Origin of the sequence: Halocola ammonii (genome assembly GCF_049334165.1) — a bacterium.
In the GTDB taxonomy this organism is placed as follows: Bacteria; Bacteroidota; Bacteroidia; order Flavobacteriales_D; family Sanyastnellaceae; genus JBEGHD01.
This window is the reverse complement of the sequence record NZ_JBEGHD010000018.1, coordinates 1-57,671: the sequence shown is the minus strand read 5'-3', so window position 1 is coordinate 57,671 and position 57,671 is coordinate 1. Positions and strand designations below refer to the sequence as shown.

Sequence of the window (57,671 nt, the reverse complement as noted above, 5' to 3'; positions counted from 1 at the left end):
TAATGGAAACTGTACTCCAGTTTCGGATCAAATGACTATCAACTTCACTCCTGCTCCAGTGGTGAATGCTGGAAATGATCTCGCTGCTTGTGCCAACAACGCTCAGGTAACTTTGAGTGGATCTGTGAGCAACGCAGGTGGCGGAACCTGGAGCGGTGGAAACGGAACATTCTCACCAAGTAACAGCACGCTCAACGCGACCTACACACCAACCGTGCAAGAAATCGCATCTGGAAGTGTGACATTAACTTTGACTTCAACCAACAACGGAAACTGCCTTGCTGAGTCGGACAACGTAACGATTGTTTACGGTCCAGCACCGGAAGTTTCAGCAGGTTCGGATCAAACGAAATGCTCAAACAACCCAACCATCCAACTCAACGGAAACATGTTTGGTGCTGACGGTGTGCAGTGGACTGGTGGATTGGGAACGTTCTCTCCATCCAACACAGCTCTGAACGCTGTCTACACTCCAACAGAAGGTGAAATTGCATCAGGAAACATTTTCCTTACACTCACCTCAACAGGCAATGACAACTGTAATGCTGTAACAGACCAGCTTGAGGTAACTTTCACAGCAGCGCCAACAGCTGATGCCAATTTGGATCAAACTGTTTGCGCAAGCTCACCAGAAGTTCAGCTTGACGGATCGGTAACGATCGCTACTGGCGGACAATGGAGCGGTGGAAATGGTGTTTTCTCGCCAAACGCAAACGCTTTGGACGCGACCTACACTCCGACCACGGCAGAAATTCAAAGTGGCGAAGTGATCCTGACGTTGTCAACTACCGGAAACGGTAACTGCCTCCCGGGAACTGACGAAATTATTATCACCATCGAACCACAAGCCACAGCCAATGCTGGCCCAAACCAGACGTCATGTGCCAACAATCCAACCATCAACCTGGCTGGAGTTGTAACAAATGCCGGTGGCGGAGTTTGGTCTGGTGGAAATGGTGTTTTCAACCCTTCGAACACAGACCTCAACGCGACCTACACTCCAACGGCCTCAGAAATTGCCAGTGGTTCTGTGATCCTGACACTCACAACTACAAACAACGGCTCTTGTAATGCCGGATCGGATAGCATGACTCTTAACATCTCTGCTTCGCCAGAGGCGAATGCAGGAGCTGACCAAACGGTATGTGTCAATAATTCAGACATTCAACTCAACGGGTTTGTAAACCTCGCGGCCGGTGGTAGCTGGAGCGGTGGACTTGGAACTTTCACTCCAAACAACAACGCACTCAACGCAGTTTACACGCCAACTCAAACTGAACTCAACTCGGGTAGCATTACACTCACACTCACAACTACCGGAAACGGAAGCTGTGTGGCTGTGGAAGATGAAGTGACAATCAACTTCACTCCTGCTCCATCAGCCGATGCCGGAACAGACATCACTGTTTGTGCAAACGCTCCTGAAGTAGATCTCGATGGAACTGTAAACCTCGCTTCTGGCGGAGTTTGGACTGGCGGTGCCGGAACTTTCTCTCCAAATGCATCTACGCTTGATGCTGTCTATACTCCAACTACTGCAGAAATTGCGGCTGGTACTGTAACACTGACTTTGAGCACTACAGGCAACGGTAACTGTAACGTAGAAACAGACGAAGTGGAAATAACAATCTCTGTTGCTCCTGCAGTGAGTGCCGGAGAAGACCAAATAGTTTGCGAAGACGATGCGAGTGTAGCTCTTTCCGGATCGATTTCAGGACCGACAAATTCGGGTCAGTGGACTACACTAGGATCGGGAAGCTTTGTGCCAAGCGCGCAGACTCTAAACGCCAGCTACCAGTTTAGCCAGGCAGATTACGATGCCGGAATGGTAACGCTCGTGTTGACTTCAACCAACAACGGATCTTGCATTGCCGTGACCGACACACTTCAAATTGAAATTCTACCAGGCGGAATCGCTGAAGCCGGAGACGATGTTACTGTTTGTGCAAACAACTCAGACATCCAACTCAACGGTGTGATTTCTGGTGGAGCTACAACAGGAGTTTGGACAACTTCAGGATCGGGAACTTTTGTGCCGAATGCGCAAACACTCGATGCCACTTACCTCCCAAGTGTTGGTGACAACAACAACGGATTTGTGACACTCACGCTTACTTCAAACAGCTGTAACGATGCTTCAGATCAACTCGAAGTAACGATCACTCCAGCACCAGAAGTGGATGCGGGAGACGATGTGACGATTTGCGAATCGGAAACTGAAATTTCACTCGAAGGTGAAATTTCCGGAGCCACAACCACAGGAATCTGGACAACAACAGGAACAGGAACTTTCAGTCCAGATGCAAATACACTCAACGCTACTTACGAGCCGAGTGCAGCTGACTACAACAACCAGGCTGTTTCGCTTGTGCTCACAGCCACTGGAATCGGAAACTGCTCGCCAGTGAACGATACGCTGCACGTGGACATTTTGCCATCGGCTACTGTGAACGCGGGTAACAACCAAACACTCTGCGCCAACAACGCCTCTGTTCAACTGAATGGCTCGGTAACTGGCGGAGACGCTACTGCTGTGTGGAGCACTTCGGGAACTGGCTCTTTCGATCCATCAGCCGATGTGCTGAATGCTTCCTACATCCCATCGCAAGCCGACACGCTCAACGGTTCAGTCGATCTCATCCTTTCTGCAGTGAACAGCTGTAACGATGACGTTGACTTTATCACAATCACTTTCACCGATGCACCTCTTGTAAATGCCGGTGACGACCAGTCGATTTGTGGAACAAACCCGGTGGCTGATCTCTCGGGAATGGTTTCCGGGGCAACAGGCGGAATTTGGAGCACCAATGGCGGTGGAACTTTCACGCCAAACACTCAATCACTCAACGCTACTTACCAGGCGACTTCTGCTGACGTGGATGCTGGTGAAATCATGATTTACCTCACTACTACCGGAAACGGACAGTGTGTTGCCGAAGTGGATTCTCTTCTTTTAGAGTTTACTGACGGAATTTCGGTGAATGCCGGAAACGATCAGTCAATTTGCTCAACGAGTGAATACACTCAACTCAATGGTTCAGTAACAAACGGATCTACGACAGGAATCTGGACTACTTCTGGCACTGGAACATTCGATCCGAGCAACGAAACTCTCAATGCGACCTACTACCCAAGTCAGGCGGATGTTGATGCTGGTGAAGTGACGCTAACTCTCACCTCAACCAACAACGGAAGCTGCGCGGGTGAAATCGATCAAATGACCATTTCTTTCGGACCGTCAGCATTTACCGATGCCGGAGCAGACGTAACGGTTTGCGCAACCGATCCGGAAGTTGATGTTCAGGGATTTGTGACCGGAGGATCTACAACCGGACAGTGGAGTACTTCTGGTTCGGGATCTTTCACTCCTGACGCCAACAGTTTGGATGCGACTTACACGCCAAGTGAAACAGACATTTTCAACGGAACAGTGAACCTCATCCTCTCCTCTACTGACAACGGTAGTTGCCAGCCAGGAACAGACACGTTAACCGTAACGATCAACCCGATACCAACCGTGAGCGCAGGAAGCGACATCACCATTTGCGAGCAAACAGAAAGCGTTTTCCTCAACGGATCTGTGGCAAACGCAGAAGGTGCAAACTGGACGAGCTCAGGTACGGGAACTTTTGAGCCATCAGCCGATGACCTCAATGCGGAATATGTTCCGAGTCTCTCTGACCTGAATGTCGGTGAAATCACCTTGACACTGACTAGTTTCGGAAGCGAAATTTGCGCTCCGGTATCTGATGAAGTTGTGATTACTGTTTCGGATCCGTTCAACCCACAGTTCACTTTTGACGGTGCCTGTGCCGGTCAGCCGCTGCAGTTTACAGACAACTCTGAAATTTTCTTCGGAAGCATTTCTGACTGGAGCTGGGAATTTGGAGACGGTCTCAACTCGTCTGCTCAAAATCCGGTTCACGGATTCGAAGAGCCTGGAGTTTACGATGTGACGATGACGATCACTTCCTCACTTGGATGCTCAGAGTCAACTACTCAATCGATTGTGATTATCGATAACCCAACTTCAGAATTCCTGATGTCGGACACCGCGATTGCCGCAGGAGAAACGATCGTCTTCACAGATCTTTCACAAGATGCGGATACCTGGAGCTGGAGCTTTGGTGATGGAAATTCATCAGATGCTCAAAACCCGGAAAACACCTACGTGGCTCCGGGCACCTACAACATCTCACTCACTGTAGAAAACGAACAGGGCTGCTCGAACACTTCCATCCAAACGATCACCGTAACTGGTGAAGAAGAAGACGAAGTGCTCGCACCGGTTCTCCCTACAGGTTTCTCACCTAACGGTGATGGAGAAAACGATCTGTTGATTGTTCGAGGAGGACCTTTCAAAGAGCTTACGCTGAAAGTTTACAACAACTGGGGTAACCTGGTATTCGAAACTCAGGATACTGACCAGGGATGGGACGGAACCACAAGCGGAGAACTTCAGCCAGTTGGCGACTACGTGTACACGATTTACGCAGTAACTGAAGACGACAGAGAATTCAATCGCTCAGGAAACGTAACGATCATCAAGTAAACCGCACAACTGAAACGAATTTTAAAAATGAAGATCATGAAAAGACTCAATATATTTTTCGCAGCATTGATTGTAGCTCTGTTTGCCACTACGGCAGACAGCTACGGTCAGGATTATCACCTGTCGCAGTTTGACGCGCTTCCGGTGACGCTGAACCCCGCTTTCACGGGAATGAATCACGATTACGAATTTCGTGCTGCTTCGCAATATCGAGCTCAGTGGAGAGCCCTCGCGAGCAAGCCGTTTAGCACGATGGCGTTGTCCTTTGACATGCCGATCGACAAGAAATGGGGAGTTGGTGGTTACATCATCAACAACGATGGTTCGCGCGTCTTCAACACGTTCACAGCTGTGGTTTCCGGTGCCTACCAGATCACCGAGCCACGCCAGAGTGACCACAAACTCACTGTTGGTCTTCAGGCCGGAGTGGTTTACGAAAATACCAACGACCTCGACCTCACTTTCGACAACCAGTACATGAGCGGAAGCTTTGTTCAGAGTTTGCCCGATGGCGAAAACTTCGAGCGATTCAGAACGCTGATGCCCGAGTTTAACTTCGGCTTCCAGTATCAGATGGTTAAGGAAGGAATGTTTCAGCCTTACGGTGGACTCTCTGTATTCCATATCACCAACCCGAAGAAAAATTTCTTACCAGGTGACGCAGATTCCAGATTGCCGAGAAGGTACGCTTTCAACGGAGGTTCGAAGGTGAACATCAACGATCAGGTGCGTCTCGATGTAAAAGGTTTGGCACAAATGCAAGGTGAGGCTTTCGAAGTACTTGCCGGACTTGCTGGTGAATATATTTTTGACGAGCGCTCTGGGACCGCAGCCCGCCTTGGTGGATACTACAGAGTGGATGATGCCTTCATCATCATGACTGGTGTGGATTACAACAGCTTAAGATTTAACGTAAGCTACGACATCAATACTTCTGCCCTCAACGAATACACTTCTGGAAGAGGAGCACTTGAGTTTACACTCATCTACCTTCCAAAAGCAAGCGGAAGAGCTTTCTAGAATAAAAACTCATTGACATTGAAACGCCCCGGGCCAGTTGGTTCGGGGCGTTTTGTTTTTACGGTCTAATTAAAAAAAGATCTAGGTAAGTTAAAGATTGAAACTGAAAGGTTTTTCTTTGTCTTAATACTATTGATCGAGGATGAACAAACAACAATTGACTGATGCCTTTGGCTGGGATGTGAAAAACTGGTCGCGTACAATTCCCTTTTGGGAAAAGCACCTCAACTTTTCCAAGCTCCAAAACTCAAGGTCGCTCGAAATCGGTTGTCGGTTTGGTGGTCTTTCGCTTTTTCTCGCTCTCGAAGGTTCACAAGTGCTTTGCACCGACCTCATTGATCCCGATGAAAAAACCAGACAAATTCATTATAAGCACGGAGTTTCAGACAAGGTCAGCTATCAGTCAATGGATGTGCTCGACATTCCTTTCGAAAATGAATTCGACATCATTTGTTTCAAATCTGTGCTCGGTGGAGTTGGTAGACAGGGTCGCTCGGACTTGCAACAAAAGGCAATCGAACAAATTCACCAGGCACTGAAACCCGGAGGTGTCTTACTCTTTGCAGAAAACCTCAAAGCTTCTACTTTTCATCAGGCGATGAGAAAGAAATTTGTTCAATGGGGCGATGAGTGGAACTACCCTACTCTTTCTGAAATCAAATCTCTTTGTTCGGAATTCGATGAAACGCAACTTTCCACTGGTGGCTTTCTGGGAGCTTTTGGCAGGTCCAACAAACAGCGAAACGCCCTCGCAACTCTGGACCGGGCTCTAGACAAACTGACGTCTCCCTCTCAGCGCTATGTCTGCTTTGGCTTTGCAAAAAAGCAGAAGTAAAATTTAATCTGGTTACCCAAATATTTTCTTACTTGCTTCTCTAAACAATTTTATTCGATGAAACTGATTCAGCACTTTGCCTTCATAACCTTCGCTTTGCTGACCTCGGCAGGCACTACTTTTTCTCAATTCGGAACCATCACAGAAGCAAACCTCGAAGCATTGGAAGAAGACACGCTCATCGTTGTGCTTACCGGACAGGAGGAATTTGACGAAGCACTTCAGGCAGTAGTCGAAAAGGAATGGGATTTCTCTCCGATGAAATACGAGTATGAGCGAGAAATGCGCAAAAAGTATGATGATGGCGACACGCTTACTCAGTTTGGCTATTTCAAAGGCCGCTTCGACAGCGAGAGCGGAATTTTGGATGACGTTCCATTTATCGGTCTGGTTCACGGCTTCAGGTCGAGCGGGAAGTACAGGATGAACGAAGACATTTCACTGTACCTTCCTTTTAGCACTGGCGGAGTTTCGCCAGAATACGCTGAAGCCTTTCTCACATTGAATACCAAGGTGATCACTCAATACCTCGAGGATCTGAAAAGTGGAAAAGTCCTGGGCCTGGGAAGCTTTGTAGATCAAATAAAATCACATTACCCAGAAATTCGGGAGAAAAAGATTTTGATCTGCTCAGAAGACCTTCAGACCAAAGAGAAAAACATCACACGGACTTTCGATTTTGACTACAGCCTGGTTTACCGGGACGAATGGGCAAGGGCCATCCTCTCTCCTACCGATCAACTGGTCTACTACCTCATCCCTTCTCAAAAATATGCGTACCACTTTTTGATTCAGCCCTCAACCGGTCGGGTTTTCTATTACGCCTACGGAATGGAAGGCAGCAGAAATGAGGGACGTGGACAGTCAACAATGTTTCGCACACTTGGTGAAGACGCAGAATAATTTCACCATCAAATAGCACCACTCACAGGGCACGTGAGCCGGCAATCTCACTTTGCTTCCGAATTGCCACTTTAAACAATATCTTTGCGCCCCCAAAAGAACCTTTTGCATGGATAGAAATACAGTAACCGGACTTCTTATGATGGTAGGCCTGCTGGTGGCTTACTACTTCATCTTCACTCCTTCCTCGGAAGAAATTGAGCGCGAAAGACAGCTGCAAGACAGCCTCAAGCAAGCTCAAAAAGAAATTAAAGTTGTTCCGGATGACACTACAATGGTTGCCGAAACTCAAGAGCCAGACAGCTCAGTTGCGCTCGAGCCAGACTCGGCAGTTGTCGAATACCAAAACCGTCAAAAAGTTGAGAAATACGGAATGTTCGCCTCTTCGATAAATGAAGATGAAGGCGAAGAGGTAATTCTCGAAAACAACAACATAAAAGCGACTCTATCCACCAAAGGCGGGATGTTCGAAGAGGTGGTTTTGAAACACTACCGCGACTACTGGGACTCAACTCTGGTAAGCCTTTGGGATCCTTCAAAATCGGACATGGCTATTGCTTTCGATTATCTCGGGAAAGGTCGCTTTAGCACTGGCGATTTCACTTTTGAGCCGAACGTACAAAAAGTAGTTGCCGACAGCGATGAGGCATCAACCCTCACCATGACACTTCGCACTGACGATCCTTCGAAATACATCGAGTTTGTTTACTCGCTAACTAAGGACGCTTACGACATCGATGCGAGTATCAACTTTGTGAACATGGACGGTATCGTAAACACCTCGAGCCAAACAACCATGTTTAACTGGGATGCCGTTGGTTATCACAACGAAAAAGGAATCACCACCGAAAAGCAGAGAAGCTCAGTTTTCTACAGAGTGGCAGACGATGACCGCGATTATCTATCGGAAAACTCCGATGACTCAGAAGAACTTGAAGAACCGCTTAACTGGATGGTTTTCAAGCAGAACTTTTTCAGTGCCGGGATCATTAAGGACGACAACTTTCCGGCAGGAGCAAAAATCGCCAGTCGCCCGGTTGCTGAGGAAGACTCTACTCACAACACCATTTACTCGGCTCAAATCCCACTGGATGTGAAGCCTGGCTCTGCCTCCAGTCTTCCGGTGAAATTCTATTTTGGACCAAACGATTTTAAAGAACTCGATGCGCTAAACGTCACTGAGTTCGACAAAATCATTGACTACGGTTGGGGAATTTTCGGATGGCTCAACAAGTGGTTTGTTCGTCCGGTGTTCAATTTCCTTTCTGGATTTATCGGCAACTACGGAATTGTGATTTTGCTGATCACGATTTTTATCAAAATGCTCCTCTTCCCGATCACCTGGAAAAACTACCTGAGCAGTGCAAAGATGCGCGTGCTAAAGCCAGAGATTGATGAGATCAACAAAAAATACGAAGGCAAAGACGCCATGGAAAAGCAGCAAGCTACCATGGGACTTTACCGAAAAACAGGAGTAAATCCAATGGCCGGTTGTTTGCCGATGCTTCTGCAAATGCCGATTCTCTACGCCATGTTCCGCTTCTTCCCCGCAACTATCGAGCTGCGACAGGAGCGATTCCTCTGGGCAGATGATTTGGTGAACTACGATTCCATTCTCGACCTCGGGTTTAACATTCCACTCTACGGGGCACACGTGAGTGGATTCACTTTGCTGATGGCTGCTTCTACGTTCTTCTACACCAGAATGAACTCTTCGAACATGCCAACGCAGTCGCAACCGGGAATGCCTAACATGAAAGTGATTATGAACATTTTCCCGTTCATGATGCTCTTCTTCTTTAATAGTTTTGCTGCAGGACTCAGCTTCTACTACTTCGCTGCCAACGTGATTTCAATTGGTCAGATGTATGTGATCAAAGAGTACATCATCGATGAAGACAAGATTCGCGCTAAAATCGAATCAAACAAAAAGAAGCCGAAGAAAAAATCAAGCTTCCAACAGCGCCTCGAAGAAATGCAAAAGACTCAGCAGCAAAAAGGAAAGAAGAAAAAATAAATGAAATCTGATATGAGAATTTTCACTACGCTGCTCACTTTCACACTCGTTTTTGCTTTGGGCTTTAGCTCCTGCAAAAATCAGGAAGAAACAGTGGAGACGGAAACAACTACTGAGACAGAAGAGATTCTCGACAACATGAACGAAGTGGAAGCTGACCAGGCAGCCGCAGACACGATGAGTGCGGACTCCACTTTTATCACTTACGAAAGAACTCCGTGCTTCGGACAGTGCAAGGTTTTCAATGTTACTATCTATAAAAGTGGTTACACGATTTATCGCGGTACCAACTTTGTGAACAACATCGGCCTCTTTCAGGGTCGCCTCAGTCAGGAGCAGATGGAATCATTGAGATCTATTGTCGAAGAAATCGACTACTTCGCTTTTGATGAAGAGTACGACAACGAGCATGTGACCGACCTTCCGGCCGTGATCACCGAAGTTCACATGAACGGCAAAGAGCTGGAAGTGAGAAATCGGTACCGCGGACCTCAGGAATTACAAAGACTCTACGAAAAGCTCGACCTCTATCTCGATCAGGTGGACTGGGACAAGCTAGAGAGCAAGAACTAATAGATTATTTTTCAAACCAAGTTAAACAGCAATAAAGATTAAAGCCATGAAGAAATTTTTGACGCTATTCATGGGTATCGTAATCCTTAGCAGCACTGCAAAAGCAGACGAAGGCATGTGGCTGATGAACATGCTCAACAGGATTTACGAAGCCGAAATGAAAGGCATGGGCCTCAACCTTACGCCAGATGAAATTTACAACATCAACCAGGCAAGTATGAAAGATGCCATCGTTCGCCTGAACGGTGGAATGTGTACCGCAGAAGTGATCTCTGATCAGGGACTCGTGCTTACCAACCACCACTGTGCTTACGGAGCGGTTCAGTCGCTCAGCTCTGTGGATAATGATTACCTCACAGAAGGTTTTTGGGCTTACGACAAAAGCAAGGAGTTGCCAATTTCAAACTTCGTTGCCTCTTTCCTCGTGCGTATTGAAGACGTTACTGAGCGCATCAACTCTCAGCTCAACGAAGACATGACCGAAGAGGAGCGCGCCCAAACAATTGCAAAATTGAGCCAGGCCATCCAGGCTGAAGCTACCGAAGGAAATGAATACGATGCCGAAGTGAAATCATTTTTCCACGGCAATGAATTCTACCTGATGGTTTACAACACCTACCGCGATGTGCGCCTCGTAGGAGTTCCGCCAGAATCGATCGGTAAATTTGGTGGAGACACCGACAACTGGATGTGGCCACGCCACACAGGTGACTTCGCGATGATTCGTATCTACGCAGACCGCAACAACGAACCTGCTGATTACACTAAAGACAACCAGCCTTACGAGCCAAAGCACCACCTCCCAATTTCTGTGGATGGTGTTGAAGCCAACGACTTCACTATGATCATGGGCTTCCCTGGAAGCACTGACCGTTACCTCACTTCATGGGGTGTGGATCAAGCCATTAACATCCACAACCCAACTGTGGTAAACATCCGCGACAAGAAGCTAAAGACAATGAAAAAGCACATGGACGCAGAGAAAGATGTTCGCATCAAATATGCTGCTAAGTATGCTCAAACTGCCAACTACTGGAAGTACTACATCGGCCAGACCAAGGGGCTGAAAAGACTCAATGTGGTTGAGAAAAAACGCCAGATCGAAGAGAACTTCAACAACTGGGTGAACTCAAGCGACAAGCTCAAAGAAACCTATGGCGAAGTGCTTCCGATGATTCAGGAATACTACGACATCACTGACGAGACCGTGAAAGCTGATGTTTATGCACTCGAAGCAGGACTAATTGGCTCTGACATTGTTCTTTTTGCTTTCCGTTTCAACCGCGTTTATTCAGCGGCAATGAAAGAGGAAGATGAAGAAAAACGCAAAATGATGTTGAAGTCTTTCGAAGCTACAGCTGAGGATTTCTTCAAAGATTACGACATGGAAACCGACAGGGACTTGTTTGTCAACCTGCTCTCGATGTACAAAGAAAACGTGAGCAAAGATCAGTGGCCAGACATTTTCAACCACATTGACGACAAGTACAAAGGTTCTGTTGAGCGCTTTGCTGACAAGATGTACGACAAGTCATTCCTGGTTAACAAGATTCGTCTGATGGAGTTCCTCGACAATCCGAAGGAAAAAACGGCTGAAAAAGACCTCGCATTGAAAGCGGCACAGAGTATCTTCAAGCGTTACCAGGCTTCTATGGTAAGCGGTGCGCAAGACAAGTACGACAAGGGTTACCGTCTTTTCGTTCAGGGATTGAGAAAAATGAACGAAGACAAACTCTACTACCCCGATGCAAACTCAACAATGCGCCTCACTTATGGAAAAGTAGGTGACTACTATCCGGAAGATGCAGTTCACTACGATTACATCACTACCTCAAAAGGAGTTCTGGAAAAGTATGACCCAAATGATCCTGAATTTGTAGTGCCAGAAGAGCTAATTAAACTGTTGGAAAAAGAACAGTACGGTCGTTGGGCCAACGAAAACGGTGACCTCGTAATTTGCTTTATCTCTAACAATGACATCACCGGAGGAAACTCAGGAAGCCCTGTGATCAACGGAGATGGAGAATTGATCGGACTTGCCTTTGACGGCAACTGGGAAGCAATGAGTGGAGATATCGCATTTGAGCCAGAATTGCAGAGAACCATTTCTGTTGACATCCGCTACGTGTTGTTTATCGTTGACAAGTTTGCCGGTGCGCAAAACATCATCGATGAGCTTACACTCGTGAAAAACGATGACAAGAAAATGAAAGAAGACAAGGAAGCGAAGAAACCACAAATGGAAGAAGCTCCGATGAAGAAGTAACCATTTAATACTTCTTTTAAATAACACAAGAGGCTGTCCAACCTAAAAAGGACAGCCTCTTTTTTGTGCTTCACTTATCTAATTCCAATAGGAATCAAACACCATTAATCTTCTATCTGTTCCCATTCTAGCTGACCAACATATCTAGAGCTCACCTTACCTTCGCTATCCATAGCGAATAAGTTTATCCAGCCGTTTTCACAGAGATTATTTATCGACTCATGCCTTCTAAGTACTCCGTTGATGGCTGCAATGGGCGCTTCAATTACAGTCATTAATCGCACGGGTTCGTGCTGAAGTTTTTCACCGTCATGCACCGACTGCTGAGGAAGCCCCACTCTGAGATCTCCGCTGTATCCTTCGAGAACTCCAATTCCTGAAGTCACGTTGTGGAGAGTCTTGTTTCCCGAACCAAACTTCTGGTTATCTACTGTCGAAGCAAAATACTGCATGTTAATCCAGTTGGTGACCACCATTGGTGCAGTCATAATCACTTCGAGGATTGAAAAGTCTCTGTCTTTTTTCCATTCGTAGGAATGAAGAAAGTAGTTGCTGTTTAGGTTGAGATGTTTCGATCTTTCCCTGGAAGCCACAATGAAACCTGAACAACCGGCAAGTCCCCATTCCGGTCGCACCTGCGACCAGTCTTTGCTCCTGCCGATAATTGATTTGTCGGCTTTCTTAGGATCCAAATTCGCCATTCTCAGCGATCGATCTGCACGTGTGAGCGCTCCGGCCTGAGAGAGAGATTTTTTCACATCTCTCAGCTCTGACCTCTGCTCCTCGGGCAACTGATCTTCGTTGAAAACCTTCACCTCATCAGTGGTGGTGTCGTGCAAGCAGGCAACGAATACCGTGTCTTTGGGAATCTCAATTTCAAACTCCCTTAGCCTGTTTCTCACTTCAACATTGTTCAACACTGCTGCAGCTACCTTGGCGTTAGGCTCTCCGGAGCGTCCTCCGCATGCTCCACAGTCCAAGCCAGAAGCATAAGGATTATTCACTGTTGAAGCTCCGTGTCCAACGATCAAAACCAACCTGGCGAAGTCCTCTTTAAGCGACATGGCGCTGATCGCATTTTTGGCCAGTTCCACCTGCTGATCCACATCAATCCCCAGTTGAAGGCCATCTTTTGATGTAGTAGATAAATCCACTGTTCGCTTCTGAGCCATCTTTTTGTCGAGGCCGTAAGTAGATTTTTCGGGCACGGTTCGCGTGATGCCAAAAGCATCCGTGAAGAGCTTAGCCAAATAAGTCAACCCAAGCGGGCTTACAAAACTAAAGCAACTCACAGCACTCGATCGGAAATTCTTGATGACGTTCAGAAACTTATGACTTGTAATCTTTCGATGCTCAACACTTTCAACATCAACAGTTTTCCCGAGAGATTCTGGAACTGTTAACTTTGGTTTGATGAGCACCGGGCACTGTGCCTTTCCCTCACTCTCACCGAGCGATTTGAAGCTTACCGGGAATCCGAAGAAACCTGCAAAACCAAGCGTTTCTATCTTATCGTCTATCGATTCAATATTTCTTCTGAGCACTTCTGATCTCACGTCAATACAAAACACTGCTTGAGCTTTCTTTCTACTGTCGTTCCTTCTTTTTGATGGAGTTTTCGTCTCAAACATGTCAATCATGTCTCTTTGCGAAGCAATGTCGAAAGCATCCTGAAAGATGAGTCGCAAATTGAGCGGATTATCGAGGTCTTTCGTTGGAATCTTTTGAGACAATTCCTGACAGGCCCAGTACCACTCATCTTCAAGTCGTTGATTTTTGAGAGACTTAAACAGGCAGTACTCCCAACTCACTAAAACTGCGAGAAAATCCAGTAGTCTGGCATTTTTTTCACCGTAAACGCCATTCTCCCAATCCAAATACGATACGTGGCCGGCCCAACCTGAAAGTCGCATAAGGTTTCTCTGCAGGTAGTTTTCCAGGCCTTGATTTGGAACACCCAATTCTCTGAGAGAGACGCTCACTGCTTCCAGAGGAGAGTCAGGCAGTTCTTTAACGAATTCCCTAAACCCTTTCAATCCGGCAATCTCAGGCGATCTATCAATAGACGCTTCAGTCTTCCAGGCACTGAAGAGATCCATCTTTTTGAAAGAAGCAGACCAATTTGCCTGGCCGTCATCAAAATAGGCCGCAGCCCAAAATGATACACGTGAAATCAGATGCCTGCTCCATTGTTTACCAGTCACCCTTGAAGCGACATCAGAAAATGTTTCCACTTGCCCAAACTGCTCCTCTTCCGGTGCCATTTGGCGAGCCTTGTTAATAACGGTCCTGACTCCAACTTTAAGGCTTCTCTCCTCGAGAGCTGCAGCTATGTCCGCTGCAAAGATTTTTCCCTCTTCCAGCTTCTGGAGGTAAAAGGAAAGTGGAAGAGTCATTTGAGCGCCACTCGTTTGAGACATTTGTCTGGCAACTTCCTCGAACTTCTTGTCCGTTTGTCCCATGAAGGGATTCACCGCAACAAAATTTTCTAGTGGCCACAGGGGTGCGATCTTTTTGCAAACTACAGACATTATTGTCACGAGCTTTTCGCTCTCTGTCTGAACAGATTCTTTTTTAATAAACTCGGGAATACTAGTGTTTGTCATAACTAATTATTTTGCGATGAACCTTAAAGTGCGGGCTCAACCCGGCAGATTTTTGCAGATTGGGAGATTTGGAAAATTCATACTGACCTGACCTTGCGCTGTTATTTCCTTTCACATTGATGCCTCCCACGAGTCGGTCGAGGTAACTATTCGCATAAAAACCGTTGCGCAAATGGGTGTAAAAGCTTTGATACTTCTGGTCCGAACGCAGACCTGGAGCAATAATCTGAACAATAATGACTGCGCCAAAAGCCAACAGTACTCCAGCAATTGCCAGCCAGTCTGCAGTTGTAGGATCAACTGAAAGTGGAATCTGTGCGACAATTATCCAGTGGAATAAGGACTCAAAGCTGAAAAATGCCAGTGCTACCAGCACAGAAAACAAACTACTTCGAAGAATCAACGTTCCCCTACCAACGGTTTCCATTGCAGAGATCAGCATGTTGGTCAATCCCAAAATGATAATTCCACCCACCACTACGAGCGCAGGGTCTCTCGTTAGATCAACACCCCACAGAGTGGCGATCAAAAAGTACGCAGCTGCGGAAATCACCAGTGCCAAAGAAGTTTTGCCAAGGCTGTTCTCCTTTTTGATCGAACCCATTTTGAGCAACTGAAGCGAATCGATGACGCTTCCAGATGAAAGAAATGAATGCGCCTTGTAAAACGAATGTGCCACAAGGTGCAGAAGAGCAGCAGGATACAATCCCAAACCACAAAGCAACAAACTAAAGCCCATGTGGGCGATACTTGAGTAGCCGAGTGCTGTCTTCACAGAAGTTTGGGTCATGTAAACCGCAGAACCGAAAATCGCAGTGAATCCACCCAGGATCACCAGGGTGAGTGAAGCTGCCTGACCGACTTCCATAAGAGGAGCAAAACGGATGATCAAAAACGGACCTGCATTTAACAAACCAGCGTGCAGCAAAGCCGAAACTGGTGTTGGTGTTTCCATGATTTCCACCAACCAACCGTGTGTTGGAAATTGAGCGGACTTGAAAAATGCTGCCATTACCAATAAGAATGTGGCAGCATTTAGTGTTGAGTTGGAAACAGATCCGGTGTAATAAGCTGCCAGTCCGTCAAAGATGGTTTGCAGATTCGCTGAATTGAACTGACTGTAAAGGATGAATGCCGCGCTCATCAAACTCAAATCGCTCAACCGCGCCATAACAAACTTCTTTCTTGAAGCTACTATTGCTCCGGGTCTGTCGGCATAAAAAACCAGCAATCGGTGAAGCGTAAGACTGGTAGTTACCCAACTGAGCACCAACATTGCAAGTCCACCGGAAAGTACAAATAATTGTACCGAAGCGATAGTTGCTGCCAACCTTCCCAGGAAAACTCCCTGACGATTGTCTCCGTCCAGGTAGTTCATGCTAAAGCGAACTACAACAAGGCTCAACAGAGCAATCATCGAAAGGAATAAAATGCTCAACGAGTCGACTCGGATACTGAAGCCCAACTCCTCTAGTATCGGGAGTGCAAATTCCAAAGAATCTGACTTCAGCAAGAGTAATGCGGAACTCAGCGAAACCACAACTCCAGCAATTGCGACACCCGTTAACATCTTCTTAAGTGCCGTAGGTCTCAATCCTGATTGAAACCATGAGAAAATGGCGGCTACTGCAAATAAAACTGGAGAGATGGCAGGGATTAATGCATACAAACTCTGACTCATGCCTTACGCCTTTTCGATTAGAGAAATCGCTATTTCCGAGGTCAGTTTTACGTGATGGCCGGTTTCTTCTGCATGCTGCATAATCTTCTTCACTTGCTCGCGGCTGGCTTTCAATTCTGACAGTCTTTGGTCTGAATCTCCAATGGTCTGGCCGAAGCGAATTTCCTGACTAAAATTTCGCACCTGGTGGAAATTGATTTTTTTATCGATTAAGTGAGTCAAAATCTCGAAGGCTTCTTCAGGTGTGAAGGTCCCCTTTATCAAATCGATTTGTTGTGTGGATAACTCCATTTTGCTGTTGTGTTTTACTGCTTGTTCCATTTTTGTTAAATTTTTGTGGTACAAAGTTGAACAATCTGATTCATATATTTTCATTTATATTTGTTATGTAAACCATATATCATTGTAAATGAACTTCACCATTCACCAACTGGAAATCTTTCTGAAAGTGGTGCAGACAAAGAGCATCACCAAGGCATCCGAAGAGTTGTTTATGACACAACCAGCTGTGTCTATTCAGTTGAAAAAATTTCAGGATCAATTCGACATTCCGCTAACGGAAGTAGTTGGAAGACGGCTATTCATCACCGATTTCGGAAGAGAGATAGCTCAGATCGCAGAAAAAGTGACCAACGAACTGGCCACCATGAATTTTAAAACTGAGGCCTACAAGGGGATCATGGCCGGAAAGCTCAGCATTTCATCGGCTTCAACAGGAAAATACGTAATCCCCTATTTTCTTTCTGAGTTCATAGAAAGGAACACTGGAGTGGATCTCACTCTGAATGTGACCAACAAAACCTACGTTGTGGAGAGCTTAAAAAAGAATGAAACTGATTTTGCTCTTGTCTCTGTTCTCCCAGAAAAAATAGAAGTCGAGTCAGAAACGCTTATTGAAAATAAGCTTTATCTGATGAGCTCAGGGCCAGAAAAAGACGACAATAAACCACTGATCTACAGAGAGGAAGGGTCTGCCACGAGAATGGCCATGGAGCGCTATTTTGAGAAAAATAATAAGAAAGTGCGCAAGCGAATGGAGCTCACTTCTAACGAGGCTGTTAAACAAGCAGTAATTGCAGGTCTGGGATCATCGATAATGCCCCTGATCGGAGTAAAAAATGAGCTACTCAACAAGCAACTCTACATTTTGGACTCTAAGGATTTGCCAATTGTAACTCATTGGCGAATTATTTGGCTAAAAGGAAAAACCCTCTCTCCAGTGGCTCAGGCCTTTTTAGACTTTATCAGGCCACGGAAAGAGGATATTTTAAAGGAGAAATTTCTCTGGTACCTGAATTATTGATAAAAACAGGTCAAGCATTTCTCCGGATTTTCTTCAAAAAATGTCTCCTGGAACTTAATCCAATCTATAAATTTCTTTGATGTCTTTCAACACTTCCGCGTATTTGAAATTGAGGTCGATCAACTTTCCGGTGCTGATGTCGAAAACCCATCCGTGAATTTGGATTTTGCGATCGTTGTAGGCCTTTTGCACTGCAGCGGCCTTCATCACATTGATGCACTGTTCTTCTACGTTGAGCTCTACCAGTCTTTTGTAGCGTGCTTCTTCATCATCAATTTTGTTCAATTCATCCTTGTGGATGCGATAAACATCTCGAATGTTTCTGAGCCATGGATTGAGTACACCCAAATCGGCTGATTCCATCGCGGCTTTTACACCTCCGCAGTAATAGTGTCCGCAAACTACCACGTGATTTACCTTGAGGTGAACAACGGCATATTCCAATACCGACATCACATTCAGGTCTGTATTAGGTACCATGTTGGCGATATTTCTGTGAACGAAAGCTTCGCCCTGAGAAAGCCCCATCATTTCCTCTGCCGTGACGCGGCTATCTGAACAACCGACATACAACACTTCGGGACTTTGCCCTTTCGATAGATTTTCGAAATAGTTCGAGTCGAGTTTTAATTTATCCTCAACCCAATCCTTATTGTTTTGAAAAATATTTTTTATATCCATAAGCTGATTTTGTTTGCAAATCTAAAAATTCAGGCTGGCGAAAAATATTCGCTTTGGCCGTTATCGAATTGGTTAAAACTACGAATTTTGTTCGGGAATAATTTTCATTAAAAATTCAGATATGTTGCTCGATCTACTACAAAACCTTTCTTCCGACACGCGCTTTGTTGTTATAGCTCTGATCATCATAATTATCACGCTAATTGTACTGATCGTATTTAACCGAACAGCCAACCGCATAATCAAGCGGATGACCCTAAAAGAGGACTTCGATCCGACAACGTATCGTTTCGTTCAGCACACTGTCTCAGCACTAATCATTATTGTAGCTCTCGGATTTATTATCTGGATGATTCCTGCCTTGCGCTACATCGCTAAATCACTGGTGGCAGGTGCCGGTATTGCTGCGGTGATCATCGGTTTTGCCAGTCAGGCTGCACTGGCCAACGTGATCAGCGGACTTTTTATCGTGATCTCAAAACCCTACAGAATCAAAGATAGAATCCATGTCAAAAACGAACTTTTTGGAACTGTTGAAGACATCACCCTGCGCCACACTGTAATTAGAAACTACGAGAACCAAAGAATCATCATCCCTAACTCCATCATGAACAGCGAGGTGGTGACCAACAACGATTATGAAGAGGATCGGATTTGCAAGTGGCTTTACGTATCGATTTCGTACGATGCCGATATCGACAAGGCAAAGCAGGTTTTTAGAGAAGAATGCGAGAAACACCCCAAGGTGATTGATGTGCGCACACCCGAGGATGTGGCTGATGGGGAAGAAAAAGTGCGCGTAAAAGTGGTAGAACTGGGAGAATACTTCGTGAAACTAAAAGCCTGGGCCTGGACCAAAAACACTGAAGACTCGTTTGAAGTCGGCTGGGATGTTCTCGAAAACGTCAAAAAAGCTTACGACAAAGCTGGAATCGAAATTCCTTTCCCTTATAGGACGGTAGTCTACAAAAAGGATATGACAGAGCAAACGACTCCAAAGAAAAGTTCAAAAGACTAAAACTGCTCTTTCCAAATTCAACTGTTAACTTTGAAGTTCAACAAATAAAATTGAAGACACGATGAAGCTATACCCAGTGAACAACGGATATTTCAAACTCGATGGTGGCGCCATGTTTGGCGTGGTGCCCAAATCCCTTTGGCAGCGCACCAATCCCGCTGACGAAAACAACATGTGTTCCTGGGCCATGCGATCACTGCTAATCGAAGACGGTGATCGCCTGATGCTAATCGACTGCGGAATGGGCGACAAGCAGAGCGAGAAGTTTTTTAGCTTTTATTATCTCCACGGTGACGACACACTCGACAAGTCTCTGGCGGAGTACGGCTTCCACAGAGATCAGATCACTGATGTGTTTCTCACACACCTGCACTTCGACCACTGCGGAGGCGCCATTAAGTACGATGATAGTGGCGAGAATCTGATTCCGGCTTTTAAAAACGCTACATTCTGGAGCAACGATAAGCACTGGGAGTGGGCCACAGAACCCAACGCCAGAGAAAAAGCTTCTTTCCTGAAAGAAAACATTTTGCCGATCCAGGAAAGTGGTAAACTCAAGTTCATTGAACGCACGGGCGATTTTAGCGATACACCTTTCGACAACATTTCGGTATTTTTTGCCGATGGACACACCGACAGCCAGATGATTCCAATCATCGAGTACCAGGGTAAAAAACTGGTTTTTGCAGCCGATTTACTTCCCTCAACCGGTCACATCCCGCTGCCCTATGTAATGGGCTACGACACTCGTCCACTTCTCACACTTAGCGAGAAAGAGAAGTTTCTGAACAAGGTGGCTGATGAAGAAATGATCATGTTTTTGGAACACGATCCCGAGAACGAATGCTGCACTTTAAAACACACCGAAAAAGGAGTCCGTTTAGATCGTACCTTCGGCTTTCACGAACTTTTCGAAAAATGAAAACTGCTTTAACTTTTGCCTTGTGCTTTTTGCTAACAGTTAGCGCTTTAGCCCAGGGCAAGCGATTTACTGAAGAAAACAAAACTCGTCAGCTTCTCGAAATGCAGGAAGGTGTCTTGCTTGTCCCCCTTTTCAGAGTTTCTGAGAATGGAGGAATCATGACCACCACTCAATCTTCGGAACAAACTCTGAAGTCGGAACACAACAGCCAAATCATCAGGGCTTTTGAAACGAACTATCCATTCGGTGAAGTCTACTATTTCTTTGGAGACAACTGGTGGAAAATTCTCCGGGGCGAGCGCGAAGGATTGATACTCAATGCCGATCGGGAGCCGGTTTCTTCTGGATCCTGGAAGGACAAAACTTTTTTCCTCGCACGCTTCGAACCCAGTGGCTGGCACTTGCCTGCAGACATTCAGTATGTAAAAAAATCCATCGATGAGTTCGACAATGGGCAGGCAGCTTTTAGGGAAAATCTTCCGAAAGCAGTCGCAGAAGAAACCGCTCTGGCAATTCCGCTTTTTCGAAATTTTTCCGCAACTCAGAACGTACACCACAATCTGCTCAACCAGAGGCTCAGCGAGAGAAACAAAACTATCGTGAGCGAACTGAATGCTTGCCAAAAGGACTATCCGGTGTTTTTTTTCTATGAAAATCAATGGGCTAAAATCAAAGAAGAAAATGAGGACGCTCCATTGTTTGATTGCAATTTTTCAGAGAAGCAGTCGGATGTTGATCTTGAGCAAATCAGTCTATTTCAACCGGCCTTTTGTCCAGCTCCTAAAGATGACGAAAACTCATCGGAGTTTGACAAAGAGATGGCGATCATGAATCCAAATTCGAATTACTATCCCGCGCTAATCATCGAAAGACTGTATGACAAAGCGATTGCAAAAAACAGTAGGCGAGGCTTTTTAATCAATTTTCGCTATGCCTATCGTCTCAATTATTCTTCAGGAGTAAAGGGTAGTTACGACTCTGCTGTTGAAGGAGTTGTTAGCAAAATCACAACCGATCTCGATGAGTTAGGATTAATTCCTCCGACTTCTGAGGAGCAGTGATTCGTTGATTCGTTTTACCAATGAAGGTCCCTCGTAGATAAAACCTGTGTAGAGTTGAACCAGCGAAGCTCCGGCATCGAGCTTTTCCAGTGCATCTTCTTCGGTGTGGATCCCTCCTACTCCAATTATTGGAAATCCTTTACCCGACTTTTCCGAAAGGTATCGAATCACTTCTGTGCTGCGATTTGTAAGTGGTTTTCCACTAAGTCCCCCGTTACCTATTTGGTCCAGTTCTGATTTCTCAGTTTTTAGCCCTTCTCTCGAAATGGTGGTGTTGGTAGCAATCACTCCCGCTATTCCGGAGCTCTTCACAATTTCTACGATGTCATCTAGCTGTTCGTTGGTCAGGTCAGGTGCAATTTTCAACAAAATGGGCTTGGACTTTTCTCTCCTGGAGTTTTCCTTTTGCAAAGCGAGCAACAACCTCGTGAGTGGCTCCTTATCCTGAAGTTCACGGAGGTTTGGGGTGTTTGGTGAGGAGACGTTTACCACAAAGTAATCGACCACCTCGAACAGCTCACGAAAGCAAATCAGGTAATCGTCAAGTGCATTCTCATTGGGGGTCACCTTGTTCTTTCCGATGTTACCACCAATCACCAGGTTTTTGTTTCTACGCTTTAGTCTTTTTGCAGCCGCTTCCACTCCTTCGTTGTTGAACCCCATCCTGTTTATCAGCGCGTTGTCTTTGGGCAAGCGAAACAATCTTGGTTTGGGATTTCCGGGTTGGCCTTTAGGCGTGACAGTTCCAATTTCTACAAAACCGAATCCCAGTTGACCCAACTCCCGGTAGAGTTTAGCGTCCTTGTCAAAACCAGCTGCAAGCCCCACTGGGTTGGGAAATTTGATACCAAAAACCTCTCTTTCTAATGACGCATCAGCCACTTTATACTTGCGCTTTGCAAAAGATTTCGCTCCTGGCAATTTCATCGAAAAACGGATCAGTCTGAAGGAGAAGTGGTGGATTTTTTCTGGCGAAAACCGAAAGAAAATCGGTCGAATGAGCTGCTTATACATGGAGCGCGGTTTTGGAGTGCAAAAGTACAACTTAAGGCCAAAACCGGAGCACGCACAGTGAACACACTGAGTGAAAATTTTTTAACCATGAAATCTACAACCAAAACAGCGATAGCTTTTATAGACGTTGATAACTTTGTTAAAAGTCCAACAATGCCCCCCCTTTATTTCCGCTGTATCTCATGATATATTTGTGTTAATAGATTCATATACTGATAACCTTGTCTTCTTATGTTGACAATATTTGGAAAGAGAAAATTGAATGACAATCAGGTGGCGAATATTTTCGTCAACTCGATGATTGAATCCGTGGAAAAAGGTTTCCCCGAAATTGCCGGATTCATCAACGACTGCCCACAGTTTGTCAGAAACCCAAATATCGATCCCGATGATTATGGTCGCTTTCTGATGATCGTGATTGCCGGTAACTTCAATTATATTCCAAGATATTTTAACCAGGGACACGATCAGGTAATTATCAGAAAATGTGTAGAAAAATTCGCGGATGTTTTCGAAATGAAAACGAATGAGTTTGCTCAGCTGATCAAGGAATACAAGGACTACCTGAAGCGCGTGAATATGCCTTCGAAGACCACACTCTACGCCATGTCAAAGGGTGTCTTTTATAAGTATAATCTCAACGATTTCCAGGAGGATTATTTTAAGAGTCTCAAAACACCAAATCCGATTTTTCTAAAGAATCTGGATGACATGATGAAAAACTTCCTATGGAATTGGGACAAGTTTTCTGAAAAGTACAAAGTGACAGCCTAGCGGATTCCGCGATCAATCTCTCGTTTCAAATCTTTTTGCTTGAGATCTTCTCTTTTATCGTAGAGCTTTTTCCCTTTGGCAACCGCAATCTCCAGTTTGGCTAATCCTCTTTCGTTTATGAAAAGTAAAACTGGAATAATCGTCAGGCCAACGTCCTTCATCTTTCGCTCAATCTTGTTGATCTCGCTGCGATTCAAAAGGAGTTTTCTCTTGCGCTTTGGGTCGTGGTTGTAATGGCTGGCATTTTCGTATTCGGCAATATACATGTTGTACACAAAGAGCTCGTCCTTTTCCAATTTGCAGTAGGCTTCCACAATGCTAGCCTTATTCTGCCGAATGGATTTGATCTCCGTGCCATTCAGTTGAATCCCCGCCACATACTTGTCCAGCAGGTGATATTCAAATTTTGCCTTTTTATTTTTTATCTCTACGCCCATAGTGAACTTTGCGAAGTGCGAATTTACTAAACGCCTTCCCATCATCAAATGTAGAGCTCGTTTATTGTGAATTAGCGAGGCTCAAATTCCAGATTCCGCAGTAATTCGATATTTTCGTCACACAAAATGCAATGTGATTATGGATTCAATTTTATTCGAGAAAAAAGACGGGGTAGCCAGAATTACTCTCAACCGACCTGATAAGTTCAACAGCTTCAATCGCCAAATGGCTCTGCAGATGCAAGACAGGCTGCGCGAATGCGACAAAGACAAAGAGGTACGATGTATCGTAATCACCGGTTCTGGCAAAGCATTTTGTGCCGGTCAGGATTTGCAGGAAGCAATCGATCCAGAAGGTCCAGAACTGACACAAATCGTAAGTGAGCACTACAACCCGATAATTCTGAAAATCAGAAGCATCGAAAAGCCAATTGTCGCTGCAGTAAACGGAGTGGCGGCAGGCGCAGGAGCTAACATTGCTCTGGCCTGCGACATTGTAGTTGCCAGGAAGTGTGCCGATTTCATCCAGGCTTTTAGTAAAATTGGTCTCATTCCCGACTCCGGAGGAACTTACATTCTCCCACGGATTATAGGTTATCAAAAAGCCAGCGCCCTCATGATGCTGGGAGATAAGATCTGCGCAGAAGATGCCGAAAATATGGGAATGATTTACAAAGCCATTGAAGACGTAGACTTTGAATCGGAAATTGATAAAATGACCGCCAAACTGGCGTCCATGCCAACTCGTGGAATTGGACTAACCAAGCGCGCGCTCAACAGCTCCGCGGCAAACACGCTCAAGCAACAACTCGATTTGGAAGATGCACTACAAACAACTGCCGGTCAAACTGAGGATTATCAGGAAGGCGTGAATGCTTTTCTCGAAAAGCGCAAACCGAATTTCAAAGGAAAATAAAACTCGAATCGATGAAAGAGCTACTCTTTTTTGCATTGCTCCTTACCAGTGGATTTGCTTCAGCTCAGGAAGAAAAGTCGAATCCTCGGGAATTCGAGATGACTGAAGGCGACACCACTTATGTAATGAAGCAGTATTTCATGTTGATCTATTTGACTGGTGACAATCAGGAAGAGGTCTCACGAGAAAAGTCTACTGAGCTTCAGGAAGGCCACCTGGGTCACATCAACAAAATGGCTGATGAGGGAGTGGTGAAAATGGCCGGACCCTTTGGAGATCAAACCGAAAAGCGGGGTATTCTCATCTTCGACCTGGACACCAAAGAAGAAGTTGTGGAATGGGTTAGCCAGGACCCTCTGGTGAAAGCCGGAAGACTCAAATACGAAATCCACCCGTGGTGGACTGCAAAAGGAAGCTGTTTGGATTAGGCTAACATTCGACTGGACTTCAAGCTACTGATAAAATTTAGAATTAGAGGTTTAAGATTTTCTTTATATTGAAGAATTCTCTCTTGAAAAAGAGAGTTCAACATAAAAACCAAAACCTCTAATTATGAAAAAATTAATCTTACTACCGTTCTTATTTCTTGCCTATTTATCTTTTGGTCAGATTGACGAGATTGCCGAAATCGAAGGCTACTCTTACGAAGTTCGGGTATTACTCATAGATCACGACATGCCGAAAATCCTGGTATACGAACCTTCAGAAAACCACTTTGATCTTTACAATGAAGACTATACTTTGTATCGCTCAGTAGACATTCCCTATAATTATCAAGGATCAGGTCAGTACAACATGTTTCACGTCTCAAGAACTTTGTTTGACTGTGACACCACCAACATTGAATATTTAATTTCCTGGTCAGGCCAAACACAAGTCTGGACGAAAGTGATTCGCGAAGATGAAACAGAATTACTGAGTGAAGAAGACGTTGTTTACAATGCATTTAATACGGCTACACCCGAGTCCAACGGAATTGTGTCTGGCTCCAATGGTAGCCTACTTCATCTTGAAGGAAGTGTTTGGGGTGCTCCTTTAAGTAGAATATATCATCTATGCGGGCAACTTCCGAGAAATACTTCAAGGATGGATAGCACTATGACTGGTCTGACAGAAGAAGATGAAATTTTGGATCAAGTGAAGTTATACCCCAACCCTTCAGACTCACAGATTACTATCGACTACGATTTGGAAGGAAATGAATCGGGAACTATCAAAGTTTTCAGCATGAAAGGCCAGCTTGTGGAAGAAAAACAACTAGGTAGCTTTTTCAATAAAGTCATGCTCGATATTTCCGATTATTCAGCCGGTAGCTATATCGTAAAGATTCAAACTGCCAGCGGTGAAATACTCAGCGAAAGATTCATTAAGGTGGAAAAGTAAAAGCTTTACAACGCAACTCATGAAGGCGCATTCAAGTCTGAAACAAAAGACTTTTATGCGCCTTTTTATATTGATTTTCATTGGTCTCATTTATTCTTCAAACCTGTTCTCACAATCCTATTTCACAGAGCAACAGGCAAAGGTTATTGTGAATCAAATCTGTAGCATTTCAGGTCTTTTTCCAGAAATGATCGTGACTGAAGATCACTCTGTAACAAAAGCCGTTGCATACATCAAGGCGAACGAACAACACATCGCTTTCAATCCGGTTGCGCTAGGGCAAATACGGGATTCATCGCAAACTGATTGGTCTGTAGTGAGCATCCTCGCGCACGAAATGGCTCATCATTTTTTGGGTCACACCCTAAACCCTGCAGATATCGACAAATTGGACGAATTGAAATGCGATCGATTTGCTGGCTACATTCTCTATCGCCTGGGAGCAAGTAAAAAAGAGGCCTTAGCGGTTATACCGTTCACAGGCACACACCAGGGCTCTGACTCGCACCCTCCAAGAAACCAGAGGAAAATTGCTGCTGCAAATGGATGGAACGAAGCGAGTAAGTCTGGCCTTGAAAGGATTAAATGTGAGTTTGTGGACCGAGTATTTGAAACCCCCGTGCTATCCGTCAACTTCATTTCAGATACAAAAAATTACTTCTTGCTTCCCGACTCTTCACTTGTTTGGTACGACAGCCAGGGGCGTGATCATAAAGTGGGTTCAGGGCAAAAAAGTGATGATGAAAACTACCCCTTTTTGATCACTTTGACTGACAAGCATTATCAGATTAGCGAATCGGGCACAGTGTGGAATAAGACTGACTATGATGCGATGATGAAAATAGGAACCGCAGTGTTCATATCTCGTTAATTTCCTGTTGATAACGAGTAATGCACATTGCTGCATTAACAAGAAGTCCACATGTTCTTCACACAGCCTATTTTTTAGCTAGCTTTACATGTAGCTACAAAAGGCTCTTAAATTCAGACTTTTACAGGAAGCAGTGGAATGTACTTATAAACATATTCTGATAATTGATGACGACAGAATTAACTGTCTATTAAACAGACAGTTCGTGTCCTTCTGCCTTCCAAAAGTGATGGTCAACTCATTTCAGGATGCTACACTCGTTCTTCAATATTTGAAAGAGGGAAAGGTTGCTGAGCCAGATCTTATTCTCCTGGATATCAACATGCCAGAAATGAACGGATGGGAGTTTTTAACACAGTTGAAAACCATTCCGATAAATCCAGATGTGATCATGTTGAGTTCCTCGTTGCATTTTGCTGATATTGAAAAATCAACCCAATTTGATGCAGTCAAATACTACATTGAAAAGCCTTTAACTGAAGAAAAAATCGAACGTTTCATCTGTCAAAAAAGATATGAGCCTTTTGGATTGGATCGACATTTCTAAAAAACTACCCGAAAATGGCCAGCGCGTGTTGGCTTTTATTCCAGAGAACAAGGTATTCCTTCCCGGAAAGACACTGGAGTTTGAGATCCGTGAAGTAATTGTCCTCCACTTTCTCAAAAATTTTTACGAAGAAGGAACAGAGAAAAGACAGAAACACGGTCCTCATTTTTGGCAGGGCGAAGGAAACAGCAATCACTTTTTTGGTGATGTGACTCACTGGATGCCAATTCCCGAAGGACCAGAAAAGTAAGCCTTAAAAAGCATTTTTCGAAGCAACGATAGTTGCGCTTACCACAGCAGCCGTTTCCGTGCGCAATCGAGTGTTACCAAGTGCCACTGGACCAAAGCCACTTTCTAATGCTTGTTCAATTTCATCGGGCGAGAAGTCGCCTTCAGGACCGATAAGAATGGTAGTTGGTACACCAGATTTCACCTGCGATACAAATTGTCTCCTGGGCTGGTCTTCTTCGCAGTGCGCGATATACCGTTCTCCTTCGCCTCGTTCCTCAATGAAGTCTTTGAACTTCGTCAACTCCTCAATTTGAGGTTTATAAAACTGATTAGATTGTTTCATTGCAGAGATAGCAATTCTCTCTAATCTATCGAGTTTTATTTTTTTTCTTTCTGCGTGTTCACAGAGAATTGGCACAATGCGGGTCACTCCAATTTCAGTGGCCTTTTCGATGCACCACTCAAGTCGGTCATTGTTTTTTACAGGAGCGATTGCCAAAGTGAATTCATACGTCCTTTCCGGTTGCTTTTCTTCTTTCAACTTTTCGAGTCGAACGCCTCTGTGGTTTTCATCGAGCAGTTTAGCCTCAATCAAAAACCCTTCTCCATCGGTGGCGTGAACGATATCTCCCACCTTCTTTCTGAGCACCTTCACCAGGTGGCGAGATTCGTCAGCGGGCAATTCAATGGTGTTGTCTGATGTACGTGGGAAATAGAACAATTGCATTCCACAAAGAAATAGATTTTAATTTTGAATGGCATGCAACTGCATTATTTTGTAACTTCCTCTGGCATACTCAAATAACACCTTTTCTTGGAATACGAACTAACACGGCTAGAGCGGGCAAGCTGCCCGTACCTGATCCTGCGCGGAAATATCCGAAGCAAGGACCTGGAACTGTTAGTTTCCCTTCTCTCCAAGAATGTGATTGATCAAAACGAAAATCGTATTCTGATTGAAACCATTGAAGCAAAAGCAGACCTTTCAGAACTGGAGATCGTCAATTTCCTGAGAAACTTCCCTCCCAAGCTGCGAGCATTGAAGATTGCTGTCGTAGTGAAAGTACAGAAAACTCAAAAAGCTCGCCTCTACGAAAGTATAGTTTACTCTAATGGCTTCCCGGTGCGTTTTTTCATCGATAGAGAAAAGGCAGTTACTTATCTTTTATCTTAATTTTTGAGAATCAGAAAGCCTGACTTCCTACCTGCAAATTCTTATGCTAGATTCAAAATAATATATATCTTTGCCGCCCGCTAAAAACGATTAGCGGGCCTTTTGGTCGCGTAGCTCAGCTGGATAGAGCATCCCGGTTTCTTAAACCGGGACGGTTCCAGATTCGACTGAAATGAGGTAAAGTAATGGTCGCGTAGCTCAGCTGGATAGAGCATCCCGGTTTCTTAAACCGGGACGGTTCCAGATTCGACTGAAATGAGGTAAAGTAATGGTCGCGTACCTCAGCTGGATAGAGCATCCCGGTTTCTTAAACCGGGACGGTTCCAGGTTCGACTGAAATGAGGTAAAGTAATGGTCGCGTAGCTCAGCTGGATAGAGCATCTGCCTTCTAAGCAGACGGTCCCAGGTTCGAATCCTGGCGCGATCACTAGATGATCAAAGACCGGTTTCGCATGTTGCGAAACCGGTCTTTTTCATTCTAATCCGACTCAAGCTTGCTTGAAGAAGGGGCAGAATGAAAAAGACCCAGAATTGCCGACAAGGCAATCGGTCTTTGATCCATTTCTCAACCAACGCTTTCAATTCGGGATTCTCCTCAGACTTTAACCTTTATTTCTTTTCTTTGAAAAATGGCGAATAGTCGGGGGAATGGTTCCGGTCCAGCACAAACAGTCAATCCGGAAAACAAAACAGGTTTTGGCACCTTTGGGGGAGTTTTCACTCCTTCTATTCTCACCATCCTCGGGGTTATCATGTATCTCCGTTTTGGGTGGGTCGTAGGAAATGTCGGCCTGCTCGGTACTCTTCTGATTGTGACACTTTCCACTTTAATCACTTTTTTCACAGCTCTTTCAATTGCCTCTATAGCCACCGACCAACGGGTTAGAGCAGGTGGAGCTTATTACATGATTAGCCGTTCGATGGGTATCGAGACTGGGGGCGCTGTTGGAATTCCGCTTTATTTGGCTCAGGCACTTTCTGTAGCACTTTACACTATTGGTTTTGCGGAGAGTTTCTCGGGGGTTTTCCCACAATTCGACCAAACGAGTGTAGGCCTGATCGTTACACTCGTAGTTGGTGTTTTGGCCATCTTCTCAGCAAAAATCGCCATTCGCAGTCAGTACTTTATCATGGCAGCCATTGCCATTTCACTCATATCATTGGCCTTTGGCAAACCAATAGAAGAAACCACTATCGAAATGTGGGGTGCCACCGACAGAAACTCCGAGCCTTTCTGGGTAGTGTTTGCTGTTTTCTTTCCCGCTGTTACCGGAATTATGGCTGGGGTCAACATGTCGGGCGACCTTAAAGATTCTGCTAAATCCATTCCAAAAGGAACGTTCGCAGCCATCGGAGTGGGATATTTGATCTACATGGGTTTGCCGATTTTGTTGGCCAATAGAGCCAATGCACTCACCCTAATAGATGATCCATTAATCATGAGAAAAATCGCCTACTGGGGCGATGCCATCCTTTTGGGTGTTTGGGGTGCGACTTTGAGTAGCGCCATTGGCAGCATTTTGGGAGCCCCTCGTGTTTTACAAGCCCTGGCCAGAGACAGCGTGCTTCCTAGAAAACTTCGTTGGCTGGGCCGCGGGACGGGAGATGACGACAGCCCGCGTATCGGCACCATCGTTACACTCGCCCTTGCACTGGTAGCTGTTTACTTCGGAAACCTAAACGTAGTAGCTCCCGTTTTGACAATGTTTTTCCTCACCACCTACGGGGTTCTCAACATTGCCGCAGGACTTGAGAGATTTCTGGGCAGTCCTTCATTCAGACCGACCTTTAAGGTTCACTGGGTCTTTTCACTTTTGGGCGCGTTCGGCTGTATTGCAGTCATGCTTTTAATAAATGCACTTGCAACTGTAGCTGCGCTTCTTTTCATTCTTCTGGTTTTCTTTTGGCTACAAAAGAGAAAACTGCAAACGGCCTGGGGTGATGTTCGCCAGGGTGTTTGGATGGCAATGGTTCGAGCAGGGCTCATGAGAATTAAGCGAAATGCCGATCCCAAAAACTGGCGACCGCATATTCTCGTGCTTTCTGGAGCGCCTACCAAGCGTTGGCACCTCATCGAACTCGCCAACAGTCTTTCCCAAAGCAAAGCCATAATGACCGTGTGCACTACCATCACCGACCCAGACGTGCCAGTAGAGAGACAAAACGCAATGGAGGCCAGAATCTCAGAATACCTCTTTCAGCGCGGAATTAGCAGTCTGGTTCGAGTTTTTTCCTCTCCCGATCCTTTTGAAGGATCGAAACAGTTAGTCGATACCTACGGTCTTGGCCAAATGGTTCCCAACACCATCGTGCTGGGAGCTTCGGAAAATGAAGAGACCAAAACCAACTATTGTGAGATGATCAGCCATTTTTATCGCTCTCAGCGAAACGTGCTCGTTGTGCGAGAAAATGAGACTGAGCACAAAATTAAAAATGAGCGGATTGACATTTGGTGGGGTGGACTCAAAGCCAATGGTGGCCTCATGATCGTACTGGCATTCCTACTTCAAAACAGCCTGGATTGGCAGAATGCTCAAATAAATCTAAAAATGCTGACCACTTCTGAAAATGCTGCTCAAGGAGCCCGAAAAAATCTCGAGAACATTGTTGGCCAGATGAGAATTGACGTTAACACTGAAGTGATTTGCGATAGCGAACAAGATTTCTATTCGATCTTACACCAGAGCTCTCAAGGGGCTGATCTGATTTTCCTGGGCATGGCTGAACCTACCGGTGAATTTGATTTTGTGAATTACTTCTCGAACATGCAATTAAGAACCGCAGACTTACCGACAATAATATTCACTCTGGCTTCTGAAGACATTGTCTATGAAGATGTTCTTTCATAAAAGAAAAAAGCCCCTCAACCACAAGAGTTGAGAGGCTCTCAATCAATATTACTTTGAAATCAATAAGTCTATCAGGTAGTCGCTCCCTGGCAACTTGAACCTGCTCCTGCTGTGCAGCCAAAACAGTGTTGCCCGGTTTTAATCGTACGTTGATTCAATTTTTCTTCATCGAACTCCGAAATATGATTTCCGAGCTCTTTATCTACCTTAAGCTCAAGCATTTGATTGAAATCACAATCGTAGAGCCAGCCATCCCAACTCACAGAAATTGAGTCGCGACACATTACATTTCGAACCGATGCCGGATTGTATGCATTCACCAACTTCTCCATATACTCATCGTAGTTTCCGCTGGCAATTAGGTAATCTAAGAACCTGGCGATGGGAAGATTGGTGATGCAAAGCAAATTGTTGAACTCAATGTCAAAATTGCGCTTCAATTGTCGTTTGAATTGATTTTCCAAGGTCTGCTGATCTCCAGGCAAAAAAGCCCCGTTCGGATTGTAAACCAAATCGAGCTTGTGCTTGGAGCCTTCTACTCCGTAACCAACTTCATTGAGCATTTTCAGGGCTTCTATCGATTTGCTGAAAACACCTTCACCTCGCTGGGCATCAGTCTTAGAAGCATCAAAATAAGGCAATGAAGACACTACTCTCACTTTATTTTCCTTAAAGAACTGTGGTAGATCGTAGTACTTTTTGTTAGCAACGATGATCGTTAGATTACATCTCACAATCACTTCTTCTACTCCTCTTTTCACTGCCTCACTGACGAAATATCTAAAATGTGGATTCATCTCAGGTGCGCCACCGGTGAGGTCGAGTGTTTTCACCCCAATGCGTTCGATCACTTTCAAGCACTGATCGATGGTCTCTTTGGTCATGATCTCTTTTCTATCAGGACCTGCATCCACGTGGCAGTGCTTACAAACCTGATTGCACATGTAGCCCACATTTACCTGGAAGATTTCTATTCCAGTTGGCTTCAGTGGATAATCATCAATTTCTCTTAAGTGATCTTCAAACGTCTTAAGCTCGCCAGTTTCAAATTTACCACCCTCGAGATGATCGATTTGTTTCTGTTTGTACGAGAGCTCACTACGTCTTGCTTTCAAACTTTTCAGCATAAATAATCCTTTCTTTTTTAGAGATTTTTAGAAAGAGGTTGAGAAGGATAAGTGATTTTACATCGACAATTTTTTCACTTTATTCATCATTTGAACTCCGTGAACCATAGAAGCACCTCCGCGAATGGCACCGGCCACATGCACTGCTTCCATCATTTCTGCATTGCCACAACCTTTTTCGAGCGTATCCTGTGTGTACGCATCAATACAATAAGGGCACTGAATGGCATGCGCAACGGCCAGAGCAATTAGTGACTTCTCTCTTTCTGTTAGAGCACCTTCGGCAAAAACATCACCATACCAGTCAAAAAACTTCTTGGCTAGTTTGGGTTCAAACTCGGCAATGTCACCAAATTTCTTAAGGTCTTCAGGGTTGTAATAGGTCTTTTCCATTGGAATAATAGATTATTGAAGGCTGGTGTTATCACCACCTCTTTGATTGATAATTAAATACGTAAAATTGAAGTAAACCGGATTTGCTCAGAGTAAATTCGTGGAAGGGGGTGCTCTTGAAAGGTCAATCCTGGAAGTGAAAGAAGATTCTATTCTTTCGCTTTTTGGCAGCGGTGTGAAAAATCCAAAACAGATTGTTTCAAGTGATTTCCTGATTGCAAACCACACCGGTATTTCCCTAAGTGCCAGGCTCAGTTCTTTACTGTGATTCACATCAACTTTCACAGACAACTCCAGCGGCCTAAGAGATTTGTCAGTAAAATATTTTTTGAGCGATTCAAAGAGATTTGAAGAATTCCAACTGAGCTGCTCGAAAGTCGTTTGCTGAAAATCCTTTTTTGAAACTCCTATGAGATACGCTCCTCCCGAAGTTGATTGGCCGACTACCGGCTTTCCTGAAGCGAGTGTGGACTTGGCCAGCTTCAAATCGGAAGGTGAAAGCGAAAGACAATCGTTGCCAATGGAGATTACGTTCTGGTAACCTCGCTCTAGCACATTCTGAATGGCATTGGCAAATCGCTCACCGAAAGTACTTCCTCTTTGATCTGAGGAAGTGATGACAACAAGCGGGATCCGGGAAAGTCGCGCAATCGACCGGGCGTGATCAATGAAAAGCTGACTTAGCCTGTGATCTTTTTTGAGGTTTTTTGCGCCTGAGAAGTCCTTTTGCAGAGCTTCTTCAGATGCAGTTCGTGTGAAAAGCAAAACTGCTGTTTCGTACCTGCTATGTTCGGTTTTTGTTTTCAGAGCGTGCTAAAAGATTCGTAATGCATCTGTCAGATCTGATCTAACAGTGGTAGCGAATCTAAGGATAGAACCATTAAAATCTATCACGGAACGAAACTTTTTTACTTCAACTTCATTTATGATCGTTCTTGAAGCAAATCTCTTTCATTCTTTTTAGATCAAGTGGTTTGGAGAGCATTCCTTCCACCATCGGATGTTCATCAGCCCTCACCTCGTCAGATTCATCAATGGAAGACGTAAGGAGCAAGACACAAGGAATAGTTTCAGCTTGAAACCCTGGAAGCTGTGACTTTGCGTTTTCGAGAAATTGCCATCCGGAAAGTCCGGGCATATTTATATCAAGCAGAATCGCTTCCGGATAATCGCTCTCAGAAAGTTGACTCAATTGATCAAAGGCTTGCCTACTATCATTGAATTCACGGATATCACTTACCCATTGCTCCTCATTAAGCATAGTCTTACAAATCAGGTTATTGACCTGATCGTCATCAATTATCCAAACAGTAATTTTTTCATTCATCGATTAGCCAGGTTATAGAGCAGAATGTTGAATCCTCAATATTCCTCAGAAATATACGACAACAGATTCAAAATTGGTTATTTTCATAATTTACAAAGACAAACTGCATGGTAGCAACGGAATCCGTTGTAGTCAATGCTAAACTTTTCGCGAAATAAATCGCACGAATTTGCCTTTAGGTTTTATTCGAAAAAATAAAAACAAATTCGGATTTCTGTTAAGTGAAATAGGAAATGTCATTCATTTGCCAGCTCTTCAAGATTAGAAGTGCTTTTTTGAAGACATTGCAAATTTGGCGATTTAAACCTCGTCCGACAATACTGCAATTGCATTAACGCTTCCTATGTCACTGATCCACAAATGTTTTCAATTAAAAACTATTATAACTTATTTCGAAATACAGGGTTTTTCCTGTTAAATTAAGCCCTGAACTAGACATTTCGTTACTAGTTCGGCAGTATTTCGACAACCCGACTTCTCCAGTATTCGTTGTCTGTGTGTTCGAACAGTATTCTCCTTTACTTCCAATCTTTCGGCAATCTCTTTAGCGGTTTCCCCTTTAGAAAGTCTTTCGATAATCTCTAATTCCCTATCCGAAAATTCATTGGAGTCTAGTTTTAAAATGGCCAATTCATCACTTTTTTCTGCCTGATTTTCAGCACCAATATTATAGTAAGACGGACGCCCATTCATACCCAACATCGATACTGTCTCGTCTTTGAGAATTTTCATGTGACTCAAATCGGTATGGACACAAAATACGCGTTCCGTTGTGCCATTATCAGAGAGGGTAAGCGTGTTAGACTGATGAAGTATTCTCTTCTTCTTTCCTTCTGGCGTCACCATAGTAACAAAATAACTGGACTTATAATATGGTAAATCTTTAGAGGGAATGATCTCAGAGCAATATCGTCCAACGGCTGCTTCTTTCATCTGAGTTTGGGCCAGACTCTCTTCTGTTTGCATTTCCAAATATTTCACCTCGCTCCAGTCTTCCGGTTCTATGCCCAGTATGTTTTTGATATTGGGATCTACATACTCCATCTCAATCGTATACCAGTTAAAAATGAAGTAATAAAAATTTCCTGTGGCAAACAGCGAGGCCATTCTGTTTAAATCAGAGAGGTTTTCTAATGGCTTTGATTTGTCAAGTTTATTGGTCATACCTTTTTTCCAGATAGAGACCATTTTATCTATTTCCTCCTTCTTCAAAGCTTGGTTTTTTGGGTTAACATAAATAGTTATAGCGGCTGATAAATGTACAAACAATAAATAAAAAAGATACTTTCATCCTCTAATATTTTCCAATATTTCAATGCTAAATAATCCCTCATAACTTAGTGGTTTGTTCTACAGTAGTTAACAGCCATGAAGCCGCGAGTTTTTCAGTTGACTATCAAATGAAAAACAACTTTTTTCAACTCCTTCTTTTCGTCTTTTCACAGCTTGATTTAGTGAGTTAATTTCCAGACACCTTAAGAATACTTCAGCGGCTCAAAACTGTAGATTTCCTGGAAGCTTTTCTTTATGCTCCTCAGTCTCCAGCTCACTTCTATCTTTAAAATGCATTGAGGTAAGAAGCAAAACAAAATACTGTTTGATAATTGAGGGATCTAGCTTTAATGAGCTTTAGTCTGAGGTTCAAAACAGCTATGAATTTTATCTCCATGCATCTGTTTTTGCTTAGATTTAGTCTTCCAAATAGCGGTGGTCCGAAAAGAGCCCACAATGATTTGAAATAATGAACCAATAAAATCGATTCGATTATGAAAAAATTAATGTTTACCCTGACAGCGTTGCTATTTGCAGTAGCCGCAAGCTACTCACAGTCTGAGAGTCCTATGACAGAAAGTAGCAAAGAGGTCAAAAAGGAGATGGTAAAACAAGATCAGGAAGTGAAGAAAAAGGAGGTCAGCTTTGAACAGCTTCCACAGCCAATTCAAAAGAAGCTGAAATCAAAAGAAATGGCACCCTGGAAACCAACGAAAGCATATCTTACAGAAGATGGGACTTACATCATAGAAATGATGAATGGCAATAACCCTGACGAAACGAAAAGCCTGAAATATAAGAAAGACGGAACTGCGCTCGAAAAATAGCCGAACCGATCAATGAGTTTTAAGTAAGGTGTCGCATATTTGCCGGCACCTTTTTTTATGTCAAATGGCTATATTCGAAGCATTGAATAAAGCAATGGCAAAAATACTCCTCATAGAAGACGACCCCACCTTTGTAATGACCCTGGAAGGATACCTGGGAAAACTTGGGCACACGGTAGAAAGCGCTGCGCGAGCAGAGCCTGGAATGGGCAAAATTGAGAAAGGTGATTTCGATTTGATTTTGCTTGACTACCGCCTGCCGGATGCCACAGGTGCAGATGTACTCGAGTTTATAAACAAAAAAGGAAGAAGAGACCCGGTGATTGTCATGACCAGCTTCTCAGATCTGCAAACAGCTGTGAAGTTGATGAGGATGGGCGCTAAAGATTACATCACAAAGCCGGTCAATCCAGAGGAGCTCAAAATGCGGATTGACGATGTTCTGAGAAAAGCTAAAGAATCGCCCAAGGAGATGAGCCCTGTAAAGGACTCCACCAACCGTTCTCAGCAAAATGAGATCGTGATGGGAGAAAGCGAAATCTCCAAAAGACTTCAGGAAATGATAAGTCTGGTAGCTCCCACACAGCTGACCACAATAATTCTCGGAGAAAGCGGAACAGGAAAAGAAATCGTAGCTCGCACAATCCACGAAGAAAGTACGAGGTCTGACAAGCCCTTTGTAGCTGTGGACTGCGGAGCACTCACAGACGAGCTATCTGCAAGCGAGCTTTTCGGTCATGTAAAAGGAGCGTTTACTGGAGCTGTCACTGATAAGCAAGGTCAGTTTCTGGAAGCTGATGGCGGCACTCTCTTCTTGGATGAAGTGGGAAATCTCGCTTACGAAGTGCAGGTAAAACTTTTGCGGGCACTTCAGGAACAAGAAGTGCAGCCGCTAGGATCGTCAAAAACGACCAAGGTGGATGTGCGCATCCTCACGGCAACGAATGAAAGTCTGCAAAGCATGGTAGAAAAAGGGTCGTTTAGAGAAGACCTCTATCATCGACTAAACGAGTTTAGAATTGAAGTTCCTCCCCTGCGAGAAAGACATCAAGATCTCGCCCAATTCATGAGGTTTTTTAGAGAAAGGGCAAACGAAGAGCTCAATCGTAAAACCACCAGATTTTCAGATCAGGTGGTAAGCATTTTCAAAAGCTACTCGTGGCCTGGCAATATCCGGGAACTGAAAAACGTAGTGCGAAGAGCCGTCTTGCTCACGCCAGAGGAAGGCGAAATAAAGACCATTGCACTGCCGCCCGAAATGAAAAAAGCCAATGAGTCCTCTACGCCTGCAGCGAGCGAATACGACCTCAAAGCGCAACAGGCAAACAGCGAGCGAGAAACCATCCTCAAAACTCTGGAAGAGGCACGTTACAACAAGTCGAAAGCAGCTCGAATGCTGAATATCGATCGAAAAACGCTCTATCTCAAGATGGAGAAATACAACATTGAAACATAACTGGAACCTCAGCAATTTTTTTGGTGCAGTTGCCCGGGAGCTTTTTACTTTTGCACTTCGACTGAATCAATCAAAATTGCCTGATCATGGACATTTTTTCTTCGCTGGATCCTGAAATTGTAAAATGGGTCATCATCCCTCTTTTGATTTGCCTTGCGCGCATCATGGATGTGAGTATCGGAACGCTCAGAATCGTTTTCGTCTCTAAGGGCGAAAAGGTAATCAGCCCTATTCTCGGATTTTTCGAAGTACTGATTTGGATTGTGGCCATGGGCCAGGTCATGCAAAACCTGAGCAGCCCCGCAGCCTACATTGGTTGGGCTGTAGGATTTGCAATTGGAAACTACGTAGGCCTCGCAATTGAGCAAAAGCTGGCTCTGGGACAGGTTGTGATCCGGGTGATTTCCACAGAACCTGCTCACGAACTTATGGACGATCTCGAAAAAATGAATTTCAGAACGGTCTGCATCAATGCCGAATCTGGCGAAGGCCCAAAGAATATTTTGTTCTCCATTGTGAAAAGAAAAAACGTCCCAAAGATATTGCCGTTGATCACTCAAAGAATGCCAAGCGCATTTTACACGATTGAAGGAGTACAGCAATTTTCGGATGTTTTTCCGGCTACGGAAAACACAAAAAGAGTGTGGTTTAGGAGATTGTTCCCGGTAATGAAAGGCAAGTGATCGAGCGGGCAGACCTACTCGACTTTGGTTTCAAAAAATTGCTCAACTTCACTGCAGTAAGACTCTGTGAGCGCAATTGCTCTGCTCAGCTTCTCCCACGATTCTTCCGACCACTCATTGTTTTCTAGTGTTACTTCCAACTGGCGAAAGATGGAAGAAACAGATTTGGCGCCAAACATTCCTAGCTTGCCCGATAAACGATGAATCGGATGAAGTAAATTTGTTCGGTCTTTTTGTTCGATGGAGGATTCGAGCTTTTGCAATTCGGACCGGGTATCTCCCAAAAACTGGGCTGCGATCCGACCTTCGAGCTCTTCATCGCCCATCGTTAACGCTTGGATAGCAGACACAAAAGCACTTTTCGATTCGTTCTCTTTCATTTCTGAGCTTTGGTCCAAATTCAATTTTTGGAGGAGCTCTTTTTCTGCAAATGGCTTTTGTAAAATGTCATCAAACCCGAGTGATTTAATTTTGTCAATTTGATCACCAACCACGTGAGCAGTAAATGCAATACATGTTGTTTCAGGTGAAACAGCCTTAATCTTCTCACTCAATTCGGAGCCGCTGATTTCGGGCATTCGCATGTCCAAAAATGCCATTTCAACCTCGTGATCAGAAACCCATTCTAAGGCCTCTTCCCAATCTGAAGTCACCTTAAAATCAAGGTTTTGCTTCTTAAGTATCAACTCACTGAGATTGAGGATACTTTGGTCGTCATCCACAATCAAAACACTTTCCACCGGTTTACCTTTACTCTCGGGCTCAGAAGTCGGTACAGCGGCATTGTTCTTCGGCAATTCGTAAATCATGGTGGCATGAACAATCGTACCTTCTCCTTTTTCGCTTTCAATATTTATTTCTCCATCATGAAGCTCAACCAACGTTTTGGCGATATTCAACCCGAGGCCAGTGCCACCGAAGTTCGAAGCGATTCCAGAATTGGCCTGCTCGAATTGATTAAATACTTTTTTCACTTCGTCCTCAGTCATTCCAATGCCTGAGTCCTCAATTTTTAGCACGAGTTGAATCTTATTCATATCCACATCTTCAGTGAAAATGCTCACCTTCACAAAACCCTCGTCAGTAAATTTCACAGAATTGCCCGCGAGGTTGTAGACGATCTGATTCAATCTAAATGGATCTCCATGAAGGCTGTCGATAGTCGCATTGTTTTCGAACCACACACGCACACCTTTGTCAGCTGCCTGAATTCGAATATTATCGATGGTCTTTTCGAGCGTTTCGCTCAAATTGAAGTCAGATTTGTTGAGCTCGTATTTGCCGGCAGAAATTCGGCTGTAGTCCAATACTTCATTGACAATATGCAGTAAATGTTGAGATGAGTGATGAACCGTTTGCAGCTTTTCATTTTGTGGTTGATCATTGAGAAGCTGCTCTGAAAAACCGAGAATACTCTGCAAGGGAGTTCGAATTTCGTGGCTCATATTCGCCAGGAATCGCTCTTTGATTTCGCTGAGCTCGTTGGCCCTGTCGCGCTCGGCTTCAAGCTGCTTTTTATAGTAATTCGCATTGCTCACGTCAGACACCATCAGCACGACCATAACGAGTGCGAGTAAGCCAAAAATGATAAGAATGGTGTAAATGTGTTCTGCAGAAGAATCGATCAGGTCTGCCACCAAAGTCGTTTCGTTTTCCAATCGATCTAGCTCTTCCTGTTCCACCTCATTGAGCACTTTCAGCAATTGGGTGAAGAGAAGGGAGCTGGTGTTCATCAGCTGCAGCTGAGATTCGCGCGTGGCTGAAGTAATCGTTCTGTGACGAAGCTCGAGCTTGGTAATGATCTCAGAGGCGTTTTCCAAAACCGAATCGCGTTTTGAAATGGCCAACGTATCGATCGTAACGGTGGTTTCCTCGGTGACCTTAGGCTCAGGCTCAGCTTTTTCTTCATCGTTCTTACCGCCAAAAAGTCTTTGGAAAAAACCCTTCTTCTCCTCTTCTTTTTCACCCTCGTCTTCACTTTCTTCTGTTTCAGACTGAGAGCTCGTTATTTTTTTGTGCTCCGTAGTCACAACGCTAGTATCTCGCGTGATGGCCTGGGACTGGACAATGTTGGTCAGAGAGTCGAGGTGCTCTCGGAGATAGCTGTCGTTGGAAAATCGCGACTGAATGGCGTGGTAATCGACTAGCAAATCGTTTCTAAGCGACAAAATTGACTTTATCGAGTCGAGCCTGTCGTACTGCTCAGAAGAGCTCCAGTCCAAATCTTTGAGCTTCTCAACCTCGCCAATCAGCGAATCGGACTCAGATGTGATCTCGGCAACCGAGCTGCTCGGTGACTGCAAAATACGCACCTGCTGCTCACGCTCGAGCTGCGAAACTTCCTTATAGAAATCGTTTAGCGAGCTCAACTTCTCATTGGGGTCTGCTAGCCGGTCTACGCTTTGGAGCACATCAGCAAAGCTCGACCTCATGAAAAAGACAGTAGCTGCAATGGCCGCAATCGCAAGCACAATGGTAATCACCAGTTTGCTCGTAACTCCCCGAAGTAAAGGTGTGTTTCTCTTTATAGCCATCTGCTCAACTTTTCTGTTCGCGATAGTTCGCAGTACATCTCTCCAAAGTTAATTCAATTGGAAGAAAAGAGTACAACAGAAAAATAGGGCACTGATTGCCCGGTTCACCTGGGATTTTTGACATTAGGCTGACGTCAGAAACAGGGTCCGACTAAGTCGGCACAGATATCAACGGAAACTGTTTAGTCGCCAAACTCAATATAGACGTAATTGTCTTCAAAAGTATATTCCACAATGAGTTGGTGCTCCTCAAGCTTGATAATTTTCCAGTCAAGCGGCTCGATAGTCTCACCAGGAATCTCATAGTTGAGTCTCACTGTTTCCTGATCGTCCTCCCACTCCCAGTTACCTAAGGCAACCAATTCTCCGAGGCCATTACGTTGATTCCAGTCACCATCTTTTTGAAGTTCCATAGTTGCACCAAGCACTTCATCGGTTCGATCTTCATTGGCAACTTCCAATTTGTCGTAATCCCACATGTTGCTAAGGCGTTCGGTGCGTGTTCTCAGAGAAATCTTCGGGCCTTCTTCGTATTTGCTACATCCAGCAAAAACAAAAGTTGAAATCAGGCAGAGGGCAAAAATTCTTTTCATAAAATATAGTTTGAAAGGTAAAGAGAGCGAATATATTCAAAATCTGGAAAATGAATAGTGAGATTGTACTATAGGCGGCCTCAAACCTTAGCTAGCATCTTATTAATTGTGTTTACATTTCTTGTAGTGATATCCTTTCCAAAAGTTTGTTCCACGATTTTCATGGCATCGGGAGTCTTCGCTTTTGAAACATCTAGCACACTGCAGAGAACGTTGTTTTTCATCAGCAGCATTTCAAAAGATCCGTCATCGGCCTTCCAGGGCAGGTCGGGGTATTCTTGAGGCAAGTCTCTAATCAGCGATAAGTAAAGACGAATGTCTTTCTTTACTTCAATTCCTGCGAAAGGATCGGCATCCATTACTTCCTGCAATTCTTTGGGTCTTTTTATCAAAACCGGAATTGAAAAACCAAACTTCTTTTCGAGTTCTTCTGAAAGGCGTTTTTCCAGAGCAGAAACATCATGTTGGTCACTCTCGAAAATTACGTTACCGGAGTTCAATAGCGTCTGGACCTTAGAAAAACCGAGTTTCTCCATAAGCTTCTTTAGCTCAGCCATCGGCACCTTGTGATGTCCGCCAACGTTGATCCCACGTAGAAAGAGGAAATACGATTGCATGTTTTCTATTTATGATTTAGCTGCAAGATCAAAAAAACCCGCCAGATTGAATCCTGGCGGGCATGATAACTTCCTAATTAAAACACTATCAGATTATCAAGAATTATTTCATTTCCAGGTAAAATAAATTTCCATTTTGATCTTCCTGTTCAATGAACAACTCATTGTTTGTCAGACGTATGATTTCCCATTCAAATTCATCTCCGTCTTCAGTTTCAAACTCAACTTCTTCTTTATCATCAGAAAACTCCCAGTCGCCCGTTATAGTTTCATAATCTGGAGAAGAAAAACTGAATGTTCCATCTTTGTTAATTTCATGTGCATGTCCTTCAAAAAGTGAGGTTACTGACTGACCATTGAATTCAGAATCACCATTAAGTTCAGCTTTATCAACTTCCCAGGTATTTGCCAGTCTTGCTTTTTTTGTTCTCAGAGAAAACATAGGTCCTTCTTCATATTTACCACAGCTGATTAAAATCAATGCAGTAAATCCGATAAATAGATAAATTCGTTTCATAAAGTTTATTTTAATGATTTTCAAATATATCAAAAACTGCAACCTTCTAATTTACAACGTTGAATGATCCCTCTTATATCTTGCTGATGGACATCTGATACACTTTGAAAAAAGTTAAATTTGTGAAGGCTGCGAGTTCCACAATACTTCAAACACCTCAACCATGTCTTTAGATACTCCAAAAAGATTCGATCGAATCATCGCCATTTTGATTCAGCTTCAATCGAAGAAAATCATTCGGGCCAGCGAACTTGCTGAAAGATTTCAGGTGAGCGAACGAACGATCTACCGCGACATTCGAACCATCGAGCAGTGCGGTGTGCCGATTGTCAGTGAAGCCGGAGTTGGTTACTCCATCATGGAGGGGTATCGGCTTCCCCCAGTAATGTTTACTCGCGAGGAAGCTTCGAGCTTTGTGGCTGCGCAAAAGCTGATGGAAAAGTTCACTGATGAGTCGATGGGTAAATATTTTGATTCGGCCATGTTTAAGCTTAAGTCAGTTTTGAGAGGATCGGAAAAAGACTGGGTCGCGGCTCTTGAGAACCAGGTTTTTATCAGCCCATCCCAGGAGCTTTTCAATAGAAATGTGCCCAACGCTCTGGAAGTCATTTTGGAAAGTATTGCTGAGCAAAAGCAAATCAAATTTCAATACCAATCATTTGGTGCTGAAGCTCCGTCACTTCGAAATATTGAACCTGTCGGGATTTTCCACGAAAACGGATTTTGGTACCTGATGGCGTGGTGTCACCTGAGACAGGAGTACCGGCAGTTTAGAACAGACAGAATCCAATCCATCTGCCGAGTGGAGGATGCATTCACGAAAGAACACGGTAACATAAATGATCATCTGGAGAAGCCTGGAGATTACGAACGAAATGATTCGACTGTCAGGATTATTGTCGACCGAGAGATGGCGCGCTACATGTCATCCGGCAAAAAGTTTTACGGACTGGTCGAAGAGAAATTTCTGGGAGATCGTGTAGAAATGACCTTCCAGACAGACATCGACTGTCACGGGTTTACACGATGGTTCATGATGTTTGCCGACTATGCCGAGATCATTGAACCAATTTCACTTAGAGAAAACGTTCGCAAACTCGCTGAACAAATACTCGAAAGTGTCAGTCAGCCAGCTCCTCACAATGAAAACCATGCGCAGAAAGTGTCTCAATGACGCTGCCAGAGCCAATGTAAGGAGACTCCACCCGGAGGATGCGATCGCAATCCTCCAGGTCGAAGTTCCATGGTTCTGAGCCCACCAGCCGTTGCAGAGCGGGATGTAGTTTTCGTACTTCTTCGAAAGTTTCTACCGAAGTCTTAAATACCAGAACTCGATTCATTGTCATCTGTCATTTAATCGCGTTCCCAAAAGAAAGGAGGCTGAATACCCAAAGCTCGAAGGTAAACGTAGCCCTGAGCGCGATGGTGAATTTCATTGTCTACGAAATAGAGCACGTGCGAAAGCCCTGTTCCTTTGTACTCTCCAAAAATGGTGTGTTCCGATTCAAATTTTTCTTCAAGTATTTTGTCCCACAGTTCATTGATTAGCGGTGTCTGCTCATCCCATTTCTTCAGGATGTTTTCCTTTTTGTTTTGATGCTCGAAACTTTCCTTAAAATCTGCAGTACCCGGTTCAATAATTTCCTGCAGCCCCGGAGCGGCAATGGCAATAAGCTCCATCACCATTTCGACCATAGGCCTCATTCCTCCTATTGAAAACTCGAAGAAATCCTTTTCAGGAAAAGCCTCAATCATTTTTCTGGTCAGGTTGCGGTGCCCTTGCCAGTGAGCCAGCAGTTCGTCCTTGTTCACTACTGAGAAAGCTGTCTTCGACTCTTGTTTTGTTGTGTCCATAATTGATTGATTTTGAATTGTTATTGATTTCAAAACCAAAAGTAAGCGGGGGTAGTGACAAGGGTGTGTCAGGAGGGATTGTTGAAATTGTTTAAAACGAAATATGGTATAAGAAAAAGTCTATTCAAATAGGACTTTCGCACTGTGCTCCTGACATCTAAAAATATAGAGGCCCGTTCTAAAGTGATGCAAACTCAAGGTCTTAAAAGCTGATTCAAACCGAACCGAATAAACCAACCGACCTGTGGGGTCGAAAATTTTTAATTCTTCTCCCACCAGATTTTCGCTAAGGTGCACAGACACCTGTCCTTGTGATGGATTCGGATACACGATAAACTGATCCCCATCTAGTGGCTCTACTGGTTCTTCATATCCCGAGAATATTCTTGCTATCCTGCACCGACCTATGTCTCCGTAAGCCATAAATCCTCCAAGTAAAAGATAGTCATCATTCAAATCTCTCTTGATTTGTGTTGCTCCCCCATAAAATTCCGAATTCGAAACTTCACTCGTTATGGCTCCATTGGTTTCCAGTGTAATTCGTGAAAGTTTAGAATTGCCTTCATTAATTACAGTAACTTTTCCGTCAGGGTCTATGGCAAAGTCAGCTACATTCGGATCATTCAATGCAGTCGTGACATCAGTAAAGAGGTTTCCGTCTGGCTCCAGCACAATAAGTGATGAAAACTGATTTGGACTTACCTCCAATTCCATATCACCTAAAACCCACAATTTACCAGAGGGATCTATTTCTATTTTCTCAACTCTAGAAATTGGAATTATTGAAGGAGGAGTGAAAGTTGTGTCGATAGAGCCATCGGTGTTGATTCGGGCAATGCATTTCTGTTCGATGCCCTGAAAAAAGTAAAAGTCACCACCGATAATTAGCTTGCCATCTGCCTGCAGCGCCATAGTACGAACTCGGTTACTCGCTCCCTCACCAACACTAAAAGTTGGATCAAAAGTGCCGTCTTCGTTTAATCTAACTAAACAACCCGAGACATTAGAATCCCAGGTGTCAAAAGAACCCGAACAATAAATTTTTTGATTTTCAGAAGTGAGAAAGTCAGAGATGAATCCAGCACCATCGAGTCCTCCACCCACATTAAAAGAATCATCTAAGCTCCCGTCTTCATTTAATCGAATAACATTTTGTGCAAGTGAATCACCATCGAAAGAGTCAAAATTGCCAACAACCAAGACCCGATTTTCCCAGTCTACTTCAATTTCGTCCACTTCCGTATAACCACTAAACTGACCAATGTCTCTCCTAAACCCCAGTCCGGTATTAAAAGTTGTGTCTCTGCTCCCATCGTCATTTAATCGCACAATTCCATTGACTGGAAAACCATTATAATGAGTAAAGATTCCTGCTGCTACAAGCTTTCCATTAGGTCCTACATCACTCGTCCTTGCATGGAAATTCATCGTCTTTGTTTTAATGAAATCGTGATCTAACTCACCAGTTGGCCCAAGTTTTACCACATTTGGATGAATCCCGTAATCGAAATATGTAAACTCCCCACCTACGAGAATATAATTATTCACTGTAGATATAAGATTGGCCCTACCAGACTCCAGGTTTAATGGTTGAATTTTATGAATAAACCCTGTATTAAGCGTACCATCAGAATTTATCCCAGCAATCCTCATCGTAGGTGTACCATTGTATTGATTAAATTGTCCCGTTACGACAATAATATTGTTCTGGGTAACAGCAATATCACTTACCAAGGGGCCCAAACCAACATCTTCGCCCACTGACGCAAAACCATCATTAGTATTGAAAGATGAATCGATCGAACCGTCATTAAAGAATACTGCTATATGAGGTTTTTCTGAATTATTTATTCCAGTGAAAGTTCCGCATATCGCAATTTTCCCATCATTCATTAGCTCAATATCATGGATGTTTTTTGTAGGAAATTGCCCTTCCAAATCAAATTGAATCGTAAAGCTTTCGTTGAAAGAATAATCCACCATTCCATCGCTATCCAAACGGAGAAACCGGTCGATATTTTCACCATTCAACCTTTCAAACTCTCCTCCCAGATATATAAATCCGTCATCTCCTTTTTTTACTACTTGAGGAGCAACTGAAATATCATCACCTCTTTTAAAATTAAATGTGGGCCATGCGCTATCAAATTGACCTGTTGAATAAATATGGTGTAATGTGCCTTCTGACAATTGAGAGAACATACTTCCTATTAATCTTCCGCTAACCAGCACTCCACCGGAAGTAGCTTCTAAATCCTTAATCTCGGATTGGTAGAACATTTCAAATTCAAACTCACTGTCCACTGAACCATCGGGGTTAAGTTTTACCAATACAACTGCAGGATCGATATATTGTCCACTCTCATTATAATACCCTTCTCTACTTCCGGATACATAAATATCCCCCTCTTCAGAAGCGGCCATGGACGTAATTCTAGTATTTGAAAAATAATTGCCCGTAGAGAAAGTGGTATCCAGAGTACCATCAACATTCAACCTTGCAATTCCTCTTATAAATGTTGTGTCAAATCGGCCCAGCTCTATGTTAACGAGAAACCTGTCGTCATCATAAACTTCGATTCCTTCAAACTCTGAGACGTTGAAACCTCTTCCGAGTCCAAAACCAGGATCATCCGGATTAAAAGTCATGTCCAGATCACCAAATTGAGCTGAAACAATCAAGGACATTTGAAAGACAATTATGAAAGTAGCTAGTTGCTTCGACATTTGTCCAGTTTAATGAATTCACCAAATTAATAATTTTACTTCCTCTTTTCTGCAATCCTGGATATAAAAAATCAATAATTTGAGCAGCCTAAGCTCACCTCCTCCAATGACCCACGTCATTTTTCGCTTTGCGGTTTCTCTCTAACCTTGTATCCTCAAACTGAAAACTGAAGAAACGCGAGATGAAGATTAACGAGAAACTAATTGAGAAATACAACGTGCCGGCCCCAAGGTACACGAGTTACCCAACAGTCCCCTTTTGGGAGGAAGAACAAATGGATTCTTCTGACTGGCTGAGGGTGGTGAAACGAACTTTCGAAGAAACGAATGACGACCATGGCATCAGTCTTTACATCCACCTGCCCTACTGCGAAGCGCTATGCACTTACTGCGCTTGCAACAAGCGAATCACAAAAAATCATACGGTAGAAGAATCGTTTATAGAATCACTGCTGAACGAGTGGAAAATCTACTGCGACACTTTTGGGAGAAAACCGCAAATTCGGGAAATTCACCTCGGAGGTGGCACTCCCACTTTTTTTAGTCCAGAAAATCTGAAATCACTCATTCAGGGAATTCTCGACACCTCTACTCTACATGAGGACTATGCTTTTTCGTTCGAGGGCCACCCCAACAACACTACTCGCGAGCATCTGCGGGCCCTTTACGAAGTGGGTTTCCGCAGGGTGAGCTACGGAGTTCAGGATCTGAATCTGAAAGTCCAGAAAACCATCAACCGGGTGCAGCCCTATGAAAATGTAGTACGAGCGACAGAAGAGGCCAGAGCCATTGGCTACACCTCGGTGAATTTCGATTTGATCTACGGTCTGCCTTTTCAGACAAAAGGCACAGTGCTGGACACAATCGAAAAGACCATCAGCCTAAAGCCCGAGCGAATCGCTTTTTACAGTTATGCCCACGTACCGTGGAAACACAAAGGCCAAAGAGCTTACACCGAAGACGATTTGCCGGCAGACAGCTTGAAAAGAAAACTCTACGAGGTTGGTAAAAAAGCGCTTTTGGCGCACGGCTATTTCGATGTTGGGATGGATCACTTTTCACTGAAAGATGATGAGCTCTACAAAGCTTTTCAGGACAAAACTATGCACCGCAACTTCATGGGCTACACCACTGCTCAGAGCGATTTGCTGATTGGGCTGGGAAACTCGGCAATCAGCGATGCGAAATACGCCTACGCCCAAAATGAAAAGGTAGTAGAAAAGTACAAGGAACAGGTGAATGCCGGGGAGCTTGCCCTGATCAAAGGACACTACCTTAGCAAAGAAGACATGCAGGTGCGCAAATTCATAATCGACATTGCATGCAAGGGAATCGTAGACTGGAGTGATTTCGCCAAACTGATTGATTGCCAAATGGCCGATAAGCTCACCGAAATGTCACAGGAAGGGTTAATTGAACTCACGCCAAATGGACTAAAGGTCACCAGGAAGGGAATGACTTTTCTGAGAAATGTCTGTATGGTGTTTGACAAGAGGTTAAATGCCAGAGGTAATTCCAGTTCGGGGCCGCTCTTTAGCAAGGCAGTTTGACAGACCAGTAAAACAGGTTAATTCTGAGGAGATTCTTCAAGGTCGGCTTTGATGAATGAGCGGTCCAGTTCATTCCATTTTCCAGTGGAGGCATCGACAATCACAGGAACAAGACCACAAATGACATCCAGGATAACCCAACCTGCATTCACTTCTGAGTGAACGACTCTGGTTACAGTTTCATACCCCTCTTTTTTGAATTCTATCGTGTAGCTTTGGTCTGCTTTGAATTCCAGCTCCAGAGGCGTAGTCCCACGTTTCACTCCATTGACGTAGACATCGGCAGAGGGTGGGTTGGAGCCTATGGCCAGCGGGTGAGTTGAAGGAGCCAGCAAGGTGGCACAGCCAGAAAGCAATAAGGAAACGGTTGCTAAGAACAAGAAGCCAAAAGTGGAAATTTTCATAGCCTATTATGTTTTGGTGTTTTGTTAAAGGTAAAAAACAGAAATAAACCCGATCAGGAATTCGATTAGAAATTCCACAATCGGGTTTTTAACTGAATTGTAAAGAGCAGCTTACCTTGCAGTGTAGCCGCCATCAATCACCAGCTCAGAACCAGTAACAAATTTTGACTCATCGCTGGCGAGGTACAAAATTCCGTTGGCGATGTCCGCAGCCTCACCCAGGTGACCAAGTGGGTGAAGTGAAATCAGTGCTTGTCTTGCTTCCTCCTTGTGCTCCCCCATAGACTCGAGGTGATTCTGAACCATGGGTGTGTCGATGAATCCAGGGTGAACGGAATTGACCCGAATTCCATCAGTCGCATAAAGTAAGGCGTCCGTTTTAGACATGCTCCTCACCGCACCTTTTGAGGCGTGATAAGCCGGTACGTCAGGAGCACTCACAATTCCATAGATCGAAGAAAGGTTGATGATGCTTCCTTTCTTTTGCTTTTTCATAAACGGAATGACGTACTTGCTGCAGTAGAAGACTCCGGACACATTTACGTCCAGCACCTTTTGCCAATCTTCATCAGCAAGCTCATGGGTAGGCACATTGGCCCCTCCAATTCCGGCATTGTTTACCAATACATCAATCGATCCCCACTTGTCGTAAACAGATTGCATCACTTTTTTTACTTCGTCCTTTTTGGCCACATCCAGTTTCCAAAACTCTGCAGTTCCTCCTTTTCCTTCAATTTCCTTTTTAAGGTCTCTACTCTCGGATTCCAGCACATCAGTGATGGCAACTTTGGCACCTTCTCTTGCAAATGTGATAGCGGTTTCGCGCCCTATTCCCAGAGCTGCTCCGGTGATTACTGCAACTTTATTTTCTAATCTTTTCATTTCTCAGTTGTTTTTTGGTTTCACCGTTAAAAGTCTGACAAAAAACCAAAAAAAGCCATGACATTAAACAGCTAATCAACTGGCTTTAATCACCTTAAAATGAAGAAAACGAAAAAGCTGTCGCGACCACAACGGACCACGACAGCTTTAGTCACTATATAAAAACCGAAAATTAAACTATCTAGAAAAGGTCTTCAAGATTATCGCTATGAGCATCAAATATCATAACGGGCAAATCAATTTTTTTGAGCAAGTGCTTGGTGAGACTAGGATCTACCAGCTGCTGCCAAAAGGATCGGTGCATGCTGGCGATACAAAGCATTTGAATTTTTCTGGATTTTATCACTTCGTCCAGCGAGTCGTGTAAGTCATCGCTGTCTTCCATTTTAAACTCGAAATTATCGTAATCGATTCGATCCTTTATTACTCCACTAAAGTGCTTGAAGAAATCCTGATCTACTTCCTTGTCGTGCTCGCTAGTGTGGAAATGCATCACATTGATTTTGGCGTTGCGCGGCTTTAAAAAACTCACGAGTGTCTTTAGGTTGGCCACATCCGAATCGTAAAAGTCAGAAAGGAACAAAACCTCTTTCATTTCATTGATTTCAGCCCCTTCGGGAATCACAAGCAAGGGTCTTAGGTCCGACTCGACCAGGCGCGAAGAAACACTACCAAAAATAGCGCGACTCACCGCGCCCTGCCCCTTGCGACCAGCAACTACCAGATCCGGTTCAATATTCTTGTAAATCTCTTCAAGTACTTCAGCAGGAAACCCTTGCTGGGAAATGGTTCGCTCAAAAACAGGGTATTTTTTACCAAAATCGTCCACGGTCTTTTGAAGTATCTCCTTCGACTCACGCTCCATGGTTTCAATGTTCTGGGTCATGCCTACTTCTTCGATTCCTGCCCCCACTGGCATCACTTGCCAGGCGTGAACCAAAGTGATTTTTGCACCGAGAACATGTGCCATGCTCGCAGCATACTCTACAGCCTTATTACTGTTCTCAGAGAAATCGGTAGCAACTAAAAATTTCATGTCTGTTTGGTTTTCATTGTGTTTTACAAAAGTGATTTAAAATACATTTTCCTCACATGAGCCTTGTCAGTTCCGTCACTGAGTTGACTCAATTTGACCTGAGCCAAGATAAGTTTTCTCTTTCAACTTTTGCCTACTTCAAAATGAAGAACTCATGAAGATTTGATGTGCAAAATCCACCGCTCTCTCGCCTGTTTTTATAATTTTATCTGCTGAAACAAAATCGAAAGCTCCCTCATTAACAATGTCATCATTGGAAAGCGAAATAGGATTTGAAGCAGTTTTTAAGTATGCCACTATTGGGATTGTTGTGGTAGATGAAAAAGGGGAAATCAACATGATCAACCCCAATGCCCAGGAGATTTTTGGTTATAGCCAAAAAGAACTTCTCGGTGAAAAAATGGAAATCCTCTTACCCAAAAATTTAAAGGCGAAGCACGAAGGTCACCGGGAAAACTACTTCCTAAATCCGCATGCCCGTGCGATGGGAATTGGACTGGACTTAAAAGCCGTAAGAAAGAATGGCCAGGAGTTTCCGGTAGAAATCAGTCTTGGACATTACGAGATTAAAGGGCAGAAAAGGGCCGTTGCATTTGTCTCCGATATCACCGAAAGAAAAAAAACCGAAGAAGCGCTCAGGCAGCTTAATGAACAACTAGAACTTCGAGTGAGCGAGAGAACCACTGAGCTCTCAGAAGCTCTTGGCAGAGAAAAAGAAATGAACGAGCTAAAATCGCGGTTTGTCTCCACAGCCTCTCACGAATTTCGTACTCCACTCAGCGTTATTATGTCATCGGTTTCTCTCATTGAGCGTTACACAGAGACCGAGCAGCAAGACAAGCGAGACCGGCATGTTCACAGGATTAAGAAATCGGTGCGAAATCTCACAGATATCCTCAACGACTTTCTGTCACTGGAAAAACTTCAGCAGGGTAAAATGGTCAAGGAAGAAAAGTCATTCAACCTCGAAGAGCTTGTAAATGAATGTGTGGACGAGGCCAGAACTACTGCTCAGTCGGGCCAGTCTTTGGTTTACGATCATCAGGGTCTCACTACCGTGGAGCTCGACCCAAAAATGACGCGGAATATTCTACATAATTTACTCTCGAACGCCATTAAGTATTCACGTCCAAACAGCAACGTTGAAGTGTATACCTCTGTAGAAAAGAAAAAAGTCACCATCGAGGTGAAAGACCACGGAATTGGTATTCCCGAAAATGAACAAAAGCACCTTTTTGAGAAGTTTTTCCGAGCCAACAATACCGAGGGAATACAGGGAACAGGACTTGGCCTGAATATCGTAAAGCATTACGCAGAGCTCATGAATGGAAAAGTGACATTCGAAAGTAAGCCCGAAGAAGGGACCACTTTTAAAGTTTTGCTCTGCCAGGAATAAGAGTAAGATCACTCAAGGATTCTTCATAGTAAGACACCACAGTAAAAACCTGTATATCAGAATCTTTTACTCCTATTTCCTCCATCTAACTGATCAAAAAATTCTAGCACCCTGACTTGTGTCATATTTTAAGGAGAACTGCCCCAGTATCTTCGCTTGCTAGAATGAAGAAGGTAATTTTAGTCGTAGAAGATGACCGCTACGTTCGCGAGAACACCATAGAAATGCTCGAGATCAGCGGTTATGAGGTGCTCTCTGCAGAGAACGGTTCGCTGGGCTATGAGGTTGCTATGTTACGCAAGCCCGACCTCATCCTGTGTGATATTACCATGCCAGAGACCAACGGAATAATTATGCTTGAGAAGCTCCGGGACAACCGGGCAACCAGTGAAATCCCTGTAGTTTTCTTCTCTGCGCATTCTTCTATTCAATCGGCAATGAATGATGAAATTGCCAGTGCTGTGAGTTACCTGCGTAAACCATTCACTCATGAGGAGCTTATGGAGGTGATCGAGGGAGGCCTTGGGGGTGATCTTCAGGAATTTCAAAACTAAAAAGTAGAAGACCATGAAAATCCTTTGTCCCGTAGATTTTTCGAAAGCTGCAAACAACGCCATGGAATATGCTGCAAAATTTGCAAGAGCGACCAACTCCGAGGTTCAGCTTGTTCATGTTTCACTGGCACCCAATATTGGTGAGCTCATCCTCAGTGCATTTGACGATAAGGACTCTTTTCAAAAAGCTTTCGAAAGGCTTGAAAGATATTGCGATGAAGTCGAAAACACTTTTAAAATTAGCTGCAGTGCTGTCATTCAAAACGAAGACCTCTCGCTGGAAACAGACCTTGCCAACTACGCTGATTCAAACAACTTTGACCTGGTGATAATGGGTACTAACAGCGCTGAATATGCAAACCAACTTTATTTTGGTACTCACACTTACAATCTAATAAGGAGGTCTAGCACTCCGGTCTTAATCGTACCTGAGGAGAGTGAATTTATCCCGCTAAGGCATGCAGTTTTTGCTACAGACTTCAAGAATTTCAGGGAAGCTTCTATCGACAAAATGCTTGATTTAATTGCTCCCTTCGAGCCAGGGCTCGATATACTCAACGTTGGCGAGTCACTCCAAAACCCTGAGTCTGTTGCAGAATACGAAGCCATTCAAACCCTGGTAAACAACAAGTGGAGAATTGGCGACATGAGCTTTCACAGTGTGGTGAGTGGAAGTGCGGCAGAAGGCATCGATCAATATATGCGCAAAAGAGATCGAGATTTGCTAGTTCTCACAACTAAAAAATATTCTCTAATTGAGAGGCTCTTCAGAGAAAGTGTAACTAAGAAATTGAGCTTTCTGGCAGATTATCCAATTCTGGTTCTCACTGAGGTTTAAATTTTTAAATCCCTCCTTCTGCAATGCTTTTCAGCCTGGCTGGGTTGGTAACCGTGATGTGTTTTCCGTCATTTCCAATTATTTTATCCGATCGCAAATCAGACAGAGTCCTAATCAACGACTCCGTAGCGATGCCTGCATAGCCGGCCAGTTCTTCTCGAGAAATGTTTAAGCCAATCCGGTCATTGTCCTCACCATACCTCTGATAAAGATTGTGAATCACTCCGGCCACTCTCTCTCTAACATTTCCGTACGCAAGTTTTAGTAGGCGCTGTTCGTGTTCCAAAACATTTTTTGAAAGGATTCTAATGAAGCTATTCGTTACCTCACGATTAGAGTGCATAAGCTTTCTAAAATCTTCAACTGAAATCATCGCAATTTCGGCATCTTCCATCGCCACAGCATCCTCTGTGTACGGCCCATTTTCCAATAGTGCCAGGTACCCCAGGAACTCCCCCTCACCGCTCAGCTGAACGATAAACTCTTTGCCATATTCATTGTTTCGCGACAATTTGATTGTGCCACTTTTGATGTAAAGTAGCGCATGTGGGTATTCGCCCTGGCGATAAACAATGTCCTTCTTCTTAAACGACTTGGTATTGCGGTCGTTGATCAGATCTTCAAGAGAAAGTTCTTTTTCAACTTCCTTAATAAAATTATCTACTTGCTCTTTTCCACCGGTACTGCCTTTACTCTGCAATTTCCTTGTCTTGTCCAGTCGCATTTCAATCGCGTCCATCAGGTCGGTCTTTTCAAAAGGCTTGGTCAGATAGTCATCGGCTCCCAGGCTCATTCCCTTGCGAAAATCAATGGTTTCGGATTTTGCAGTGAGAAAAATGAAAGGAACCAGCGATGTTTTTGGATCTTTTGAGAGAATGTGCAAAACACCATAACCATCCAACTCTGGCATCATGATATCGCAAATTATGAGATCAAAGTCATTGGCCTTGGCTTTTTCCACTCCCCGCATTCCATTCTCCGCAGTTTCAACCTCGTAACCTGCGAGTTCCAGGATTTCGGATGTGTTCTCCAAAATATCGATGTTGTCTTCTATGAGTAAGATCTTGGTCATTGACTTTAATTTTGCGTTGCTATTCTCAGCCCTATCGGACCCTAGCAAATCTAATAAAAGACTATTTAGTTGATCTCAGAATAGTTGAAAATTGAACCCCAGAGGATATGAAACCAAAAAAGGCCGCATTCGAAGAATCGAAAGCGGCCTTTTGGCAAAATCAAAATCTAGTGTTTTGAGAAGTTGGAATTAGGGGCAGGTAGAGCCAAACAATCCGAGGAATGTTAACAAATCTGGAGTGGCAACAACCGAGTTACCGTCAAAATCTCCGGGACAAGCAGGCTCTCCGCCATAAACGCAAGAATCGTCATCGCAAGCGGCATCTGGATTATAATTCAGAGCTGAAGAATCTGTACAGCCAGGTTCACCACAACTGCCGTCATCATAAATAGCTTGTGGATCGTAGTTACAAGCAAATGCGTAAGTACATCCATTCGTACAAGCGTCATATCCGCTTTGGCAAAGTGAATCCCAGTTTACTTCAACACAAAAATCATCCTGCGCTATTTCAGCAATCACACACGCCTGACTTTCAGCAACCTCATAACCGGCAGGAGCAGAACAGTCGAGTATTGCAGGCTGACCTGAACCCAGTTCAGAAGGGATATACCATTGAGCGTTCGAGCAACCGTAAGCGCAGGTATTATATCCATTTTGACAAAGAAGGTCCCAGGAAGTGTAAAGGCAATAAGAATCGTTTGCAATTTCTTGAGTGACACACTCCTGATCAGGCTCCCAATATCCACCTGGAGCATCTCCCGAGCAGCCGAAAACTGCAGGTCCGCTGGAAACTTCAACCGGGATGAACCACGCTCCATCGTCACAGCCCAAACAGGTTTCCAGAGCACTTTGGCAAGCTGCATCCCAGCCTATATTCAAACACCAGGAATCGTTAAGAATCACTTCAACTACACAAGCCTGATCAGGCTGCCAGTAGCCACTTACAACTTCACCGGAACAGTCGTATTGAGGCGTTAGTGAGTTGTCCGCTACTATTGGAATGAACCAAGCAGCTCCACTTTCACATCCAAGACACGAGTTGTATGCTGCGTTACATATAAAATCCCAGGAAGTTTCGACACATACCGGATCGCTTGCAATAACTTCAATAGCACATTCCTGATCCGGTTGCCAATAGCCTGCTGGTGCCGAGCAAGCAAACTGTGCTGGGCCGCCATTTATTTCAACAGGGATAAACCAGGCTGGCTCTGAACAGCCAATGCAGTCGTTAAAATCACCCTGGCAAAGTTCATCCCAATCAGTAGCAGTACAGTATCCATCTGCAGCTATTACGGACTCCACACATTCCTGATTGTCTGGAGCATAATAATTATCACCTGCACTTGAACATGCTTCGAGTACTGGTTCGCTCAGGTCTGAAATATCGATAGGAATAAACCAGGAAGGAACTTCACATCCCAGACAATCGTTGTAGGCATCTTCACAAAAGCTATCCCATTCGGTATCTAGACAGTAAGGATCATTTTCAATCACAGAGCTCACACAATCTTGATCGGGCAGATAGTAACCACTTGGTGCAGAACACGCCTGAATTGCCGGACCTGCCCCAACTTCAAGTGGGATAAAGTACCCTGTATATTCGCAAGAACCATCATCAGTGACAGCCCCGGGATCGTAATTACATGCGTTTGTATCCGTACAGCCAGCCTGTGAATAAGCATCAGAAGAAGCGAAAACAAGAAAGCTACAACAAAGTAGTGCTAATCGCCAGGAATGGCGAAATAGAGTAATAGTCAAATTCATAATTTAAGTATTTGGTTGGTTAATTAAGGTATATTGAAAATACATCTCTGATTTTCAGACGTGAAGGTAAGAAAAATAAATGGTTCAAACTACAGAAAACTGTAATTCATCTATAGTTTCTACAAATTGATCGATTACCGAGGCCGTTTGGAAGAAATACTGAAAACTACAAATTCACGGAGGCCACCTCAAACCATGCATCCTGTTGAGGATTAAATTTTTAGCTATCCGGGTGTTTTGAGTAGATTACCTGAGACCTGATGTGAGAGAAGATCAAACTAAAAGCCATCACTCGCTTTGAGGCCTTTTTCATTTGCTTCAACCTCGAGCAAGCTCGGAGTATTCTTCTTAGAATGTGGATTACCTGCGGTGACCCTGTAGGGGGAGGTGATCATACAAAAGCCATCACTCGCTGTCGCTCGCTCTGAGGCTTTTTTCATTTGCTTCAGCCTCGAGCAAGCTCGGAGCTGATGCTTAAAACGGATTACCTGCGGTGACCCTGTAGGGGGAGGTGATCATACAAAAGCCATCACTCGCTGTCGCTCGCTTTGAGGCTTTTTTCATTTGCTTCAACCCCGAGCAAGCTCGGAGTATTCTTCTTAGAATGTGGATTA

The 57,671-nt window shown here is 44.1% G+C and carries 53 protein-coding genes and 1 tRNA gene (1 of these 54 running past the window's edge); 29 read left to right on the top strand and 25 right to left on the bottom strand.

What is annotated here, in order from left to right; genetic code table 11:
- The 7 genes from ABHV44_RS15320 to ABHV44_RS15290 form a co-directional block, all read left to right on the top strand.
- A protein-coding gene (locus ABHV44_RS15320) for a PKD domain-containing protein (RefSeq protein WP_459075594.1) crosses the window boundary here: on the top strand, window positions 1-4,552 show its 3' portion. Its footprint begins 3,383 nt before the window's first position; 4,552 of the gene's 7,935 nt are visible here — the last part of the coding sequence; the start codon falls outside the window, past its left edge; the stop codon is at window positions 4,550-4,552.
- Between the two features lie 36 nt (window positions 4,553-4,588).
- Complete coding sequence (locus ABHV44_RS15315) at window positions 4,589-5,572, top strand: PorP/SprF family type IX secretion system membrane protein (RefSeq protein WP_459075593.1); 984 nt, start codon at window positions 4,589-4,591, stop codon at window positions 5,570-5,572.
- Between the two features lie 142 nt (window positions 5,573-5,714).
- On the top strand, window positions 5,715-6,407 hold the full coding sequence (locus ABHV44_RS15310) for a class I SAM-dependent methyltransferase (protein WP_459075592.1): 693 nt from the start codon (window positions 5,715-5,717) through the stop codon (window positions 6,405-6,407).
- 57 nt (window positions 6,408-6,464) lie between these two features.
- Entirely contained in the window at window positions 6,465-7,310 is an 846-nt protein-coding gene (locus tag ABHV44_RS15305; RefSeq protein WP_459075591.1) for a hypothetical protein, read from the top strand.
- 109 nt (window positions 7,311-7,419) lie between these two features.
- Window positions 7,420-9,327: a membrane protein insertase YidC gene (gene yidC / locus ABHV44_RS15300; protein WP_459075590.1), complete on the top strand. Its 1,908-nt coding sequence runs from the start codon at window positions 7,420-7,422 to the stop codon at window positions 9,325-9,327.
- 12 nt (window positions 9,328-9,339) lie between these two features.
- Window positions 9,340-9,900, top strand: a complete 561-nt coding sequence (locus tag ABHV44_RS15295) for a DUF6438 domain-containing protein (protein ID WP_459075589.1) — start codon at window positions 9,340-9,342, stop codon at window positions 9,898-9,900.
- 46 nt (window positions 9,901-9,946) lie between these two features.
- Window positions 9,947-12,166 (top strand): S46 family peptidase, encoded by a 2,220-nt coding sequence (locus ABHV44_RS15290; protein WP_459075588.1) that lies wholly within the window; start codon window positions 9,947-9,949, stop codon window positions 12,164-12,166.
- A 104-nt stretch (window positions 12,167-12,270) separates the two neighbouring features.
- Here the strand turns inward: ABHV44_RS15290 and ABHV44_RS15285 are convergent, their stop codons facing one another.
- From ABHV44_RS15285 to ABHV44_RS15275, 3 genes are read right to left on the bottom strand one after another with little or no spacing between them, the layout of a single operon-like run.
- Window positions 12,271-14,772, bottom strand: coding sequence for a YbcC family protein (locus tag ABHV44_RS15285; protein WP_459075587.1), 2,502 nt, complete (start codon window positions 14,770-14,772; stop codon window positions 12,271-12,273).
- A complete protein-coding gene (locus ABHV44_RS15280) occupies window positions 14,759-16,453 on the bottom strand; it encodes a proton-conducting transporter transmembrane domain-containing protein (RefSeq protein ID WP_459075586.1) in 1,695 nt (564 codons plus the stop codon). Before ABHV44_RS15280 ends, ABHV44_RS15285 begins: the two co-directional genes overlap by 14 nt.
- Window positions 16,454-16,456: 3 nt before the next feature.
- On the bottom strand, window positions 16,457-16,774 hold the full coding sequence (locus ABHV44_RS15275) for a hypothetical protein (RefSeq protein ID WP_459075585.1): 318 nt from the start codon (window positions 16,772-16,774) through the stop codon (window positions 16,457-16,459).
- Between the two features lie 88 nt (window positions 16,775-16,862).
- Between ABHV44_RS15275 and ABHV44_RS15270 the strand changes: the two genes are divergently transcribed.
- Window positions 16,863-17,756, top strand: coding sequence for a LysR family transcriptional regulator (locus ABHV44_RS15270; RefSeq protein ID WP_459075584.1), 894 nt, complete (start codon window positions 16,863-16,865; stop codon window positions 17,754-17,756).
- Between the two features lie 54 nt (window positions 17,757-17,810).
- On the opposite strand, the gene ABHV44_RS15265 is transcribed toward ABHV44_RS15270, so the two are convergent.
- Window positions 17,811-18,437: a carbonic anhydrase gene (locus ABHV44_RS15265; RefSeq protein ID WP_459075583.1), complete on the bottom strand. Its 627-nt coding sequence runs from the start codon at window positions 18,435-18,437 to the stop codon at window positions 17,811-17,813.
- Between the two features lie 121 nt (window positions 18,438-18,558).
- Between ABHV44_RS15265 and ABHV44_RS15260 the strand changes: the two genes are divergently transcribed.
- From ABHV44_RS15260 to ABHV44_RS15250, 3 genes are all read left to right on the top strand, one after another.
- Window positions 18,559-19,455 (top strand): mechanosensitive ion channel family protein, encoded by an 897-nt coding sequence (locus ABHV44_RS15260; RefSeq protein ID WP_459075582.1) that lies wholly within the window; start codon window positions 18,559-18,561, stop codon window positions 19,453-19,455.
- Between the two features lie 61 nt (window positions 19,456-19,516).
- Window positions 19,517-20,377: an MBL fold metallo-hydrolase gene (locus ABHV44_RS15255; RefSeq protein WP_459075581.1), complete on the top strand. Its 861-nt coding sequence runs from the start codon at window positions 19,517-19,519 to the stop codon at window positions 20,375-20,377.
- Window positions 20,374-21,438, top strand: coding sequence for a hypothetical protein (locus ABHV44_RS15250; protein ID WP_459075580.1), 1,065 nt, complete (start codon window positions 20,374-20,376; stop codon window positions 21,436-21,438). The genes ABHV44_RS15255 and ABHV44_RS15250 overlap by 4 nt, the downstream gene beginning before the upstream one ends.
- On the opposite strand, the gene ABHV44_RS15245 is transcribed toward ABHV44_RS15250, so the two are convergent.
- Complete coding sequence (locus ABHV44_RS15245) at window positions 21,409-22,452, bottom strand: quinone-dependent dihydroorotate dehydrogenase (RefSeq protein ID WP_459075579.1); 1,044 nt, start codon at window positions 22,450-22,452, stop codon at window positions 21,409-21,411. The two genes, ABHV44_RS15250 and ABHV44_RS15245, sit on opposite strands and share 30 nt — an antisense overlap.
- Window positions 22,453-22,683: 231 nt before the next feature.
- On the opposite strand from ABHV44_RS15245, the gene ABHV44_RS15240 reads away from it, so the two are divergent.
- Complete coding sequence (locus ABHV44_RS15240) at window positions 22,684-23,226, top strand: hypothetical protein (protein WP_459075578.1); 543 nt, start codon at window positions 22,684-22,686, stop codon at window positions 23,224-23,226.
- Here ABHV44_RS15240 and smpB read toward each other — a convergent pair.
- On the bottom strand, window positions 23,223-23,663 hold the full coding sequence (gene smpB / locus ABHV44_RS15235) for an SsrA-binding protein SmpB (RefSeq protein ID WP_459075577.1): 441 nt from the start codon (window positions 23,661-23,663) through the stop codon (window positions 23,223-23,225). The genes ABHV44_RS15240 and smpB overlap by 4 nt on opposite strands.
- A gap of 139 nt (window positions 23,664-23,802) precedes the next feature.
- Here smpB and ABHV44_RS15230 point away from each other — a divergent pair, with 139 nt between their 5' ends.
- The 6 genes from ABHV44_RS15230 to ABHV44_RS15205 all read left to right on the top strand — a co-directional run bounded on the left by ABHV44_RS15230 (window position 23,803) and on the right by ABHV44_RS15205 (window position 27,630).
- Window positions 23,803-24,579 carry an enoyl-CoA hydratase-related protein gene (locus tag ABHV44_RS15230; RefSeq protein ID WP_459075576.1) on the top strand — a complete coding sequence of 259 codons (777 nt, stop codon included), beginning with the start codon at window positions 23,803-23,805 and terminating at the stop codon, window positions 24,577-24,579.
- A gap of 11 nt (window positions 24,580-24,590) precedes the next feature.
- The gene (locus ABHV44_RS15225) at window positions 24,591-25,007 is read left to right on the top strand and encodes a YciI family protein (protein WP_459075575.1); all 417 of its coding nucleotides are present in this window, start codon (window positions 24,591-24,593) and stop codon (window positions 25,005-25,007) included.
- A 124-nt stretch (window positions 25,008-25,131) separates the two neighbouring features.
- Window positions 25,132-25,962: a T9SS type A sorting domain-containing protein gene (locus ABHV44_RS15220; protein WP_459075574.1), complete on the top strand. Its 831-nt coding sequence runs from the start codon at window positions 25,132-25,134 to the stop codon at window positions 25,960-25,962.
- Window positions 25,963-26,017: 55 nt separating this feature from the next.
- Window positions 26,018-26,833, top strand: a complete 816-nt coding sequence (locus ABHV44_RS15215) for a M48 family metalloprotease (protein ID WP_459075573.1) — start codon at window positions 26,018-26,020, stop codon at window positions 26,831-26,833.
- A 133-nt stretch (window positions 26,834-26,966) separates the two neighbouring features.
- On the top strand, window positions 26,967-27,380 hold the full coding sequence (locus ABHV44_RS15210) for a response regulator (protein ID WP_459075572.1): 414 nt from the start codon (window positions 26,967-26,969) through the stop codon (window positions 27,378-27,380).
- On the top strand, window positions 27,358-27,630 hold the full coding sequence (locus tag ABHV44_RS15205; RefSeq protein WP_459075571.1) for a DUF551 domain-containing protein: 273 nt from the start codon (window positions 27,358-27,360) through the stop codon (window positions 27,628-27,630). The genes ABHV44_RS15210 and ABHV44_RS15205 overlap by 23 nt, the downstream gene beginning before the upstream one ends.
- A gap of 3 nt (window positions 27,631-27,633) precedes the next feature.
- Here ABHV44_RS15205 and ABHV44_RS15200 read toward each other — a convergent pair whose 3' ends face one another.
- On the bottom strand, window positions 27,634-28,338 hold the full coding sequence (locus ABHV44_RS15200) for a 16S rRNA (uracil(1498)-N(3))-methyltransferase (protein ID WP_459075570.1): 705 nt from the start codon (window positions 28,336-28,338) through the stop codon (window positions 27,634-27,636).
- Window positions 28,339-28,425: 87 nt separating this feature from the next.
- On the opposite strand from ABHV44_RS15200, the gene ABHV44_RS15195 reads away from it, so the two are divergent.
- The 3 genes from ABHV44_RS15195 to ABHV44_RS15185 all read left to right on the top strand — a co-directional run bounded on the left by ABHV44_RS15195 (window position 28,426) and on the right by ABHV44_RS15185 (window position 31,634).
- The gene (locus ABHV44_RS15195; RefSeq protein ID WP_459075569.1) at window positions 28,426-28,785 is read left to right on the top strand and encodes a hypothetical protein; all 360 of its coding nucleotides are present in this window, start codon (window positions 28,426-28,428) and stop codon (window positions 28,783-28,785) included.
- A 353-nt stretch (window positions 28,786-29,138) separates the two neighbouring features.
- Window positions 29,139-29,212 (top strand) — tRNA-Arg (locus ABHV44_RS15190).
- 202 nt (window positions 29,213-29,414) lie between these two features.
- Window positions 29,415-31,634, top strand: coding sequence for an APC family permease (locus ABHV44_RS15185; protein ID WP_459075568.1), 2,220 nt, complete (start codon window positions 29,415-29,417; stop codon window positions 31,632-31,634).
- A gap of 71 nt (window positions 31,635-31,705) precedes the next feature.
- Here the strand turns inward: ABHV44_RS15185 and arsS are convergent, their stop codons facing one another.
- The 5 genes from arsS to ABHV44_RS15160 form a co-directional block, all read right to left on the bottom strand.
- Window positions 31,706-32,761, bottom strand: coding sequence for an arsenosugar biosynthesis radical SAM (seleno)protein ArsS (gene arsS / locus ABHV44_RS15180; protein ID WP_459075567.1), 1,056 nt, complete (start codon window positions 32,759-32,761; stop codon window positions 31,706-31,708).
- 57 nt (window positions 32,762-32,818) lie between these two features.
- Window positions 32,819-33,154: an arsenosugar biosynthesis-associated peroxidase-like protein gene (locus ABHV44_RS15175; protein ID WP_459075566.1), complete on the bottom strand. Its 336-nt coding sequence runs from the start codon at window positions 33,152-33,154 to the stop codon at window positions 32,819-32,821.
- 87 nt (window positions 33,155-33,241) lie between these two features.
- Window positions 33,242-33,919 carry a DUF2064 domain-containing protein gene (locus ABHV44_RS15170; protein WP_459075565.1) on the bottom strand — a complete coding sequence of 226 codons (678 nt, stop codon included), beginning with the start codon at window positions 33,917-33,919 and terminating at the stop codon, window positions 33,242-33,244.
- 154 nt (window positions 33,920-34,073) lie between these two features.
- The gene (locus ABHV44_RS15165; RefSeq protein ID WP_459075564.1) at window positions 34,074-34,481 is read right to left on the bottom strand and encodes a response regulator; all 408 of its coding nucleotides are present in this window, start codon (window positions 34,479-34,481) and stop codon (window positions 34,074-34,076) included.
- Between the two features lie 414 nt (window positions 34,482-34,895).
- Window positions 34,896-35,693 carry a response regulator transcription factor gene (locus ABHV44_RS15160; RefSeq protein ID WP_459075563.1) on the bottom strand — a complete coding sequence of 266 codons (798 nt, stop codon included), beginning with the start codon at window positions 35,691-35,693 and terminating at the stop codon, window positions 34,896-34,898.
- A gap of 554 nt (window positions 35,694-36,247) precedes the next feature.
- Between ABHV44_RS15160 and ABHV44_RS15155 the strand changes: the two genes are divergently transcribed.
- The 3 genes from ABHV44_RS15155 to ABHV44_RS15145 all read left to right on the top strand — a co-directional run bounded on the left by ABHV44_RS15155 (window position 36,248) and on the right by ABHV44_RS15145 (window position 38,719).
- On the top strand, window positions 36,248-36,580 hold the full coding sequence (locus tag ABHV44_RS15155) for a hypothetical protein (protein ID WP_459075562.1): 333 nt from the start codon (window positions 36,248-36,250) through the stop codon (window positions 36,578-36,580).
- Window positions 36,581-36,674: 94 nt separating this feature from the next.
- Window positions 36,675-38,036: a sigma-54-dependent transcriptional regulator gene (locus ABHV44_RS15150; protein WP_459075561.1), complete on the top strand. Its 1,362-nt coding sequence runs from the start codon at window positions 36,675-36,677 to the stop codon at window positions 38,034-38,036.
- Between the two features lie 86 nt (window positions 38,037-38,122).
- Window positions 38,123-38,719 carry a DUF2179 domain-containing protein gene (locus tag ABHV44_RS15145; protein WP_459075560.1) on the top strand — a complete coding sequence of 199 codons (597 nt, stop codon included), beginning with the start codon at window positions 38,123-38,125 and terminating at the stop codon, window positions 38,717-38,719.
- Window positions 38,720-38,733: 14 nt separating this feature from the next.
- On the opposite strand, the gene ABHV44_RS15140 is transcribed toward ABHV44_RS15145, so the two are convergent.
- From ABHV44_RS15140 to ABHV44_RS15125, 4 genes are all read right to left on the bottom strand, one after another.
- Window positions 38,734-41,253 (bottom strand): ATP-binding protein, encoded by a 2,520-nt coding sequence (locus ABHV44_RS15140; protein ID WP_459075559.1) that lies wholly within the window; start codon window positions 41,251-41,253, stop codon window positions 38,734-38,736.
- A 182-nt stretch (window positions 41,254-41,435) separates the two neighbouring features.
- A complete protein-coding gene (locus ABHV44_RS15135; protein ID WP_459075558.1) occupies window positions 41,436-41,846 on the bottom strand; it encodes a hypothetical protein in 411 nt (136 codons plus the stop codon).
- An 80-nt stretch (window positions 41,847-41,926) separates the two neighbouring features.
- On the bottom strand, window positions 41,927-42,463 hold the full coding sequence (locus ABHV44_RS15130; RefSeq protein WP_459075557.1) for a DUF1697 domain-containing protein: 537 nt from the start codon (window positions 42,461-42,463) through the stop codon (window positions 41,927-41,929).
- Between the two features lie 103 nt (window positions 42,464-42,566).
- Window positions 42,567-42,980 (bottom strand): hypothetical protein, encoded by a 414-nt coding sequence (locus ABHV44_RS15125; RefSeq protein WP_459075556.1) that lies wholly within the window; start codon window positions 42,978-42,980, stop codon window positions 42,567-42,569.
- A 163-nt stretch (window positions 42,981-43,143) separates the two neighbouring features.
- Here ABHV44_RS15125 and ABHV44_RS15120 point away from each other — a divergent pair, with 163 nt between their 5' ends.
- A complete protein-coding gene (locus ABHV44_RS15120; RefSeq protein WP_459075555.1) occupies window positions 43,144-44,154 on the top strand; it encodes a helix-turn-helix transcriptional regulator in 1,011 nt (336 codons plus the stop codon).
- On the opposite strand, the gene ABHV44_RS15115 is transcribed toward ABHV44_RS15120, so the two are convergent.
- The 3 genes from ABHV44_RS15115 to ABHV44_RS15105 all read right to left on the bottom strand — a co-directional run bounded on the left by ABHV44_RS15115 (window position 44,102) and on the right by ABHV44_RS15105 (window position 47,561).
- Window positions 44,102-44,320, bottom strand: coding sequence for a hypothetical protein (locus ABHV44_RS15115; protein WP_459075554.1), 219 nt, complete (start codon window positions 44,318-44,320; stop codon window positions 44,102-44,104). The genes ABHV44_RS15120 and ABHV44_RS15115 overlap by 53 nt on opposite strands.
- A gap of 13 nt (window positions 44,321-44,333) precedes the next feature.
- Window positions 44,334-44,834, bottom strand: a complete 501-nt coding sequence (locus tag ABHV44_RS15110; protein ID WP_459075553.1) for a DinB family protein — start codon at window positions 44,832-44,834, stop codon at window positions 44,334-44,336.
- A gap of 120 nt (window positions 44,835-44,954) precedes the next feature.
- Complete coding sequence (locus ABHV44_RS15105) at window positions 44,955-47,561, bottom strand: T9SS type A sorting domain-containing protein (protein ID WP_459075552.1); 2,607 nt, start codon at window positions 47,559-47,561, stop codon at window positions 44,955-44,957.
- Window positions 47,562-47,743: 182 nt separating this feature from the next.
- On the opposite strand from ABHV44_RS15105, the gene hemN reads away from it, so the two are divergent.
- Complete coding sequence (gene hemN / locus ABHV44_RS15100) at window positions 47,744-49,111, top strand: oxygen-independent coproporphyrinogen III oxidase (protein WP_459075551.1); 1,368 nt, start codon at window positions 47,744-47,746, stop codon at window positions 49,109-49,111.
- 17 nt (window positions 49,112-49,128) lie between these two features.
- Here the strand turns inward: hemN and ABHV44_RS15095 are convergent, their stop codons facing one another.
- The 3 genes from ABHV44_RS15095 to ABHV44_RS15085 all read right to left on the bottom strand — a co-directional run bounded on the left by ABHV44_RS15095 (window position 49,129) and on the right by ABHV44_RS15085 (window position 51,433).
- Window positions 49,129-49,515: a PEGA domain-containing protein gene (locus tag ABHV44_RS15095; protein ID WP_459075550.1), complete on the bottom strand. Its 387-nt coding sequence runs from the start codon at window positions 49,513-49,515 to the stop codon at window positions 49,129-49,131.
- Between the two features lie 111 nt (window positions 49,516-49,626).
- Complete coding sequence (locus ABHV44_RS15090; protein ID WP_459075549.1) at window positions 49,627-50,397, bottom strand: SDR family NAD(P)-dependent oxidoreductase; 771 nt, start codon at window positions 50,395-50,397, stop codon at window positions 49,627-49,629.
- Between the two features lie 181 nt (window positions 50,398-50,578).
- The gene (locus ABHV44_RS15085) at window positions 50,579-51,433 is read right to left on the bottom strand and encodes a universal stress protein (protein ID WP_459075548.1); all 855 of its coding nucleotides are present in this window, start codon (window positions 51,431-51,433) and stop codon (window positions 50,579-50,581) included.
- A gap of 244 nt (window positions 51,434-51,677) precedes the next feature.
- Here ABHV44_RS15085 and ABHV44_RS15080 point away from each other — a divergent pair, with 244 nt between their 5' ends.
- The 3 genes from ABHV44_RS15080 to ABHV44_RS15070 all read left to right on the top strand — a co-directional run bounded on the left by ABHV44_RS15080 (window position 51,678) and on the right by ABHV44_RS15070 (window position 54,221).
- Complete coding sequence (locus ABHV44_RS15080) at window positions 51,678-52,829, top strand: PAS domain-containing sensor histidine kinase (protein WP_459075547.1); 1,152 nt, start codon at window positions 51,678-51,680, stop codon at window positions 52,827-52,829.
- A gap of 164 nt (window positions 52,830-52,993) precedes the next feature.
- Window positions 52,994-53,383, top strand: coding sequence for a response regulator (locus tag ABHV44_RS15075; RefSeq protein WP_459075546.1), 390 nt, complete (start codon window positions 52,994-52,996; stop codon window positions 53,381-53,383).
- A 13-nt stretch (window positions 53,384-53,396) separates the two neighbouring features.
- Complete coding sequence (locus ABHV44_RS15070) at window positions 53,397-54,221, top strand: universal stress protein (RefSeq protein WP_459075545.1); 825 nt, start codon at window positions 53,397-53,399, stop codon at window positions 54,219-54,221.
- Window positions 54,222-54,225: 4 nt separating this feature from the next.
- On the opposite strand, the gene ABHV44_RS15065 is transcribed toward ABHV44_RS15070, so the two are convergent.
- From ABHV44_RS15065 to ABHV44_RS15055, 3 genes are all read right to left on the bottom strand, one after another.
- The gene (locus tag ABHV44_RS15065; RefSeq protein WP_459075544.1) at window positions 54,226-55,293 is read right to left on the bottom strand and encodes a response regulator; all 1,068 of its coding nucleotides are present in this window, start codon (window positions 55,291-55,293) and stop codon (window positions 54,226-54,228) included.
- A gap of 189 nt (window positions 55,294-55,482) precedes the next feature.
- Window positions 55,483-57,057, bottom strand: coding sequence for a hypothetical protein (locus ABHV44_RS15060; RefSeq protein ID WP_459075543.1), 1,575 nt, complete (start codon window positions 57,055-57,057; stop codon window positions 55,483-55,485).
- 278 nt (window positions 57,058-57,335) lie between these two features.
- The gene (locus ABHV44_RS15055; RefSeq protein ID WP_459075542.1) at window positions 57,336-57,497 is read right to left on the bottom strand and encodes a hypothetical protein; all 162 of its coding nucleotides are present in this window, start codon (window positions 57,495-57,497) and stop codon (window positions 57,336-57,338) included.
- Window positions 57,498-57,671 lie beyond the last annotated feature (174 nt).

Bases quoted from the DNA above. Each gene is read 5' to 3' on its own strand.
- ABHV44_RS15065 (WP_459075544.1), bottom strand. From the start codon at position 55,293: ATGACCAAGATCTTACTCATAGAAGACAACATCGATATTTTGGAGAAC.
- ABHV44_RS15225 (WP_459075575.1), top strand. From the start codon at position 24,591: ATGAAAGAGCTACTCTTTTTTGCATTGCTCCTTACCAGTGGATTTGCT.
- ABHV44_RS15095 (WP_459075550.1), bottom strand. From the start codon at position 49,515: ATGAAAATTTCCACTTTTGGCTTCTTGTTCTTAGCAACCGTTTCCTTA.
- ABHV44_RS15305 (WP_459075591.1), top strand. From the start codon at position 6,465: ATGAAACTGATTCAGCACTTTGCCTTCATAACCTTCGCTTTGCTGACC.
- ABHV44_RS15245 (WP_459075579.1), bottom strand. From the start codon at position 22,452: ATGTATAAGCAGCTCATTCGACCGATTTTCTTTCGGTTTTCGCCAGAA.
- ABHV44_RS15310 (WP_459075592.1), top strand. From the start codon at position 5,715: ATGAACAAACAACAATTGACTGATGCCTTTGGCTGGGATGTGAAAAAC.
- ABHV44_RS15130 (WP_459075557.1), bottom strand. From the start codon at position 42,463: ATGCAATCGTATTTCCTCTTTCTACGTGGGATCAACGTTGGCGGACAT.
- ABHV44_RS15145 (WP_459075560.1), top strand. From the start codon at position 38,123: ATGGACATTTTTTCTTCGCTGGATCCTGAAATTGTAAAATGGGTCATC.
- ABHV44_RS15265 (WP_459075583.1), bottom strand. From the start codon at position 18,437: ATGGATATAAAAAATATTTTTCAAAACAATAAGGATTGGGTTGAGGAT.
- ABHV44_RS15175 (WP_459075566.1), bottom strand. From the start codon at position 33,154: ATGGAAAAGACCTATTACAACCCTGAAGACCTTAAGAAATTTGGTGAC.
- ABHV44_RS15230 (WP_459075576.1), top strand. From the start codon at position 23,803: ATGGATTCAATTTTATTCGAGAAAAAAGACGGGGTAGCCAGAATTACT.
- arsS (WP_459075567.1), bottom strand. From the start codon at position 32,761: ATGCTGAAAAGTTTGAAAGCAAGACGTAGTGAGCTCTCGTACAAACAG.
- ABHV44_RS15140 (WP_459075559.1), bottom strand. From the start codon at position 41,253: ATGGCTATAAAGAGAAACACACCTTTACTTCGGGGAGTTACGAGCAAA.
- ABHV44_RS15215 (WP_459075573.1), top strand. From the start codon at position 26,018: ATGCGCCTTTTTATATTGATTTTCATTGGTCTCATTTATTCTTCAAAC.
- ABHV44_RS15185 (WP_459075568.1), top strand. From the start codon at position 29,415: ATGGCGAATAGTCGGGGGAATGGTTCCGGTCCAGCACAAACAGTCAAT.
- ABHV44_RS15295 (WP_459075589.1), top strand. From the start codon at position 9,340: ATGAGAATTTTCACTACGCTGCTCACTTTCACACTCGTTTTTGCTTTG.
- ABHV44_RS15255 (WP_459075581.1), top strand. From the start codon at position 19,517: ATGAAGCTATACCCAGTGAACAACGGATATTTCAAACTCGATGGTGGC.
- ABHV44_RS15165 (WP_459075564.1), bottom strand. From the start codon at position 34,481: ATGAATGAAAAAATTACTGTTTGGATAATTGATGACGATCAGGTCAAT.
- ABHV44_RS15200 (WP_459075570.1), bottom strand. From the start codon at position 28,338: ATGCAATTGTTCTATTTCCCACGTACATCAGACAACACCATTGAATTG.
- ABHV44_RS15060 (WP_459075543.1), bottom strand. From the start codon at position 57,057: ATGAATTTGACTATTACTCTATTTCGCCATTCCTGGCGATTAGCACTA.
- ABHV44_RS15275 (WP_459075585.1), bottom strand. From the start codon at position 16,774: ATGGAACAAGCAGTAAAACACAACAGCAAAATGGAGTTATCCACACAA.
- ABHV44_RS15260 (WP_459075582.1), top strand. From the start codon at position 18,559: ATGTTGCTCGATCTACTACAAAACCTTTCTTCCGACACGCGCTTTGTT.
- ABHV44_RS15285 (WP_459075587.1), bottom strand. From the start codon at position 14,772: ATGACAAACACTAGTATTCCCGAGTTTATTAAAAAAGAATCTGTTCAG.
- ABHV44_RS15105 (WP_459075552.1), bottom strand. From the start codon at position 47,561: ATGTCGAAGCAACTAGCTACTTTCATAATTGTCTTTCAAATGTCCTTG.
- ABHV44_RS15090 (WP_459075549.1), bottom strand. From the start codon at position 50,397: ATGAAAAGATTAGAAAATAAAGTTGCAGTAATCACCGGAGCAGCTCTG.
- smpB (WP_459075577.1), bottom strand. From the start codon at position 23,663: ATGGGCGTAGAGATAAAAAATAAAAAGGCAAAATTTGAATATCACCTG.
- ABHV44_RS15270 (WP_459075584.1), top strand. From the start codon at position 16,863: ATGAACTTCACCATTCACCAACTGGAAATCTTTCTGAAAGTGGTGCAG.
- ABHV44_RS15075 (WP_459075546.1), top strand. From the start codon at position 52,994: ATGAAGAAGGTAATTTTAGTCGTAGAAGATGACCGCTACGTTCGCGAG.
- ABHV44_RS15085 (WP_459075548.1), bottom strand. From the start codon at position 51,433: ATGAAATTTTTAGTTGCTACCGATTTCTCTGAGAACAGTAATAAGGCT.
- yidC (WP_459075590.1), top strand. From the start codon at position 7,420: ATGGATAGAAATACAGTAACCGGACTTCTTATGATGGTAGGCCTGCTG.
- ABHV44_RS15070 (WP_459075545.1), top strand. From the start codon at position 53,397: ATGAAAATCCTTTGTCCCGTAGATTTTTCGAAAGCTGCAAACAACGCC.
- ABHV44_RS15240 (WP_459075578.1), top strand. From the start codon at position 22,684: ATGTTGACAATATTTGGAAAGAGAAAATTGAATGACAATCAGGTGGCG.
- ABHV44_RS15155 (WP_459075562.1), top strand. From the start codon at position 36,248: ATGAAAAAATTAATGTTTACCCTGACAGCGTTGCTATTTGCAGTAGCC.
- ABHV44_RS15280 (WP_459075586.1), bottom strand. From the start codon at position 16,453: ATGAGTCAGAGTTTGTATGCATTAATCCCTGCCATCTCTCCAGTTTTA.
- ABHV44_RS15055 (WP_459075542.1), bottom strand. From the start codon at position 57,497: ATGAAAAAAGCCTCAGAGCGAGCGACAGCGAGTGATGGCTTTTGTATG.
- ABHV44_RS15250 (WP_459075580.1), top strand. From the start codon at position 20,374: ATGAAAACTGCTTTAACTTTTGCCTTGTGCTTTTTGCTAACAGTTAGC.
- ABHV44_RS15150 (WP_459075561.1), top strand. From the start codon at position 36,675: ATGGCAAAAATACTCCTCATAGAAGACGACCCCACCTTTGTAATGACC.
- ABHV44_RS15115 (WP_459075554.1), bottom strand. From the start codon at position 44,320: ATGAATCGAGTTCTGGTATTTAAGACTTCGGTAGAAACTTTCGAAGAA.
- hemN (WP_459075551.1), top strand. From the start codon at position 47,744: ATGAAGATTAACGAGAAACTAATTGAGAAATACAACGTGCCGGCCCCA.
- ABHV44_RS15125 (WP_459075556.1), bottom strand. From the start codon at position 42,980: ATGAAACGAATTTATCTATTTATCGGATTTACTGCATTGATTTTAATC.
- ABHV44_RS15120 (WP_459075555.1), top strand. From the start codon at position 43,144: ATGTCTTTAGATACTCCAAAAAGATTCGATCGAATCATCGCCATTTTG.
- ABHV44_RS15080 (WP_459075547.1), top strand. From the start codon at position 51,678: ATGTCATCATTGGAAAGCGAAATAGGATTTGAAGCAGTTTTTAAGTAT.
- ABHV44_RS15315 (WP_459075593.1), top strand. From the start codon at position 4,589: ATGAAAAGACTCAATATATTTTTCGCAGCATTGATTGTAGCTCTGTTT.
- ABHV44_RS15290 (WP_459075588.1), top strand. From the start codon at position 9,947: ATGAAGAAATTTTTGACGCTATTCATGGGTATCGTAATCCTTAGCAGC.
- ABHV44_RS15220 (WP_459075574.1), top strand. From the start codon at position 25,132: ATGAAAAAATTAATCTTACTACCGTTCTTATTTCTTGCCTATTTATCT.
- ABHV44_RS15135 (WP_459075558.1), bottom strand. From the start codon at position 41,846: ATGAAAAGAATTTTTGCCCTCTGCCTGATTTCAACTTTTGTTTTTGCT.
- ABHV44_RS15110 (WP_459075553.1), bottom strand. From the start codon at position 44,834: ATGGACACAACAAAACAAGAGTCGAAGACAGCTTTCTCAGTAGTGAAC.